Genomic DNA, 57,671 nt, shown 5'->3' on the forward strand with positions numbered 1-57,671 from the left:
TTGGCCCCCGCTTCTGCGGCAGCAGATCCAAAGGTTTTCCGCTCTGCTTATAGCGATTATAATACTTTAAGAAGCTTTTTCTGCACGTGTCGTTTGCTGTGTAAAAATCCATTGCTTTTTTATGCATTGGATGGGTCTTATTTTTTACCTGCTCATATTCTTTTATCAGAAAACGATACTTCTCTAAATAGTTCCTCTCTAATGTTGAATCTTGACTGTTATTTCTCATCGCAACAAAATTTATTAAAGTTAAATTTTGTTACCGAATTATCTAACCTTTACATGGGCGACAAAAACTATATTACGCCAACCAATAATACGATTAAAGAAATTAAAGATTTTGAACAGATTCCGTTATTCAAAGGCGGTGTTCAAAACTTAAAACTAGGCGATGTTGCATCGGTAAAAGACGGTGCCGACATTACAGCGGGTTACGCATTGGTAAACGGAAAACGTTCGGTTTACATTAGTATCGCAAAAGCGGGAGACGCTTCGACTTGGGATGTGGTTCAGAAATTAAAATCAGAATTGCCTAAAATTCAAAGCACGCTTCCTGAAGACGTAAAATTATCTTATGAATTTGACCAGTCCGTTTATGTAATCAACTCGGTTAAAAGTTTGATTACTGAGGGAATCATTGGTGCGGTTTTAACAGGTTTAATGGTTTTATTATTCTTGGGTGACCGTCGTGCGGCTTTAATCGTAATTATGACGATTCCGATTTCGGTTATTTCGGGAGTTTTATTCCTAAAATTATTCGGACAGACGATTAATTTAATGTCTCTGTCAGGATTGGCTTTGGCGATTGGTATTTTGGTTGACGAAAGTACCGTAACGATCGAAAACATTCACCAGCATCTCGATATGGGAAAACCAAAAGCACTCGCCATTTGGGATGCCTGTAAAGAAATCGCTTTACCAAAATTATTGATTCTTCTTTGTATCCTTGCCGTATTTGCTCCAGCATTTACAATGGTGGGTATTCCAGGAGCATTGTTCTTGCCTTTGGCTTTAGCAATTGGTTTCTCAATGGTTATTTCGTTCTTATTGTCTCAAACTTTTGTACCTGTAATGGCTAACTGGATGATGAAAGGACATGAAAAACATGCACACGGACCAGAAATTACGGATGACGAAGCGGAGTTTAACGACTGCGGTTTAACGCCAGAATCTGAACAAAATCTGATTACGCAGAAAAAAGTATATGTAGAAAGAGAAGATACTAACAACAACGGAAAAATCAGCGCTTTCGAACGCTTCAAGATTCGTTTTATGCGAACATTAGACCGTTTATTTGTTCACAAAAAAATAACGAGTATTACGTATCTGGTTTCTGCAACTGCGCTGGCTATTGTATTTATTACTTTTATCGGAAAAGACGTTTTCCCAAGAACCAATTCAAGCCAATTCCAATTGAGAATGCGTGCTGTTGATGGAACTCGTTTGGAAAGAACAGAAGAACAAGCTAGAATCGTTTTAAAAGAATTGGAGAAAATGGTCGGAAAAGACCATATCGGAATTTCGTCTGTATATGTGGGTCAACACCCTTCTCTATTCTCGATTAACCCGATTTATCTGTTCATGGCAGGTTCTCACGAAGCGGTTTTCCAAGTGAGTTTAAAAGATTATGAGGCAGATATGGATGACTTTAAAGATGAATTTAGAGCAAGACTTAAAAAATTGCTTCCAGATACTAAACTTTCTTTTGAGCCGATCGAATTGACGGATAAAGTTTTAAGCCAAGGTTCTCCTACTCCAATTGAGATTCGTGTGGCTGGAAAAGACAAAAAGAAAAACGAATTGTACGCAACTCAAATTGTAGACAAACTAAAAGCGATTTCGTATTTCAGAGACGTACAGATTGGTCAGCCAATACATTATCCAGCAATGAATATTGATATTGACAGAACCCGTGCTGCCGAATTGGGAGTTGATATGAATGATATTTCGCGTTCGCTTGTCGCTTCAACTTCATCTTCTCGTTATACCGAAAAAAATAACTGGGTTGACGAAAAAGCAGGATTATCCTATTCTGTTCAGGTTCAAGTGCCTTTAAACAAAATGAAAAGCAAAACCGATATTGGAGAAATTCCGGTATTAAAAAATTCGCTTCGTCCGGTTTTAAGTGACGTTGCCAAAATTACACCGGGATTTGTGAGCGGTGAAAATGACAATTTAGGGGCCATGCCATACATTACCGTTACAGCAAACATCTATAAAACCGATTTGGGGACGGCTTCAAAAGATGTGAGCAAAACAATTAGTTCATTGGGCGAATTACCTCGTGGTTTGTTTATCACGCCAATCGGACTAAGTACTGTATTGACAGAGACATTAAGCAGCTTGCAAACAGGATTATTGGTCGCTGTGTTTGTAATCTTCTTAATGCTGGCCGCTAATTTCCAATCGTTCAAGGTTTCTCTGGTAATTTTAACAACAGTTCCTGCCGTAGTTTTAGGATCTTTATTAATGCTAACTTTAACTGGTTCAACATTAAATTTACAATCGTATATGGGAATCATCATGTCGGTTGGGGTTTCTATTGCCAATGCCGTACTTTTGGTTACCAATGCAGAACAGCTTCGAAAAATAAACGGAAATGCATTAGAATCTGCAAGAGAAGCTGCTGCATTGCGTCTTCGTCCAATTATCATGACTTCTGTTGCGATGATTATGGGTATGTTGCCAATGGCAATTGGACACGGCGAAGGAGGCGATCAAGTTTCTCCGTTAGGAAGAGCGGTTATCGGTGGATTATTATTTTCTACTTTTGCCGTATTATTGATCCTTCCGCAGATATTTGCGTGGGCACAAGAAAAAACATCGACACAATCTGTTTCTTTAGATCCTGAAGACGAAGAAAGCATCCATTATATCTCATCTTTAAAACCAAAAAATGAACACTAAAATTATAAAATATAGCCCGCTGTTTCTAGCAGCAGTATTTTTCCTTAACAGCTGTAATTCTAAAAAAGAAGAACCTGTTAAAGCAGAAATTGAACCTAAAGTAGAAACTTTCCTTTTAGCGAAAGAAAAACTGACGACAGAATTGCGTTTGCCAGCCGAATTAACCGGTTTCCAACAAGTTGATTTGTATGCAAAAGTGAGCAGTTTCGTAAAAACCTTAAAAGTTGATATAGGTTCTAAAGTAAAAAAAGGACAGCTTTTAATTGTTTTGGAAGCGCCAGAAATCAGTTCGCAATTGGCTGCAGCCGAATCTAGACTGAAATCTATGGAAGCGATTTATGCAACCAGCAAAAGCACTTACAACCGTTTGTACGAAACAAGCAAAGTGGAAGGAACGATTTCTAAAAACGATTTAGAAATGGCAAGCGGTAAAAAGAATTCTGATTACGCACAATATCAGGCAGCAATTGCAGCACATAAAGAAATCTCGATTATGAGAGGTTATCTTGAAATTCGTGCTCCGTTTGACGGTGTTGTAGCAGCTAGAAATGTCAATTTAGGAACATTTGTTGGCCCGCAAGGAAAAGGATCTGATTTGCCTTTATTAACAATTCAGGAACAAAGCAAATTGCGTCTGGCGGTTTCTGTTCCAGAATTGTACACAGGATATTTGCACCCAGGCGACGAAATGAGTTTTAATGTAAAATCGTTGCCAGAAACTTTTACAGCTAAAATTACCAGAATGTCTGGAGCTTTAGATTTAAAATTGCGTTCTGAAAGAGTTGAAATGGACGTTCACAACACAAAAGGAAATTTATTGCCTGGAATGGTTGCCGAAGTTTTGTTACCGCTTAACGCGAAAGACAGCACATTTGTAGTGCCAAAATCGGCGGTGGTAAATTCTGCAGAAGGTTTATATGTGGTAAAAGTAGTAAACCACAAAGCGACACGAGTTGACATTAAAAAAGGAAGAGAAATCGAAGATAAAATTGAAATTTTCGGCGACTTAACTCCAAACGATAAACTGGTAAAAATTGCCAGCGAAGAAACTAAAGAAGGCGATGTCATAAACGAATAATACCGATTATGTATTCAATACAGTCTAATAAAAATTAGACTGTTTTCATACTATATCGGCATTGATAACCTGCGTTTAGTCTTCTTTTTAGTAGATTACCCAAAAACTGTACGCATTCTTCGGAGTGCAAATCTAAAATTTGCCTTAGGACAGTTCCTCTTTTTGGAGGGACTGTTTTTTTTTACATAATAAAATTAAAATTCGATTTAATGCGGATTAAAAAAAATCAGGTATAATTACCTAGTTATTAAGATTGATAAAGTTATATTTTTGACAAAATGTTTATATTAACATTTCATTTTTTAAACAAATATACATTATAAAATAACAACAATACACAAGCAAAAAAAATCAATAGTCTTAAAAAAAATAAAATAATATAAATCTTTTTATAATTTAGCATAATTTCAATCAAAAGCTAAAAAATAAAAAGCTATAAAACTTTATGAGTAAGTTAGAATTTCATATCGAAAAATCAATTAAAAGTGGTGACACTGATCTCGCTGCACTCACTATTGAAGAGACAAATGCTTTGATTGAAATTTTATCTGCACTTCGCAATATTGCAGTACACGAATTTACAAAAGATATCAAAATAGGCGTTATAAATGAAAGTGCTTGTGCACTTATGGATGCTGAGCCAGAAACTATGGATTATATCCATTTAAATATTCTAAAAGTCGTTCATAATGAAAAGGATCGTGATAATGTATATGTCGAAAACTTACTAAAAATAAGAGAACAAGTTTGTGAAAGAAAATTTGAAATGAAAATTGTATATCGTCGTAATGATGACGAAGTAAAAGATATAAAAGATTATTTTGAAAAAACTTTTCATAAACGAAGACCATTTAAAAAGCGTGAAAGTTCTTTTATTTTGGAGTTCTTAGAAGGGGAAATCAAAAAAAGTGGAGAAAATTCAGGACATTGGGTTCATTTTATATTTGAAACAAAAGGAATTAGAATTCCTATTCTTTGTTCTGAAAGCCAAGCAAGCGTAGCAGGAAAATTTCTCTTTAAGAATAACAGTAAAATATCTGCTTGGGGAAGAATAGATAATAAATCTCAAGTACATTACACTTGTGCTGATATTTATCTTGAAGGAACTGACGAAGATTACTACAGTGATCTTAGAAATTACTTCGCTAACTTCTTTAAACTTACTGAAGTCGAAAGAATAAAATCAATTCATAACAGGCTTAAAGAATATTATAGATTAGACATGTTAGGACATGCAAAAAAATTTATTCGATTATTCCTTTATGACGAAGTCGAAGTAGGTTATTTATTAAGCATCCTAGTGCTTACTAAAAATTATATTAAACGTGAGGAGCTTTCTCCATTATTAAAGGACGCTGAAAAAATCTTATCTAACAAAAATAAAGGTGCATTATTATAATGACAAAATTAACCGCAAGTAAAATTAATGATAAACTATTACGTTTTGATGACCACGATCTAAACGATGAGTTTTTCGGTATAGCAGTTTGGCTTAATGATGTTGGGAATCCACAACATAGCGGTCTTGTCCTTTGTTATGAAGGAGAAAAATTATTTTTCCATTTTACAAGTAAAGAAGTAATAATTGAGAATGTTACTGAATTTTCAACCGAAATATATTACAAAAAACTTGAATTATTTCCAGATTCATATTTACCTTACATTCGAAGTCATTTTGACCTTCTTTTGGAAACTGTTCATCCTCTTTATGGATTTGTTTTTACTGATTCTTATTATGATAAGTTTGGCTCTTATATTTCTGACATAGAAGGCTTGCCTGATTTTTGTACCTGCGTTGGTTTTTGTATAAATGTTATACGTAGTCTTTTTTTAAATCCCGCTTCTAGATATATTGAAATAAATGATTGGACTAGTGAAAGTTTAGAAAAAGTAGCAGATGATTATATTGAATATGTTAATGAGTATTTATCCTTAGTACAAAAATTTAGTCCTGAATCTTTATTAGAGATAAAGAAAAATACATATAAAAGAATTATGCCTGTTGAAATGCTTTTATCTGGCTTTTTTTCGCAACCAAAAGACCTACCTGTCAGAAAGGTTAACTTAGATCCTCACATTTTTGATACTCGCAAAATACTGAAAGCAAAATGGGTTTCAACAGTTGATTAAAAAAACCTCGAGGTTTAAAAAAAAATCGAGGTTTTTCCATTTTATAAACCTTACTCCTCACTCAAATAAGGATTCAAAATCTCCGCCAATTCATTGAGCCAATAATAATTGTCTTCAAAATTGGTTAGTCCGATTTGGAGGGTTTCGTGTTGTCGCATTACGGCGAGCGCTAAAATGCAGTTTACTTGTCTTAATATTTTAGCCATATCTTCTGGATCTATAATATGGTTAAAAAAATCAATCAGCCTTGTTTCGGCTTCTTTGGAAAGGGTGTTTGTACTCATGTCTTCAATTTTGTGAATTAAAGCCTATCTGGTAAGACATTGTAATCTGAATTACTTGTCAAACCATAAAGGCAAATTTTACTTTATTTAATGTGAAGATTTAAGAGCTTCAAATGTAAGAAAACTTTTTGAAAAGAAAGATTTTTCTTTCAATTATTATATTCCTTTTATCAAATATAAGAAATCTATATTTCAGCAGGCATTTATCATGGTTTTCTCACTGCGAGGAACGAAGCAATCCCACTAACAACAAGACACAAAGTCTTATTTTGTAAATGTGTTTGCTTCGTTCCTCGCAATGACAAACTGCATGAAAAAAAATTACAAAGATTTGTCTGGCTGAGCGAAGTCGAAGCCCGCAATCTAAATCTACAATCTTTGTAGAGCTACTTGCTAAGATTTCTCGTTCCTCGAAATGACAAAATTGGGGATAAGAAATTAAACTAGCTATTATAAAAAATGCAAGACCAAAATATGATCCTGCATTTTTTATAATTTGATAAATCTAAAAGAAAACAACTTTTTACGCTCTCTGACGCTCGTGTATGCCTTCTTTAATTTCTTCCACCATTTTTTTATTAAAAGCGGGTAAATCATTCGGGTTTCGGCTGGTTACCAATCCGTTGTCTACGACAACTTCTGAGTCTTCCCATTGCGCTCCGGCATTTTTTAAATCGTTTTTAACAGAAAAGAACGATGTTACTTTTCGACCTTCTAAAACATCAGCATCAACCAGAATTTGAGGTCCGTGACAAATTGCGGCTACCGGTTTTTTACTTTCAAAAAAGGAACGTACAAAATGTACCGCAGCTTCTTCCCTTCTTAATGAATCAGGATTTATTACTCCTCCAGGCAGAACCAAAGCATCGTAATCGGCTTCATTTGCCTGATCTAATACGACATCAACGTTATATTCGTTGCTCCAATTTCCGTCTTTCCAAGCTTTGATAGTTCCAGATTTCAAACTGACGACATCTGCATTCCAGCCTTGCTCTTCCAGATAGGCTTTAGGCGATGCTAATTCTGATTCTTCGAAACCGTTTGTGGCTAATATGGCGATATTCTTTTTCATAATTTCAAATATTTAAACGTTATTAATTTTGATTTACCTAAAATTAGTTATTTGAGAAAGCCAGAGAAAATAGACCGTGTTAAAGCTTTCTTTAATAAAAGTTAATTAATTGGCAATCAAATTTTTATTAAAAAATAAAATGAAATTATGTAAAATGTAGGTCAATTTGGTTTACTATTTTATAAGCATTTATGAATCAATTAAGATTTTATTTCTACGGATTTTTTTTTCAGACTTAAAAACTCTAACGACATAAAAAAAAACTTATTTTAATACAAAAAAAACTTTTAGGGGTAATATCAATAAAATATGCCGTTTTAAATTTACTGACCTCGAAAATAAACCAAATACCACTTCTTATGCCACTTACAAAAAAAATTGCGGAATTAATGTCCAAAAAATACAATACCAATATTACTATTTTGGGCGATTACGAGGGCAGCAATCATACTTCGATTCTTGATAATGACAACGGAACAATCTTAGTTGTTTCAGATCGGAATCAGTTTTATTTTAAAGATCGGCATCGCAATCTTTGGCTGTCGGTTCTAGATCCGTTTCAAATAGATGGAAAACAGCATTATCCCGAACTGGGAGATTCTTATACCCTCAATCACGGAGTGCAATACAGTTTTACAACACAAGAGGCAATCGTGGAAATGGCTTCTCTCTATTTTGCAAAACATGCAGATTGATGTAATCCTGAATTGTGATTTAATTTAGTTGAAAATTCAACCATAAAAAAGTCTTCTAACTTTATTTTTAGATTAGATTTGCAATCAAATTACACAGTACAAATAAAAATATAATGATAAAATTTAGATTTCTAACGCTTTTAATCGTGTTTTTTGTTTCTTGCAGTAAAGATGAAAATCCAACTCCTGAACCCTTAACTTTTGACGAAAAATTATTAATCAAAGCTTGGACATATGACACCTTAGAGATACAGGGCACAAAATATCTATATGATCATAATCCCGATTGCCATAAAGATTACTTTGTGTACAAAAACAACAAGGAGCAAGTATATCAATATGACGAATCTTTTTTCAAGAGTTCAATTTGCTCTGGAACTCACGTTAGTTTGACATGGGAACCCAAAGGAAATCATATTAGTTTTTATTTTGGAACAGCAAAAGTTGACGAGTATAAAGTAATTTCATTAACTCAAAATCTTTTTATTTTTACCATGGAACGCGATGTTGATAATGATGGTAAAAAAGAGAGCGTAACTATTACCGCAATACCCTATGATACTTTTAATCCCATTGAAATTAACGGCAAAAGAATACAGAATTTGAAAACATTTCCATCAAAGTTGCAATTGGAAATTCGTTAATTTACCTCAAATCCTTTTTAATAACTAAATATTTCAAGTCTGTTTTTCCAGCATTGCTAATTCCGTGTTCGGCATTTGGCGGACAATAAAAACTCGTATTCGGGCCTGCTGTAACGGTTTTTCCGTCAAGGAAGAATTCGGCGGTTCCCTCTAAAATGTAGAAGAATTCTTCTTCAGGATGGTGATGCGGCGCATGCGTGGATTTTCCAGGTTCGACAATACTCATTTTTAAAGTGTTTTCTTGAGTGAAATCTTTATTGGCAAACCAGTATTGGTAACCTACTTTGGTTTTGGTGGCTTTGTTGATATCAAAATGATTGACACAGTTTTCGATGGTGTATTGCGGAGTCTCTTTTTTAGTTTCCTGACAGAAGGTCTTTTGGAAAAATAAAACAGCGATTGTGGTTTGTAGGATAGTTAGCGTTTTCATTTTTTTGTTGTAATGTTACGAAAAATGCTTTTGATAAACTGAAATTAAATAAAATTCTAATTTCATTGCATTTAATATCAGAAATAAAAACTACTTTTAAAACCGCTTCAAAAGCAAGTTTTTAAACCTTTTTATAATGAACCCACTCCAACTTAAAATAAAATCACACTTTTTATTTCTTATTACTTTAACTTTTACAAATTTTATATACGCTCAGTCATTAAAAGAAAAAAGCCATTCCATAATAGCAAAAGGCGCAGTTCTCACAAAACTATCAGACCAATTCAGTTTTACAGAAGGACCTGCTGCAGATAAAAAAGGAAATATTTATTTTACGGATCAGCCTAATAATAGAATCATAAAATGGTCCGTTAATGGCAAACTTTCTGTTTTTATGGAAAATGCAGGAAGAGCTAATGGTTTGTATTTTGATCACACAGGCAATCTTTTGGCTTGTGCCGATGAAAAAAATGAACTTTGGAAAATAGATGAAAACAAAAATTATACTGTAATACTAAACAACTTCGAAGGAAAAAGGCTGAATGGCCCTAATGATCTTTGGGTTGACCCAAAAGGCGGCATCTATTTTACAGATCCTTTTTACCAAAGGGATTATTGGAAACATACCTCGAAAGAAATAGAGAAAGAATGCGTTTACTATTTATCTCCTGATAAATCCAAAATTATTAACGTTGAGAATGATCTTGTAAAACCAAATGGCATTATTGGAACTTCAAACGGAAAAACGTTATACGTTGCGGATATAGCAGGAAACAAAACGTACTCTTATACAATTGAAAGCAATGGCTCTTTAAGTAAAAAAACGCTGTTTGCCGAATCGGGTTCAGATGGAATGACAATAGACGAGTCAGGAAATATTTACTTATGCGGAAAAGGAGTTACCATATTCAATCCAAAAGGAGAAAAAATAGCTCATATTGATGTTCCTGAACCTTGGACAGCTAATGTTTGTTTTGGAGGAAAAAAATTTAAAACATTATTTATTACTGCCAGCAAAAGTGTTTATACGATAGAAATGAATGTTCGCGGAATGAAATAATCGATAAATCATCGCTTTTTCAGATTAAAAAAACTTGAAAATCATCTAAATTTGACTCAAATTTAAGTTTGAATTTTGTTTTAAGCTAAATTTTACAAAGCACAAAAACTTTCGAAACACCTTATTTTACAAGTATTTTAGCACTCTCTATAATACAATAAGAAAATATTATGATAAAAATATTTTGAAATTCGAAAATCCGCCATACATTTGCCTAACAGTGTTAAACGATTTAATACTTGAATACAATGGCTAGCAAAGATCGAATTTTAAGACAAAAAGAAGAGACAAGAAATAATATTCTTGGCGCTGCTTATGATATCGTAAAAGATGAAGGCTGGAATGGTTTGAGTATGCGTAAAATTGCCGACAGAATCGAATATACTGCTCCTATTATTTATGAATATTTCTCGAATAAAGAAGCAATATTAGAAGAACTGACAGGCAAAGGTTTTATTAAACTGGCTAAAGAGTTGCAGACTGCGAAAGACAAGTTTGAAAAACCAGAAGATCAGTTAGAAGCCATGTGGATGACTTATTGGGATTTTGCTTTTACTAATACTGAAATGTATCAACTTATGTTTGGTGTTCAAATGACTTGCTGCGCACAGCGATGTTCGGCTCAGGAAGCACCTTACAAATTGTTTACTGGTGTCATTGCTGAAATTATGAAGGACAGCAATCCTAGTGAAGATATCATAAAACAAAAATATTTTACTTTCTTTTCTGTTATTCATGGTTTAATCGCCATCAACATCATTAATAAAAGTGATATTTTAGAAACCATAAATGCTCAGATTTTGAAAGATGCTATTACTGGTATCATCAAATCTATACAATAAAAAAAAATTTTTCAATTTTACTTAACAGTGTAAAATGATTTAAACGGGATAACATAAAATCCTTTTTTTTATAACTTTCGCTTAACACTGTTAGAAAATTTAATAAAGGTAATAAAAGCTCTTTTTTTAGACTTTTACTTAACAACGTTAGATAATTTAATACTGATTTAAAATAGAATTGGAAAGGCTTACTGTATGGAAATTTGCGCACATTTACTTAACAACGTTAGATAATTTAATTCAATTAAATATGAATCCCGAGAATGCCAGAATACTAAAGAATTTTATCCGAGAAAATGTTCAACCAATTAAAACCACAATGAAAATGAAAAATGTAATTATAACCAGTTTTATCCTGGCCTTAGTTTTAAGCAGCTGTGCCGACAAAAATCAGGCGCCTACTGCTCCACCCCCACCGGTTTTACCAGTATTGGCTATCACAAGTGCCAACACAACTACTGACTCTGAATATCCTGCTTCAATACAAGGAACTGTTGATGTTGAAATTCGCCCACAAGTGAGCGGAAACCTTGACAGAATTTATGTAGACGAAGGCGCATATGTAAACAAAGGACAAACTTTATTTAAAATCAATGAACGTCCGTATCGTGAGCAGTTAAACAATGCTTTGGCAAGTCTCCACGCAGCAGAAGCGGCTTTAATAAACGCTAATTTAGAAGTTGACAAATTGACTCCCTTAGTTCAGAACAAAGTAGTTTCTGATTATCAATTAAAAACAGCTAAAGCTTCTCAAAAAATTGCTGCTGCCAATATCGAACAAGCAAAAGCAATGGTAGGTTCTGCTAAAATTAATTTAGGATATACCAACGTAACAGCTCCAGTTAGTGGATACATTGGAAGATTGCCTAAAAAACAAGGAAGTTTAGTTTCTGCAACAGATGTTGAACCTTTAACTACTTTATCAGACGTTCACGAAGTATTTGCTTATTTCTCGCTAGGTGAAACTGATTTCATCAACTTTAAAGAGCAATATGCAGGAAGTTCATTAGGCGATAAAATCAAAAAATTACCTCCAGTTACTTTGATTTTAGCTGATAACAATGCTTACCCTCAAACTGGAAAAATCGATATGGTTGACGGTCAGTTTGATAAAACTACTGGTGCAATCACTATTAGAGCAACTTTCCCTAACAAAGGCGGCGTGTTACGTTCTGGAAACACAGGAAGAATCCGTTTAGGATTAAATCACGATGATGCGATTTTAGTTCCGCAATCGGCTACAGTAGAAATGCAGGACAAAGTATTTGTTTTCACTGTAGGCAAAGACAACAAAGTAACTAAAATGCCTATAACTGTTGTAGGTAAAAGCGGCACTAATTATTTAATTAAAGAAGGTGTAAAAACCGGCGACCAAATCGTGTTAAGCGGTATTGACAAACTTCAGGACGGGCAAGCGATTCAGCCTGAAAAATCAACTAAAGTTGCCCAAGTAACTAATCAAAAATAATTCTAAAACACAATGTTCAAAATATTTATACAAAGACCTGTACTGGCAACCGTAATTTCCATTTTATTGGTAATTCTGGGAGTATTGGGTTTAACTAAACTGCCTTTACAACAGTTTCCTGATATTGCGCCTCCATCGGTTTTGGTAACGGCGGTATATCCAGGAGCCAACGCAGAAACGGTTTTACGTTCTGTGGCACCTTCTCTAGAAGAGTCTATAAATGGTGTAGAAAACATGACTTATATGAGTTCTACTGCCAGTAATGACGGTACTTTGGCTATTACGGTTTTCTTTAAACTGGGTACAGATGCCGATCAGGCTGCCGTAAACGTGCAAAACCGTGTGGCACAAGCAACAAGCCAATTGCCAGCCGAGGTTGTTCAGCAAGGTATTATTACCGCTAAACAGCAAAACAGTTTCATCATGGCGATTGGTATGTATACTGACGATGAAGCAAAATACGATCAAACCTTTGTTGCCAACTATGCACAAATTAATATCATTCCGGAATTAAAACGTATTCCAGGTGTAGGTTCTGCCAGTATTTTTGGTGGTGTAAAAGATTACTCTATGCGTGTTTGGCTGAATCCAACACAGATGTCAGCTTATAAAGTAACACCAAGCGAAGTTATGGGCGCTATTCAGGACAAAAGTTTGGAAGCGGCTCCAGGTAAATTTGGAGAGCGAAGCAAAGAGGTTTTTGAATACGTTATTAAATACAAAGGAAAATTAACCAAACCAGAAGATTATGAAAATATTGCTATACGTTCTAATGCAGATGGCTCAGTACTTCGCTTAAAAGATGTAGCGAGAGTTGAACTTGGAGCTTACTCTTACAACAGTTTAACTCGTTTAAATGGTAAAAAAGGAATTGTAATTGGGGTTATCCAATTAGCTGGATCCAACTCAAATGATATTCAGATTGCCATTAACAAAATGATGGAAAAAGCTTCTAAAGATTTTCCAAAAGGCATTAAACACAATATTTTCTATAGTACAAAAGTATCTTTAGACCAATCTATCGAACAGGTTGAACATACCTTAATTGAAGCTTTCATTTTAGTATTCATTGTGGTATTTATCTTCCTGCAAGACTTTAGATCAACATTAATCCCGGCTATTGCTGTACCTGTAGCAATTTTAGGAACGTTCTTCTTCATGCAGTTATTCGGATTTTCGATCAACCTTTTAACACTTTTCGCCTTAATTCTGGCGATTGGTATTGTGGTCGATGATGCCATCGTGGTAGTCGAAGCGGTGCATGCGAAAATGGAGCACAAACGTTTGTCTCCGAAAATCGCCACCCATGAAGCAATGCACGAAATAACGGGTGCTATTATCTCGATTACGCTGGTAATGGCTGCTGTATTCCTGCCGGTTGGTTTTATGGAAGGCTCAACAGGAGTATTCTATCGTCAGTTTGCCTTTACAATGGCAATTGCAATTGTAATTTCGGCTGTAAATGCCTTAACATTGAGTCCAGCGCTTGCTGCATTATTCTTAAAAGATAATCACGGAGCACACGATCACAATGAACCTTATCAGAAAAAAGGATTTAAAGAAAAATTCTTCAGTGCTTTCAACAGCAGTTTTGAATCGCTTACCAATCGTTACGTTGGCGGAATTAAATTCTTAATCAGAAGAAAATGGTTGAGTTTAGGCGGATTAGCTTTAATTACTTTGGCAACAGTAGTGATGGTAAAAACAACTCCTTCTGGGTTTATTCCAACAGAAGATCAAGGATTTATTGCGATTGCAGTAAATACGCCATCTGGAACGTCATTAGACGGAACTCAAAAAGTAATGACAGAAGCTGAGAATACTTTAAAAGCACTAGACGCTTCTCGATTTGTAACCGCAATTTCAGGTTTCAACTTGCTGACTAACTCTACGAGCCCATCTTCTGCAGTAGTTTTCGTATTGCTTAAACCAAACGAAGAACGTGGAGAAATAAAAAATATTGACGAAATCATGAATCAGGTTCGTGGTAAACTGGGATCTATTTCTGGAGGAAGTTTCTTCGTATTCAGTTTCCCAACCGTTCCAGGATTTAGCAACGTTGAAGCATTGGATTTAGTGCTGCAAGATAAAACAGGAGGAAAACTGGATAAATTCAGTGGAGTTTCTCAGAATTTTATCGGAGAATTAATGAAACGTCCTGAGATTGCCGTTGCCTTTACCTCTTTCAAAGCCGATTATCCACAATTGCAATTGGAAGTTAACGACGAAAAAGCAAATCAATTGGGTGTTAATGTAAAAGACATTTTACAAACAATGCAAGCGTACTTTGGTAGCGCACAAGCATCTGACTTTAACCGATTTGGTAAATATTACCGTGTAGTGGTTCAGGCAGATATTGAAGACAGAGCCGATCCGACTTCAATTGACAGAGTTTTTGTAAAAAACAAAACAGGCGAAATGGTGCCGATAAATACTTTAGTAAAACTGACTCGTATTTATGGTTCTGAAACCGCTTCTAGATATAATTTGTTTAACTCAATTTCAATTAATGCGATTCCGAAACCAGGATTTAGTTCAGGAGATGCCATTAAAGCTATTGAAGAAGTAGCAGCACAACAATTGCCTGCAGGTTACGGGTTTGAATTCTCGGGCCAAACGCGTGAGGAGATTTCGTCAGGAGGACAATCGGCAACTATATTCTTACTGTGTTTGATATTCGTTTATTTCTTACTTGCTGCACAGTACGAAAGTTACATTTTGCCTTTGGCAGTAATCTTGTCAATTCCTGCAGGTATTTTTGGAGTATTCGCTGCTATTGGTTTAACAGGAATTCAAAACAACATTTACGTACAAGTTGCTCTTGTCATGCTGATCGGGCTTCTCGCTAAAAATGCCATTTTGATTGTGGAGTTTGCAGCACAGCGAAGAAGATCAGGACAAGGATTAGTAGCAGCTTCAATTATGGCAGCAAAATTACGTTTGCGACCAATTATCATGACGTCTCTTGCTTTTGTGGTGGGATTAATACCAATGATGAGTGCCAAAGGTCCATCAGCACAAGGTAACCACTCCATCAGTATCGGGGCAGCTGGAGGGATGCTTTCAGGAGTAATTCTAGGTTTGTTCATCATCCCTGTCTTATTCATCATTTTCCAGCATTTACAAGAAAAAGTGAGCGGAAAACCAATCGCTGTAATTCATAACGAAGAAAAATAATAAATGGAAAACTATATCACAACCATACTTGTCGCCATCATATTTGGCATCGGATATATATCGTACAGAATCTCTAGAGATCTTGAAACTAGAAAAGATACTTGTACAGAAATTTAATCTGCTAGTGAGATTTAAAAAAATATATTTTAACACATAGAGACATAGAATTGTATGTCTAAAAGAGAGATTAGAAGAAACTAGTTTCAACACATAGCAAAACTATGTGCATTTAAAACAAGTGAAACGCCTTTCTAGAGCCTCAAAAAACTATGTCTCTATGTGTTGAAAAGAATAAACCCAACGGGTAGAAATTTAATAAAAAGACTAATGAAAAATCATATAACCAAAATCGTGACCTTCGCCATTCTGATCACGACTTTAATATCCTGTAAAGTCTCTAAGGATATTGAAACTCCAAAAGATGCATTTCCTGAGAATTTCAGGAATGCATCGGTTTCGAGTGATACAACCAGTATTGCCGATGTGGAGTGGAAAAATTTCTTTACAGAAAAAGATATTATCAAATTAATTGACAGTGCCGTTGCCAGAAACAACGACCTTCAGATTGCCGAAAAGAACATCGAAATTGCACAATACCGTTTTACACAGTCAAAATGGGGAAATGTGCCTCAAGTTAACTTATTCGTTAATGCCAGTACAAGCAATCCGTCAGACAATAGTTTTACAGGATTAAACTTAAATCAGGCCATTGGCGCCAAACATATTGACGACTATTCTGCTGGAGCTTCTCTTTCTTGGGAAGCTGATATTTGGGGAAAGATCAGAAACCAAAAGAAAGGGGCTTACGCAGGATATCTTCAATCTGAAGAAGTAAAAAAAGCATTGCAGACCAATATTGTGGCTAATGTTTCTAGAGGATATTATAATCTTTTGATGTTAGACGCACAATTGGATATTGCCAGACAAAACCTTCGTTTAAATGATAGTACAACGAATATTATCAAATTAAAATACGATGCTGGTCAGGTAACCAATTTAGCGATTCAACAATCGGAAGCACAGAAATTAAACTCAGCACAATTGATTCCATTATTGGAACAAAACATTGCGATTCAGGAAAATGTTTTGAGTGTGTTAACTGGCTCTTTTCCGAATTCAAAAGAAAGATCCGTTAAGTTAAGCGCACTAGAAGTGAAACACAATACAGCAATTGGAATTCCTTCTGCCGTAGTGAGCAGAAGACCTGATGTAAAAAGTGCAGAATTGGCTCTTAAAGTCGCCAACGCAAATGTCGGTATCACGAAAGCGGATTTATACCCAGCTCTCAGAATTACGGCTCAAGGCGGCGTAAACTCTTTTGAAACCAGCAATTGGTTCAACATTCCGGCTTCTTTATTCGGAACTGTTGCAGGAGGTTTAACACAACCGCTTTTGAATAACAAAAGACTTAAAACGCAATATAATATTGCTTTAGCAGAAAGAGAAAAAGCCGTTTTAGCTTTTAGACAATCGGTTTTGGTTGCGGTAAGCGAAGTTTCTGATGCTTTGGTTAAAGTAGAAAAATTACAGCAGCAAGAAACTTTCTTGAAAGAAAAAGTAAAAACATTACAGCAGGCTATTAAAAATGCAAATCTTTTGTTCAAAAATGGTTTGGCAGAATATCTTGAAGTTTTAACAGCTCAAGCGAATCTTTTGCAAAGCGAATTGGAACTTGCTGATATTAAAAGACAACAGCTTACAGCCAATACAGATTTATACCGCGCTTTAGGCGGAGGCTGGAAATAATACCTCGTTACATTACCCGTTAATTATTTATTTTTTGAGATGAAAACGCTGTGGAACTTAGGTTTCATGGCGTTTTTTACGTTTTGCCGCAAAGGCGCTAGGACGCGAAGTTTTTTTGTTTGCCACGAATTTCACTAATTTTTACTAATTTCTTTTCTCTCTAATTATAAAAATAATTCGCGAAAATTCGTGAAATTCGTGGCAATAAACTTTATGCCTTAGTCCCGATAGCTATCGGGATTGTGGCAAAAACAAAACAATCTATGACCTTCAACAAAGAAACATACCTCAACAATCTAAAATTATATTTCGAAAGTTACGCTCCTATTTCTGAAAAGTCATGGAAATCAATTGAAAACTTAACACATTTCCAGACCGTCAAAAAAGGAGAAATAGTATTAGAAAATGGGGAAATCTGCAAAAATCTCTATTTTATTGCAAAAGGAATTTTACGAACTTTTATTACAGACGAACAAGGAAATTTCTATAACAAAAACCTTTTTCTCGAAAACAAACTGGCATGCTCTAAAGTTTCATCAATACTGCAAACTCCTTCTAGTTTTACGATCGAAGCTTTAGAAGATTGTATTTTAATCAGACTTAATTACAAAAAATATATCCAATTGATTAGCGAAAATGATGATCTTAAAACCTTCTACATTGCCTATTTAGAGAAAAACTGGATTATAGAAAAAGAACAAAGAGAAGTCGCGCTAGTTATGCAGAATGCGACAGAAAGATACCTTAATCTTCTTGAAACGCACCCAACAATCGCCGATCGGGTTCCGTTATTGCATATTGCTTCGCATTTAGGCATTACGCCAACGCAGTTAAGCCGAATCAGAAAAAGTCTGGAAAAAGATTCGTGAATCAACATATGTAAAGGCTTTTCTAAGAGAACCAATTTATCTTTGTGCTATAATTAAAACTCGTCATAACAATGAACCATATAAACCTCATTAAAGACAATATTGACAATCTCACCACTCTTTGGAAAACTGTTGCAACTCCGCTCCTTTCTTATCATAAAAATGATCCTTTTGAATTTTCTCAAATAAAAAACTCAGGCTGGCCAAATAGATTATGGTCTAGAGAAGATATTACCGAAGAAAACTTTCTGCAGATTCAGGAAACGATGGAGAAAAATCCAGGTTTGGTTATTCCGTATTGGGATATTTTTGGAAGCAATTCGAAAGAAATTTTCGAAAAAAATGGCTTTCATATCCGAATTCAGCTTGTAGCGATGGCTTTAAAACTGGGAGAAAAATTTCCGCTTCAAAACAATCTTACTTTCAAGAGAGTTTTAAATGAAGAAGATGCCAAAACCTGGTCAGATATTTATCCAATGTCTTTTAGTTATGTAATCAGCAAAGAAACCTTGATTGCTAATTACGAAAATGCAAAGTTTTATTTAGTTCATTTTGAAGGAAAAGCGATTGGAACGCTTACTCTTTTTCAAACCTACAAAACAATGGGAATTCACGGTGTCGGCGTAATCCCAGAAATGCGCAAAAGAGGTTTCGCAGAAGAAATCATGAAATTTGCTATCAATGAAGCTATTGATGCCAATTGCGAATATGCGCAACTACAAGCTTCTGCATTAGGAAAAGGCATTTATACGAGATTAGGTTTTGAGGATTTGTTTACGATTACGAATTATCAACTGAGTTAAATTCCAAATTTTAAAATCCAATTCCAATTCGGTCGCGAAGTCGCAATTTTTTTTTTAGCTCTAGCAGATTTGGCAGATTAAGCAGATTAGATTTTTTAATAAATAATCTGCCAAATCTGCGAGAAACAAATCCTTTAAATCTTTTGAATCTGTGGCTTTAAAATAAAAACTTTACGCCTTTGCGCCTTTGCGAGAACTATTTTCAATCTAAAATCTAACTTCTAAAATCTAAAATCAAGAATGTCCCAAATGCCCCCAAAATAGTCATAAATAGGTATTTTGTTAAAAAATAAGAATAGTACATTTGTAATACATTAACTAATAATCTTTTAAACAAATACCCAATGAAGACAACCAAAATCATTTTCTGGACTACTACTATTTTAATCTTTTTATTTGAAGGCGTTATGCCGGCATTGACTTCTCAAACAGAATTAGCCAAAGAAGGAATCAAACATTTGGGTTATCCAGAATATTTCGGAAATGCATTAGTCGTGTTTAAAATCCTTGGCGTTTTAGCTTTAATTATTCCACAAGTGCCAGGGCGAATCAAAGAATGGGCTTATGCAGGATTTGCTTTTGATTTCATTTTTGCTTCCATAAGCCATTTTGCGGTTGACGGAATCGGTTTTCAAGGATTCTTTCCTTTAATTGTTTTTGCAGTTTTAATTATTTCTTATGTAACATATCACAGAATACAACGTTATAAAAATATAGCGCTCTAAAAATCAAAACTTTATGATTGAAGTTTTTAAAACAAATGTTCAAGAAGAATCTCAATGCAACATCATCATTGAGAAGCTTCTTGAGCACTATCCCAACGGCTCGATCAACTTCGATTTAGAAGATTGTGACAAAATCCTCCGCATTCATGCACCCGCCATTTCGAATACAAAAATTATCGACATTTTAAATTCGCACGGTTACTTCTGCGAAGTGCTTCCTTAAAAATTAACACTTCTCAAATACCTGAATTATAGCATTTTAATATTTTTTATTGTATATTTGAAGGAGTATCATTTCCCCTAATTCTATAAATTTAATTTCGCCAGATTATGTACTGAGGTTTTCTTAACCAATCGGTAAACCTATACTGTCGAATTTTCAATTTCTAAAATTAAAAAAATGAAGAGCGCTATTCAAAATACCATACTGGAAACCTACAGTAAATTGGGCGACTTACTTTCTTCTTTTTCAAAAGAAGAAATCAATGTTGTTCCGTTTGAAGGAAGCTGGACGGCTGGACAAACCGTACAGCACTGTATTCTAGCCTGCTCAGGTCTTACCATGCTATTTGCTGGAAAAACCGAAAAAACCAATAGAGAACCTGACGAAAACGTAAAAGGACTCGACTCCATCTTTTTAGATTATACTACTAAATATCAATCACCCGAAAACATAAAACCTCCTGCTATTGAGTATGAAAAAGGCACTCTGCTGGCTTCTGTAAAAAAAATACAAAATGATTTGTTTGAAGCTGCAGAAACTTACGATTTAACACTGACATGCTTGGATGCTAAAGTACCTGGTTTTGAATATTTCACGATTTACGAATGGCTTCATTTTGCCATTGTGCACACGCAGAGACATACGCAGCAGTTAAAATCGATTTACGAACATATTAAAAAACAATAAATCAGTATTTAACTCAAAACAATTTTTATGAGATCAAAAGTTAGAACCATTGTTTCATCTGGTTTAGTTGCAGGGACATTAGATATTACTGCCGCTATTTTGATTTATGCAGGAATATTACATAAAACAACAGCCGAAAAAATTTTACAATCTATTGCAAGCGGAATTTTTAAAAAAGAGGCTTATACAGCAGGAACAGAAATGACTTTTGTGGGTTTGGGACTTCATTTCTTAATTGCTTTTATTTTTGCTTGGTTTTATTTTAAGATTTTCCCTTATATCCCATTTTTTAAAATAAACACTTTACTCTCGGGAGTTTCTTATGGCTTCTTTATTTGGGTTGTAATGAATCTTGTGGTTCTCCCCATCGTATTTCCAGTTTTACCAGAAAAAAAACTAGATTTTCCGCTATTGCTTTCTATACTTATTGTGATTTTTTGTGTAGGGATTCCGATAGCATTTATAACTCGGAAATATTATGCAAAATGGTACTAATTGAAGGGACAAAGTTGCAAAGAGACAAAGTTACAAAGGTTAAAATACTTGACACTTTGTAACTCTGGAACTTTGTCCCCTTAAAATCAAACTTTTCTTCTTCCTGTTATTAATGATATAATAAATAGCACTAAAAAGATGAAGAATAAAACCTTTGCAATACTTGCGGCTCCAGCGGCAATTCCGCCAAAACCAAAAATTCCGGCTATAATAGCCAAAATGATAAATATAACTGTCCAACGTAACATAATATTTGATTTTTAAGTTCTTAATATGACTGTTTTATAAGCCTTTTTGTTTATCTCAAAGTTCTTTTATTCCTACAAATCTTGTTAACTCTATGCGCTTTATTATTATCTCAATAAAACTAAAACAACACTAGAACCCACGCCACTTTCACTATTATTTCAAAGCCTTACAGAATTACCATGTTTACGCTTTTGAGTTAATTTTTTGATCGATTGGATTAATTGCCGCTTCCATCTCAAAGTAATTTTAGATAAAATTTTTAAAGGTAATGGAAGAAGCTAGGAAACATGGTGTCATCTTAGAAAAAACAGATCGGGCTTTTGAGGAATTAGGTGTTTTAAATCCTGCCATTTATCAAGACGGAAATACTGTACACATGTTTTACAGAGCGGCCAAAAGAGGAAATTTTTCAACCATTGGATATTGTCGTTTTGAAGGTCCAACTACATTAGTTGAAAGAAGCACTCAGCCGGTTTTTGTGCCAGATTACATTTATGAGATTCATGGTGTAGAAGATCCGAGAATCACTAAAATAGACGACAGGTTTTACATGACTTACGTTACTTATGATGGAATTAATGCTTGTGGCGCTTTGGCAGTTTCAAAAGATTTAAAAATTTTTAAGAAGAAGGGAATTATAACGCCAAAATTTATTCTTAATGAATTTACAAATCTTATTAGAAAGCATTTACAGAATCCGAGCATTGCAAAGATCTTAGCTTTTAATATGGAAAGAAATTATCCGCTTACGGAAACTATTAAAGAGAATCTGTTTGTATGGGATAAAAATGTGGTTCTTTTTCCGAAGAAATTTAATGGAAAGTTTGTTGCCCTGCATCGCTTATTTCCATCCATTCAGATTTTTTCGTTTGAAAAGAAATCAGAACTGACAGAAGATTTTTGGAAAAACTATTTAAAAAATCTTCCCGATCATATTGTAATGGAACCAAAATATGATCACGAAACAAGTCATATTGGTCCTGGAGCCCCGCCGATAGAAACAGCAGACGGCTGGCTTTTAATTTATCATGCTGCTGAAAGGAGAGAGAAAGGTTTGGTTTATCATGCCGCAGCTGTTTTACTGGATTTAGAAGATCCGTCAAAAGTTATTGCAAGACTGCCAAAACCCATTATTACTCCCTCAGAATATTACGAAAGACATGGCTATGTCAATTATGTGGTTTTCCCGACAGGGACTGCCATTTTTGATGACCAACTATATATTTATTATGGCGCTGCCGATGATAAGATTGCGGTGGCATCTCTGAACCTTAACGAGTTATTAACCGAATTAAAAATGAACTCTCATGAAAACAATATCAAATAAATCAAAAATCGTTTTTTTATCTACTTTTCCGCCTACGCAATGTGGCATAGCAACCTATACTCAAGATACCATCAAAGGAATCACAGATGTTTACGGTAAATCTATCAAATGCGAAATATGTGAACTTGTTGATAAACCCAAAGATCAGCCAACGCAGGCATTTACCTTAAACACTAAAAATCGAGAAGAATACGCTAGAGTTGCCGAGGAAATTAATCAAGATGAAACTGTGAAATTAGTGCATATTCAGCATGAATTTGGTTTGTTTTCAGGAAATTACGGTGACCATCTTTTAGATTTTTTAAATGTTATTAAAGCACCTGTTACGTTTACGTTTCATAGTGTAATTCCGAATCCGAATGACGAATTGAGAACATTCGTAAGACTGCTATTGGACTACAGCAATTCGGTTTTTGTGATGACTAATAAATCAAAAGAAATTTTAATCAAAGACTACGATATCAATGAAGAAATAATTACTTGCGTGCCTCATGGAACTCATATTGTGATATACGAAACTCCAGAACAGGCAAAAGAAAAATTAGGAATTCAAGATAGATTGGTTTTGGCTACTTTCGGACTTTTGGGCGAAGGTAAAAATATAGAAACAGGCTTACAGGCTCTGCCAAAAATTATCGAAAAAGCGCCAAATGCTTTGTATCTTATTATTGGCAAAACACACCCTAACTTAATTAAAGACGGAATTGACACGTATCGTGATAAATTGGAAGGTTTAGTTAAAGAATTAAATCTTCAAGACAATGTACGCTTCATAAATAAATATTTGGATACCGATGAGCTCTTAGAATATTTAAAAGCAACAGATATTTATATGTTTACGTCAAAAGACCCGAATCAGGCAGTGAGCGGCACATTTGCTTACGCGATGAGTTGTGCGTGTCCGATCGTGGCATCTAAAATTCCGCACACCAGAGAGGTTTTAACTCCAGATTCTGGAATTTTATGTGATATTGGAGATGCAGATCAATTTGCGGCCGCAGCAATTAAATTGATTGAAGATGAGAATTTAAGACACGAAATGGGAATTAATTCATTTACCAAAATGAGAGCTTCATCATGGGAAAATGTTGCCATCACGCAAATGAATACTTATAAAAACCTGTTCAAAAATCCTTCAGAAATTAAATACAGTTACCCTCCTATTCAGCTGAAACATATCAAAAAACTGACTACAGAATTAGGAATTATTCAGTTCAGTAAAATTTCTATTCCGGATTTAGATTCTGGATATACTTTAGATGATAATGCAAGAGCTTTAATAGCGTTTTGCATGCATTATAAACTGACTCAAGACAAAGATGATCTCGCTTATATCTTAATTTATTTAGATTTCATTCAGCGTTGTCAGAAACCAAAAGGAGATTTTATCAATTATGTCGATAAGGAAAACCGCGAACATATTGAGCAAAATGCCGAAGTAAATCTTGAAGATTCAAATGCAAGAGCCATTTGGGCTTTAGGAACTGTTGTTTCTATGTCGGATATTCTCCCAGAAGCTATAAGTAAAAAGGCAACCAAATGTTTATTGAATACCTTAAAATGGGCTGAAAATATCCAATCGCCTCGTTCAATTGGTTTTGCTACAAAAGGATTGTATTTATACCATTCAACCATTCCGAATTTGTATGTTGCAGCTATCATCAATAAGCTAAATGCAAAATTGCTGGCGAATTACGAAGACACTGCCACAGAAGATTGGCAATGGTTTGAAAATTATCTAACGTATGGAAACAGCATTTTGCCAGAATCAATGCTTTACGCTTATTTAATTACCAATAAACCAGTTTACAAAAAAGTAGCATTGGACTCTTTAGATTTCTTGATTTCAAAAACGTTTATAAAAGGAACTTTCAAAGCTATTTCAAACCAAAGCTGGCATCATAAAGGTTCAGAACCAAGCCAGTACGGAGAACAGCCAATTGATGTTACCTACACGATTCAGACTTTAAATGCATTTTATAATGCCTTTAAAAACCCAGAATACAAAAAGAAAATGAGAGCCGCATTTAACTGGTTTTTAGGAAAAAATCATTTGAACCAGATTATGTATAATCCAGTAAGCGGTGGTGGTTACGACGGGCTTGAGAAACATAATGTCAACCTAAATCAAGGTGCAGAATCTACAGTTTGCTATTTAACCGCAAGATTATTAATGGAAAAACTGGCCATGTCACAATCACGTGTCATTCCTTTAATGAAATCACGAAGCGGCATTGCTATAAATTTATAACAAAAGAAATTGAAGCTAACCAAATACTTCATTTAAACCCTGAAAATCCCTTTCTTAATGAAAGGGATTTTTTGTTTATAAAATATATTGAAATAAATTTGCCTATCTACTAATAGGTAGTATTTTTGCCGTAAAAATTATCGCTATGACTACAAAAGAAAATATTATAGATAAAGCAGATCAATTTATTCGAGATAAAGGCTACAATGCCTTTAGCTTTAAAGATATTTCTAATGATATAGGCATAAAAACGGCTTCTATTCATTATCATTTCCCAACAAAATCAGATCTTGGCGTAGCGACCATTAAGGAACATATTGCAAGATGTGAAGCTTTAAAGAAAAAAGTTGCCAATGAGTCTCCATTAGTAAAACTTCAAGCTTTTTTAGAGGTTCAGACACAAATTAAAAAGGAAAATAAGGTCTGTATAGTAGGATCATTAGCTACAGACTTAAATACACTAGACAATTCCATAAAAACAGAACTTCAGAAATTTGCCCAAATTGTAATCAATTGGCTAACTGAAATTTTAATCGAAGGAAAAGAACTTAACCAATTTGCCTATGAAATGTTACCTAGAACAAAAGCCATAATGATAATTACCAACATGGTCGCGATCGTCCAGCTATCAAGACTAACAAGCGACGATGATTTTGAATTGGTAAAAGAAACAATATTAACAGAATTAAGACCTAAGAAATAATGAAAAGAGTCGTCATAACAGGATTAGGGGCAGTAACTCCGATTGGAAATAGTGTTCAGGAATATTGGAATTCATTAATAAATGGAGTAAGCGGCGCCGCTCCAATTACAAGATTTGATACAACACATTTCAAAACTAAATTTGCATGTGAGGTTAAAAACTTTGATGTACAGCATATTTTCGAAAAAAATGAGATTAGGAAATACGATCTTTTTACACAGTATGCTCTGCATGCTACAGACGAAGCCATAAAAAATGCCAATATCAATTTTGAAAACTTAAATAAAAACAGAATTGGTGTAATATGGGGCTGCGGTGACGGAGGCATATCAACTTTTGAAGAACAATTTGGAGAATATAAACTAGGAAATGGATCTCCACGATTTAGTCCTTTTTTTATACCAAAAAGAATCGTTAACATAGCTTCGGGAGTTATTTCTATTAAATATGGTCTTCGAGGAATAAATTACACTACAGCTGCGGCTTGTTCTGCGAGTAATACTTCCATCATAGATGCATTTAATTACATTCGCTGGGGCAAAGCCGATATGATTATTAGCGGCGGTTCTGAGGCTTCGGTTTCAGAATCTTCAATTGGAGGTTTCAATGCTTCAAAAGCATTGTCTACATTAAATGAAGATTACACCAAAGCTTCACGCCCTTTTGATATCACAAGAGATGGATTTGTTTTGGGCGAAGGGGCCGGAGTTGTTATCTTAGAAAGCTATGAACATGCTATAAAACGAAATGCAGTAATCCTAGCCGAAATTGTTGGTGGCGGATTAGCTGCCGATGCCTACCATTTAACAGGAACTCATCCTGAAGGTGAAGGTGCCGTTTTAGGAATGGAACTCGCTTTAGAAGAAGCTGGAATTACACCAAATCAAATTGATTACATTAACGCCCATGCAACTTCTACTCCAACTGGTGATTTAAGTGAACTTAAAGCTGTTGAAAAAGTATTTGGAATAAATCCAAACGCGAATATAAGTGCCACAAAATCAATGACTGGACATTTACTTGGCGGTGCAGGAGCAATTGAAGCAATTGCCTGCATAAAATCTGTTCAAGAAAATATTGTACCACCAACTATAAACACTCAAAACGTAGAAGGAGATTTTGCAGACAAATTTAATCTAACTCTTGGAAAAGCACAATCGAGAGAAGTGAATTATGCAATGAGTAATACTTTTGGATTTGGTGGTCATGTAGCCAGTTCTATATTTAAAAAATTTACAGAATAAATATTTAGCTAAAAAGTAAAAATCAATTTAGATCCCTTTCGTAATGAAAGGGATTTTTTGTTTGGTCTCAAAACGTCAATTTATTTGAATTATTGCGTGTTTATGAAAATTATATAAGGCTTCAAAAAAGTTGTGTAATATATTTTAACAAGTATAGGGCTAACTTTCGTATAGAATTTAATGAGTTGAAAAAAACTGTTAAATAATTGATTTTCAAATTACATAATTCACACTAAAAACAAAACCATTTTGATTCTCAATATTAAAAATACATTCGCCGAAATTGGAGAGACGACTATATTCGCCAAAAGGTTCTTTAAGGAAGTTTTGATTCCGCCTTATGAGACCAAAGAGTTTCTCAGACAATGTTATGTCATTGGCTATAGATCTCTCCCACTCGTTGCTATCACAGGCTTTATTATGGGGCTGGTGCTTACGCTTCAATCACGCCCAACATTGGTGAAATTTGGTGCCGAATCTTGGCTTCCTGGAATGGTGGCGCTTTCTCTAATAAGAGAAATTGCTCCAGTAATCACTGCTTTGATTTGTGCAGGAAAAATTTCCTCTGGAATCGGTGCCGAACTAGGATCGATGAAAGTTACAGAACAGATTGACGCCATGGAAGTGTCAGCGGTAAATCCGTACAACTATTTGGTAGTGACCAGAGTTTTAGCCTGTACTTTGATGGTTCCTATTTTGGTGTTTTTTGCAGATGCCATTGGAATTATTGGCGGTTATGTAGGCATTAACATTCATGGCGATGTCAACTTTTACCGCTTTTTAACCCAGATTGTACAGTCTTTAGAATACTTAGATCTGCTTCCAGCCACTCTCAAAACTTTCTTCTTTGGATTTTTTATCGGAATTATTGGCTGTTACAAAGGTTTTAATGCTTCTAACGGAACAGAAAGCGTGGGACAAGCTGCCAATTCTGCTGTGGTGACAGCATCGTTGAGCATTTTTATTATCGATATGGTCGCTGTACAAATAACCGATTTATTCTTTTAAAATGATGAAGGAAAAATTACATAAAGAACCTAAAACAAAAGAAAAAGATCAGACTCCAATTATCGAGATTAAAGATCTGCATAAAACTTTTGGTAAAGATAATGCCGTTTTAAAAGGCGTAAATCTCACTTTGAATAAAGGCGAAGATTTAGTGGTTTTAGGACGTTCAGGCTCTGGAAAATCGGTTACCATAAAATGTATTGTGGGATTGATTGAACCAGACAAAGGCGAAATTAAAGTTTTTGATCAAAACGTTCTTAATATCTCAAAAAGCGAGCTGAATGAAATTAGAGTCCGAATCGGATTTTTGTTCCAAAGCGGAGCACTTTACGATTCGATGTCAGTTAGAGAAAATCTCGCTTTTACATTGACCAAACACAAACGCGATTTAAGCCCTGAAGAAGTTGAAAACGAAGTAATGGAAGCGCTAGAAAATGTGGGACTGGCAGATGCCGTAGATAAAATGCCGTCTGAACTTTCGGGTGGTATGAGAAAAAGAATTGGTTTGGCTCGCACTTTAATCTTAAAACCAGAAATCATTTTGTATGACGAACCCACAACGGGTTTGGACACTATAACATCAAGAGAAATAAGTGAATTGATTCTGGACATTAAACACAAACAAAAAACCTCTTCGATTATTATCACCCACGATATGGCCTGCGCAAAAATGACCGCCGACCGAATTGTGGTTTTAAAAGAGGGTGTGATTCACGCCGAAGGAACATACGAAGAATTAGAAAAAGACGAAGACGAATGGGTACGCTCATTTTTTGAATAAAGCAAAATAAATAATAGAAATCATGGAAAAGCAATCTGGATATACTTGGAAATTGGGAATGTTTGTAACGATAGGTTTACTGCTTTTTATAATGGCCGTATACTTTATCGGAAAGCAGCAAAACCTTTTCGGATCTACCTTTCATATTACTTCTCAATTTAAAACGGTAAGCGGTTTAGAAGTCGGAAACAATGTTCGTTTCTCTGGAATTAATGTGGGAACCGTAGAACAAATTCAGCTAAAAAATGACTCAACAGTCGTAGTGGTTTTAGTAATGAAAGAAGAAGTTCGAAAATTTATTAAAACCGATGCAACAGCCAGTATTGGTTCAGATGGTCTAATGGGCGACAAAGTGCTGACCATTTCACCCGGCGCCAAATCTAAAAAAGTTATCGAAGACAACGGACAGATTGCTTCTGTTGACGGAATTGAAATGCAGGATCTGATGAAAAGCGTGAAGAAAAGTGTAGATAATGTCGGTATCATTTCTGAGGAACTTGCCATTTTCAGCCACAGCATGAACAATGGGAACGGTGCTTTAGCAAGATTGGTGAAAGACGATAAAATGGCCAACAGCGTTTCGAATACGCTTTCTAATCTAGAAACTGGAACAAAAGGTTTCAGCGAAAATATGGAAGCTGCAAAAAGTAATTTCCTTTTTAGAGGTTACTTCAAGAAAAAAGAAAAGGAGAAAAAGGAGAAGGCTGAGGAAAGAAAAGAAAAACAAGAGGAAGCGAAAAAAGAGAAACAAGAAGCAAGACAAGAGAAGCAAGAGGAACAGGAAAAAGCTGCCAAGGAAAAGGAACAGAAAGAGAAAGAAGAACAGCAAAAACAGGAAGATGCCAAAAAATAATTCCAAATTTTAAGTTCCAAAATTCCAATTCTCATTTTATGCTTTCCTGAGCGTATGTTTCACAATTCATAATTCACAATTTATAATTCACAATCAAAAAGTATATGCCTAGTTCAATAAAACATACCGCCTTAAAAGTTTTAAAAATTACTGGAATTACAATTGCAGTGATTCTGTTTTTGCTGTTTATAATTCCGCTGCTTTTTCCTGGAAAAATTGCCTCAGAAGTAAAGAAAATCGCCAACGAACGTCTGGATACCAAATTGGAATTTACTAAATCTAAGCTGTCATTTTTTACACATTTCCCTTCACTAACTGTTGCTCTTGATGATTTGTCATTAACGGGTTCTAAGCCTTTCAGCAATGATACATTGCTAAAAGCAGATCAGGTCGCTTTTGGAATTGACATTAAGAGATTGCTTTTTGATAACGAAGTTAAAATCAACAAACTGTATGTTTCTGATGCTTTGATTAATGTAATGGTCAATGAAAAAGGTCAGGCCAATTATAACATTTATGTAGCTCCTGAAGACAGAGATAAAAAAGAAGATCCGAATGCTCCTGAAGAAGGAACTGCAATTCGACTAGAACGCATTGATTTACAAAACTGTCATGTAAAATATAACGACCGTTCCGCAAAGATTTTGGTTGACGCAAAAGGCTTTAATTATATAGGAAAAGGAAATTTGAGTGAAGATATTTTTGACCTCGCAACCGATGCAAAAATTGATAATCTAGATTTCTTTTATGATCGAACTGGCTATTTGAGAAGAAAAAAAGTGAGCGCCGATTTAATTACCCGCATCAATACGCATGCACTTACCTTTATTCTTCAAAAAAATGAACTTCATATCAATAAACTGCCTCTAAAATTTACAGGTTTATTTACCATTTTAAGAGACGGATATAAAATCAATATAAAAGCAGCTTCTGAAAATACAACTGTAAAAGATTTACTGTCTGTAATGCCTCCCGAATATTTAACGTGGCTTGAAAAAACAGAAATTTCAGGAAGAAGCGATTTGCTTCTTAGTTTTAAAGGAGATTACAACGTTCAGAAAAAACAAAAACCAAACTTAGCTTTTAATTTAAAAATCAACGAAGGTTCGGTAAACTATAAAAATGCTCCTGTACCTTTAACTGATTTTCAAATGAATTTGAATGCCATGCTCCCGTCTCTGGATACCGAACAATTGCTGGTTAATTTGAGAACATTGAAATTTAAAGTTGGCGAAAAAGATTATTTTAATGCTTATCTGCACAGCAAAGGTTTAAGCGAAATGTCGATAAATGCAAGTGTAAAAGGTGCTTTAGACCTTGCTGTAGTAGATGCTGCCTTAGGGCTTGAAAACATGGATTTAAAAGGAATTTTAAAAACCGATATTCAGGCTCGCGGGCTTTTTAGCACTTCAAAAAAATTATTCCCAAAAACTATTGGCGGTATTTCTTTGCGAAACGGATGGCTAAAAACAAAGTATTATCCAAATCCTATTACCAATATCACTTTTATAGCCAATATGCTGAATAAAGCGGGAACCTATCAAGATTTGATCATTGCTGTGGCACCTTTCTCTTTCGCTTTTGAAGGAAACCCGGTTTATGTCAATGCTACATTATCCGATTTTAGCGATTTGGCTTATAATGCAAAGATTAAAGGCGAGTTGAATGTGGGCAGAATCTATCAGGTATTCTCACAAAAAGGTTTGGATTTAACAGGTTATGCCAAAGCTGATCTTTCTTTAAAAGGAAAACAAAGTTATGCCACAACGGGTCAGTATGACAAACTAGATAATAAAGGAACTTTACTTCTAAAAAATATAAAAGCAACCTCCGAATTGTTTCCGAAAGCGTTCTTTATCAAACAGGGAAATTTCCGTTTTCAGAACGAAAAAATGTGGTTTGAAAAATTCAATGCTGCTTATGGAAAATCAGATTTTGATATCAATGGCTATCTGTTGAACACCATTAATTACTTCTTAGAATCAAAAGGAACTTTGAGCGGTAATTTCAATCTGAAATCAAAATTGATTAACGTGGATGAATTTATGGCGCTCAAAGAAGGAGAAAATAATGATCGAGACATTAAAGTGGAATATGCCAAAGAAGATCATCCGAAAATGAGCGGTGTGGTCATTATTCCGAAAAACCTAAATGTCAGTTTAAATGCAAATGCAGATAAAATTGAATATAATAAATTGGTTTTTAACAAACTAAATGGAAAAATAGGTATAAAAAAAGAAGGATTTTACTTAGAAAATATTACCTTTAATATCATTGACTGTGTTTTAGGGATTAATGCTTTTTATAAAGATGAGTCTCCAACCTCTGCACATTTTGATGCTCATTTTACGGCAAAAGACTTTGATGTACAGAGAGCTTACAAAGAAATTCCGATGTTTCATGATATGGTCACAGCAGCTGAAAAAGCACACGGAATAATTTCTGTCGACTATAAGGTAAAAGGAGATTTGAACGGAAATATGGGCCCTATTTATGAATCAATGCAAGGTGGAGGAACGATTAATTTACGTGATGTGAAAATTAAAGGATTGAAACTTTTTGATGGAATCAGTTCTAAAACAGGGCAAAACGGTTTGAATAATCCTGATATGAAAGGAATTGAAATTAAATCGACAATAGATAAAAATCTTATAAATATTGAGCCATTTACCTTTAGTGTAGCCAGTTTTAGGCCAACCATTAAAGGAACTACAAGCTTTGACGGGCTTTTGGATCTGAGAATGCGTTTAGGTCTTCCGCTTTTTGGAATCATCGGATTTCCGATCGTAATTACTGGAACGCATGATGCTCCAAAAATTAAAATATTCAGTAAGACAGGGCAAGAAATTGATCCTGCTGTTTATGATGAAAAAAACAATAAAGTTATTCGAGAAGAAAAAGTAAGCAACCCCAAAACAAAGAAATAATGAGTTCTAAACCCCAACATAAAAGCAGTGCATTCGAAAAGTTTGCTACAAAAGTATCTAAAGCTGCGGGGAGTACTCCAGCTTTTATTGGTGCGTTGGCCCTTGTTGTGGGCTGGGCGGCTTCGGGACCTATTTTCGATTATTCTGAAACTTGGCAATTGGTCATCAATACCGGCACAACCATTATTACTTTTCTAATGGTCTTTTTAATTCAAAAAGCGCAAAATAAAGATTCGCTTGCCATTCAGTTAAAACTAAATGAACTCGTGGCATCAAATGAATTATCCAGCAATAGTTTAGTCGACATTGAAAATATGACCGAAGAAGAGATGATCATTATCCAGAAATATTATCATCATTTGAGCCAATTGGCAAAGAAAGACCGAACTATAAGAACTTCGCATTCCATTGCCGAAGCAAATGAACTTCATAATCGTAAAAAAGAAAAAAATACAAAACCAGATAACATCAAAAAAACTACCAAGAATACCTCTAAAAAAATAACCAAAAAATGAAATTGAGCTCTACTGAAACCTATTGGCCGTTAAAAAATGCCATAAAACAAAGTTACCCTTCAATAGATTCTGATATTACCACCGACATTTTAATAATTGGCGGCGGCATTACAGGCGCTTTAACTGCTTATAAATTACTAAATGAAGGAAAAAAAATTGTTCTTGTAGACCGTCGCGATGTTTGTGGCGGAAGCACTTCTGGAAGTACGGCACTTCTCCAATATGAAATTGATGTTCCACTGCATCAACTCATTAAACTTCGCGGCACAAGATGCGCCGTAGACAGTTATCAGAATGGAAAAAAAGCAATTTTTGACCTTCGAAACATAATTGATGAAGTAGGTTGCGATTGTGGTTTCGAATTCAAAAAAAGCATTTATTTCACTACTTTAAAAAAAGATGTGCCTTATTTAAAAAATGAGTTTAAAGCCCGAAAGCAACATGGTTTTGAAATCAGCTGGTTGGGCAGATCAGAATTGCAAAAAATGGGGCTGAATGCCATTGCAGGAATTGAATCTAAAACTGCAGCTGTTATGGATCCGTTTAAACTTGCCAGTGATCTTCTGTTTCATTGTCATGAAAAAGGAATGCAGATTTTTGACCGTACTAATATTGCTTCCATACAGCATCAAAAAGGTAAAATTATTGCCACTACAGACTCAAAACATGTTATTACGGCCGATCACATAATACACTGCACAGGTTATGAAAGCACAGAGACTTTGAAGGAAAAAGTGGTCGATTTAAAAAGCACTTATGTAATTGCTTCTGAGAGCCAGTCTGATCTTCCAGAAAATTTCAGGCATACTATATTTTGGGATACCGCTTCGCCTTACCATTACATAAGAACTACAGAAGACAATCGCATTATAATGGGTGGCGGAGACGAAGATTTTAAAGACACCAATAAGCGTGATAAATTGCTGCCTAAAAAAGAACAATACCTTTTAAAACAATTTTTTAAACGATTCCCAGATTTAAATTTTAAAATTGATTATTCCTGGGCAGGAACTTTCGGAGAAACTAAAGATGGTCTTCCTTATTTCGGAAAGCCAAATCCGAGAAAAAACGAACACTACATTTTAGGTTTCGGCGGAAACGGAATCACCTTCAGCATATTGGGAACAAATTCTATTCTAGATTCACTTTACAACAAAAAAAATACAGATTTGGATTATTATCGATTTGGACGTTAGAAACATGCTAAGCTTCTGAGACGCCAAGGTGTTAAGTTTTTATTTTAAGTATATGATAAAACCCTCAGATTTTGAGTTCTCAAAATCTGAGGGTTTTATTTTATATATTGCTTTAGAGCTAGCGACTTTATTTTTTTGAGATGGCAAAAAAGCTTAGAATCTTAGCGTCTCAGAACCTTAGCAACTTCGGCCATTAGGCCGTAATAGCCAAAGAATTCAAATTAAACTTATATTCTTTTGGACTGCAGTTGAATTTTTGTTTGAAAATTTTTGAGAAATAGCTTCTGCTGGTAAAACCAATGCAATACACTATTTCTGAAATATTTAGATCAGAAGTTCTGATAAGAATTTCTGCTTTAAGCACTCGCATGTGCGTAATGTAATCGTTGACCGTGCGATTATGGATCATTTTAAAACCTTCTTGAAGTTTATTTGGAGAAAGTCCAGATTTTTTGCTCAAAGATTTAATTGAAAAAGCTTCTTCTGGATTTGATTTTATAAATTCAGAAAGTTCTTTTATTTCTTCTAGTTCTCTCAATGTCAATCCGTTTGACTCGTTTGCAAAAGCATGCAAGTCATCAGAATGCTGTTGAATTTCCATCGCAAGAATGATTCTCATAATTCCTTCTTTCAATAAATTTCTAACAACTCCAGTTTGTGTGATCGAATTAAGCTGTTCGATTTTTTCGGCAATCTGTAAATTATAAGATCCGATATAGAAGAAATCTGATGTTTGGTTATTTTCAAAAAAAGTATCTTTTACCTGCTGATTTAAAGAATGAGCCTGATTTGCAGCGTCAATCTGAGTTCCAACAATAATTAAAGTCAGTTTTGTTTTTTTTCCTTTCTCGAAAAACAAAACGTTATCCTTATTTTGTTTTGATGAAACAATTGCCGTCTGAAATGTTTTGAGTTTTCGCTCCTCACCATTTAGTCCAAAACTATGCGATAAATTACCTTTAGAACAATAAGCAAAATAAATTGGCGACGATTTTACGTTTAGAATATCTAGTCTAATATCTGTTGAAAATGTCATGTCAAATTGAACGTAAGAGATATTATCGTTAAAAGAAGCGCCAATTATTGAACCTTCAGCAAAACTATTTTCAACTTCTAATGTATATTCGTCTGAGTCAAAAGCCACCTTTCCGCCAAAACTAGTCTGAAGCTCATCAAATATATTTTGAGTTTTTTCTGTATTTATAGTAACAATTTTCATGGTTCGCCGGATTTAAAATTATAATTTGCTAACAGATTATTTCTAGAAATCTGAAAGTCAAAGTTCGTTTAAAGACCCGCCAAAAATGTTATATAATTTTTTGGTTTTGTTTTATAATTCCTTATAAATGTTTATTTTAACGTAAATCAATATTTATTCAACTTACAAGTATGAAAAGTTTTTCGTTTGCTCCTATTAGTTCTCCCACTTCTAAAATTCTGATTTTAGGCACGATGCCTGGAACTAAATCTTTAGAACTCAATCAATATTATGGCCATAACCAGAATAACTTTTGGAAATTTATGTTTCAGATTCTTGGAGAAGAATTTTCAAAGGATTACGAAATACGAAAAAGCTTATTAATTAAAAATAATATCGCTCTTTGGGATGTCTTACAATTTTGCGAGCGTGTTGGAAGTTTGGACAGCGCCATAAAAAATGAAATTGCAAATGATTTTGAAAATTTCTTAGAAACTCATACGCAAATAGAAGCCATTCTTTTTAATGGGCAAAAAGCCGCAGCATTTTTTAAAAAATATGTTCATTTAACAAAAGAATATAAAACTTTTACACTTCCATCAACAAGTCCTGCCAATGCTAGTAAGGCTTTCCAAGATAAATTCAACGAATGGAGCATCATTAAAACCTTATTATAAAGGCAGCAATTTTATATAATTACAATGCAAATATTGAAATCATGTAACTTTTTCCGTTTAAAGTATAACAAAATACAGCCACTCCCAATCTAATTTTACATCAAAGAAAAATAAGCCGTATTGAAGATTTGATTCACGAAAAGAAAGGCTTTAATTCTTATTAAAATTTACAAAGCAAACTGTAAAAAGTTTAGTCTATAAAGAGAACATTGGTTATGTTAGTTTATTTTTGGGAAAAAGCTACTCTATAGAAATATAGAGTAGTTTTGTTTTTATAAGCTACCATTTAAAGATAAAAACATGAAAATTCAGACTTATTATAATCATATACGGTTTTACACCCCACAGCATTTTATATATTATCCTGTTTTAATATTATTTTTAATTGCCAGCATTTATTTGAGTATTACAACAGAAGATCATTTAATATGGTCATTTATAAGTGCCGCGTTTGTATTTTTATTTGTATTGGCTTATATGCTTCGCCAACACTATGCATTAACGCTGCAAAATAGAATTGTACGTTTAGAAATGCGTTACCGATATTTTACATTAACAGGCAAAAGATTTGAAGAATTTGAATACAAACTTACAGACGATCAGATATTTGCCTTACGTTTTGCGCCAGACAACGAATTGATTCCACTTGTAGAAGATGTTTTAAAAAACAACTTAACGGGAGACGCAATCAAAAAAGCCATCGTACACTGGAAAGCAGATTATCACAGAGTTTAAAATAGCAATTACAATGACAAAATTCAATAACAATATCAATTTTTAATTTTTTAAATTAATTATTGATTTTTGATATTGTAATTGGCATTTTCATTGACTTTTCTTTCTATTAAAAATAAGATAAAACAGAAAGAGTGCCATCCAAACCAAAACGATTACAGCAAAATAAATTGCCATAATATTCGGGTGTAAGTAATTAGGTTCGTAAAATAACTTATTTAGCGTCTTAATTTTTTCTGCTAAAGCTTTTCTATCAAAAGTATTTCTAATTCCATTAAGAGGTTCCTCTTTGTTATCTCTGTAATGATACACATCTTGAGTTAATTGCTTCGGAACTAAACTCGTTTCGATATTGTATTTTCTCAAAATCGTGTCTAATCTCTGAAAAGTATAGGTAAGTGAATCTTTCTTAGAATTATACAGTAATTTATAACGATCTACAGCAGCCTGGTAAGTTTGTTTGCCAATAGAATCTCCATGAACAGGACTAAATAAAGATTTGTTTTCCAAGAAAATACAAATATCATTATCATGTTCTGGATGAACCTGAATGCCTTTAAAAACAATTTCTGTACTATCGCCAATAACTGTTTTTGAGATAACTCTTTTGTACAACTCTTCTTTGTCAAAACCAAGAATATCAAAAATACTATCTGCTTTATGGGTTGTTTTATCAAAAGTGCTTGTCAGCGCTTTTATGGTATCAATACTATAATAACTAGTTTCAGTAATTGGATATTCGCCCGTTACAATGGTATCTTCCTGCTTAATCACAGGATATGGTTTTGGATATAAAATGTTCTCGTAATTGAATAATTTCTCAGAACTGTAAGAAGTATATCCATACAAAAACGGATTTAAAACATTCAAAAGTTTTTTGTCATTATTAAAATCATTTTCAGACAATTCTGTTTTCAGTTTAGCATTCATTCCGAAACTGTAACTGATAAAAAATGAAAAAGTCAAAAATGAAATCAGCAGCAGACAAATGGCAACTTTAAAAAGATTACCACCTTTATAATTTTCTCTCGAATGATTTCGAATCAGAAAAATCAAGAAAATAAGTAAAAACAATCCGCTTACAAAAAAGTGTGAAATCGAAACGTCATCGTAAAATTTAAATCGGTAGAATTCGGTATAAATATTAATATTTTTCAGCCCCTTAAAAGTAAAATAACCATATGAAAAGTAAGCTAGATGAATTACGGCTAATACAATAAAAGATTTTATGAAATAACGTTTTATATTTTCTGTCATTTTTAGAGTTGCTTAATATTTCTTCTTTCCAATAACTGGAAAAACTGTTTTTCGGTAAGTTAAATTTACATAATCCGAAATTATAAAAACAGTAGACTACCAACTATTTTAATACAAATCCTTATTTTACTGATATACAATATATTCCAAAAAATAATTCGACCTCAAAATCAAAAATGAACGATTATTTTTACTAACTTTAAATGTTAAATATTACCTAATAAAAACTTAAAAACTAATCTGATGAAACAATTATTTATTTTTTTGGTAATGATGCTCCTTTGGATTCCGCTAAACGCTCAGACAGTTGCTGAAGCCACTAAAAATGAAGACTTAACAACTTTTAAAACTGAAACCGACGATTTTCAAGATAATAGCGTTGATGATCTGCCCTGGCACAATAGAAAATTTAAAGTTTCTGCCGGTGGTTTTTTTCCCGTAAATAATACCGTCGTTAAAGTTGAAGGCAATAACGGAAATATAGGTACTGAAATTGATCTTGAAAATGATTTAGGATTTTCTAAATCAACCGCATCATTTCTAGGAACGTTTGACTGGCGTATTTCTAAAAGATCACGATTAGGTTTTGAGTATTTTGTGCTAGACCGAACTGCAACCAAAACGCTGCAAAGAGATATTAATTTTGGAGACCATACGTATCCAGTAGATGGTAGGGTTCAAGGTACTTTTAATGTACAGATTGCTAGAATTGCTTATGGATACGCTATCCTATCTAAACCTAAATATCAAGCTGGTTTATTAATTGGTGCGCATGTTCTCTTTGCAGATCTCGGCTTACGATTAGAAGCTAATACACAAAGTGTAGAATATCATGATAGTTTTGATTTTACTGCTCCGCTGCCAGATGTTGGAATATGGGGCGAATTTGTTCTTGGAAAGCGTTGGGGTTTATATGCCAACGTAAATTATCTAGCAATAAAAATTGATGAAACTGATGGACGAATCATAAGCTATAATTTATCGGTTTTATATAATGTTGTACAAAATTTCAGCCTTACTGCAGGTTATACTGGTTTGAATTTTAGAGTTGATACTGTTCAGGATCGATTAAACGGTTTCTTAAAATGGGGCTATAATGGACCAACAATAACTGCAGTGTACACTTTTGGAAAGCATGTTAAAGTTACTAAATAAAGGTGCTAAGGTTCTGAGATGCTAGGTTCTAAGTTTTTTTTAACCGTAAAGAGCGCAAAGTTTTTTCGCAAAGGTCGCTAAGATTCTTTAGGGTCATTTAAAATAAGAAGTTCGCAAAGCTTGTTTCCAATAGAGCTTTGCGAACTTTTCTTATAGGCATTATTAGATTCTCAACAAAAGCTTCTTTGCGGCCTTTGCGTAAATTCTTAGCGCTCATTGCGGTAAAATGACACGCAAAGTTTTTCAAAAACCTGAAACAAAACAAATAAAAAAACAAACCCGATAACTCTCCAGCTATCGGGTTTATTGCCAAACTTAAACTTACTTAACTTAACTCAAAATAAAACTTTATAAATTTAAATCTCATAAAATTAGATTCTTAGCATCTTAGAATCTTAAAAAACTATTTTTCGATTGGAGAGAATTTCACTGCAGTTCCTCCGCCAGCTGCCAATTTGATATTTAAAACAGTTTTGCTGTTTACTTTTTGTTTAGAGATTGTAACTGGATATGGATTAGTTTTATAATTTGCTCCGGGACCATCTGCGTAGATTTCTGCTTCGTATTCTTTGTCTTTATCTAAAAAAGATAAAGCAACTTTTAAATCTCTTGCATTTCTATTAGTGATCGAGCCTAAATACCAATTCTTTTCATCCCAATCTTTGCGGGCAATTGTAGCGTATTCTCCAATTTTAGAATCTAAAACTTTCGTGTCAGACCAAGTGCAAGGCACATCTTTTATGAATTGAAATTCTGGTTTGCCTTCATAATTTTCAGGTAAATCAGATGCCATTTGCAACGGACTGAAAATAATCACATACAATGCCAATTGATTTGCTAAAGTGGTTTGCACTTTTGCTCCAGATGGCGTTTTATAATCAAAATTGAAGTTCCCTGGTGTATAATCAAATGGTCCAGAAAGCATTCTTGTAAAAGGCAGAGTTGTTAAATGCTCAGGCGTATTTCCTCCGTCTACAGACCATGCGTTGTATTCCTGTCCTCTTCCACCTTCTTGCGACATGAAGTTCGGATACGTACGCTGTAAACCCGTTCCTTTCATCGGTTCGTGGTTATCAATCATAATGTGATATTTAGCCGCCGTTTCGATTACTTTTCTATAATGACGAGCGCCATATTGGCTATCATGCCATTCTTTTTTGTCCAAATATTTGTTTACATAACCCGTTTTAACCGAATTCACGCCCATTTTCTGATACAATTTGAACGCATCTTCCAACTGGTTTTCATAATTTTTGGTTGCTCCAGCTGTTTCATGATGTCCGATTAAACGAACATTTTTCATGGCAGCATATTTTGTAATTTCTTCCAAATTAAAATCCGGATAAGCTTTTACAAAACTAAATGTATTGCCGTCAGCGGTCCAGTCGCCATCCCAACCTTCATTCCATCCTTCAACCAAAACTCCGTCAAAACCGTTTTTAGCAGCAAAATCGATGTACTCTTTTGTGTTTTTGGTAGTAGCACCGTGTTTAGGGCCTTGCCCCCAAGTGTATTTTTCCAAATGCATTCCCCACCAAATTCCAATATATTTAGATGGAGTGATCCAAGATAAGTCTTCAATTTTTGAAGGTTCGTTCAGGTTTAGCATAATGGTTGAAGTTGCTACTTCACCAGGAGTTTTACCCACAACAATAGTTCTCCAAGGCGTTTTAAAAGGCGTTTCTGCGTATACTTTCACACCATCAGCCCACGGCACTAAATCGCTTTTATATTGTTTGTCTGTAGTTTTCAAAAGCGTCATTGAGGCAAAATCTGTTAGGTTGGCTTCATGAATGGCTACATACAATTTGTCTTTAGTTTCAAAAGTTGCTGGCGTATTGATCGTATCTGTTTTACTCATTAAGGTTTTGCGGTATTCGCTTTCGTAATAACTGTTTTCGCGGTGAACTGGAATCCACCAAACGTCATTGTTGTCTTTAAATGTAAATTGCGTTACTTCATTAGAGATTTTTACTTTTCCTAAATGAGGCTGTTTTGGAAATTCATAACGAAATCCGACACCATCATCAAAAACCCTAAAAATGATATCGACCAAGCGCTCCTCACCTTTTGCTTCTTTTAAGTGAACAATCAGTTCGTTATGATGATCTCTTACTTTTTTGAATTCGCCCCAAGGCTGTTCCCAAGTTTCATCTGCCGATTTTTCTTCTGTAGAAACGACTTCAAAACCATCAGTCATTTTTGCTAAACCTTGAAATTCAAATCCCATGAGAGAAGGCTCAATAACCGATTTTCCATTAGAAGAAAAACTGTATTGCGGTTGTCCAGAAGGTGTCAATTCAAAGGTTAATTCGGAGATTTTTTCAGGAGAACTGATTTTATACGTTTTTTTAGTACTGCAAGCCATAATAAGCATTGATGCAAAAGCCAATAGACAGTATCTATATTTTCTGTTTTTCATTATTTAAATTGTATTAATTACAGCTCTATTTTATTTCGTTTATTACTTGTTTTGCTTTTGCTGGCTGCATTGAAACAAAATAATTAAACGCTTGGTCGAGTTTTTTCTGGATTTCGACATTTCCTTTTTTCTGTACGCGTAAATCATACAATTTGCTGATATCTGGAAATACGCTTTCTGTATTTTTTACTCCAGAGAAAGTTTTTATTTTTTCGATAAAAGAATAGCCAAATTCAACTGTTGGCTCCATCATGGTTCCTTCTCCGAAATCATTCCACGTAATTAGCTGCAGGTAATTTACATTGGCATTTTTGGCTAAAGCAAGAGTTTCATCAAGCGTTGCTCCATTGTTATGATCAATCGTCCAACCTATCGCTGCGCCACCTCCGCCTTCAGCATAAAAGTCTTTAAAACCCGGATAAGCACTTCCCATTGCTACACTCAATTTTGGCTTGGTATTGGTATAGAAATTTGTGAGGTAACTGTTGTCTTTGTATACCCAAGCATATTCGCCAGAAGCATTTTCTCCTGCCATTGAAGAGTGATCCCAAAGTGTCAAGAAAGTTGGTTTTGCTGTTAAAGTATTAAAGACATTTGTCCATTCAGGTGGGGTCTTTAGAACAATTGGCCCAAAATTCATTAAAAGCGGTTTGCCATTGATCTTAATATAATTAGCGTCAGAAAAATAATTCTTTTCTACATAAGCCAGATCTGTTTTTGCTGCACCAGTTACTGAAATTGCCTTTCCTGCATTGACAACATTCGTCAAAAATCGATCTTCGTATACAATGGCATATTCCAAACCTACTTTGTCAAGCATTTCAATAAGCTGATCTGTATTTTCTTTAACCATTCTATAATCATTTACATCGTAAGTGCCGTACCAGTCGATTAAAACTCCATCAATTCCTGAATATTTCATCAACAGCAAATGATTCTCAATCACACTTTTATCGCCTGAGTGATAAGGTCCAATCAGCGGATAATAATACGATGCAATTTCTCTTCGACCGTTTACTCCTATATTGTTCGGATTTTTGTTTGCCATTGTCCAATGATATCCCCATTTTTTATCGGCACTGCTTTCGTTGGTTTCAAACCACGGCATATAGTGCATATAAATCTTGGTGCTGTTGGTTTTCTCAATCGCAACAGGTACTGTTTTTTCTGGTTCTACTGGTTTGTCTGGCCCTTTGTCATCGCTGCTGCAGCCGGCAGCCATCACAATGCTCATCAAACCGAAAACCAACGATGTGATATATCTTTTCATATTGAGATACTATTTTATTTATACTTAATAATTTAAACACATAGAAACATAGCTTTTTGAAACTTAGAAAAAGGCTTTTCATTTACATAAATACATCCCGATAGCTATCGGGAATATGTGTGAGAAATTAGTTTCTTTCCTTTTTCTTTTTTACACATAAAAACCTATCTTTCTATGTGTTAAATATATTTTAAGCACTGTCGATCTATTTAATGCAACATTTAAAAACATGTCAGCCTTCCACGACTAACCAACATGGAAGACTGACATTCTAGTAACCTAATTTGGATACCCAGGATTTTGTTTTAAGTTTTTGTTAGTAGTTAAAACAGTACTTGGGATTGGGAAAATTGCTCTATATTTCTCCGTTGTACCTTTTGACCACCATGGCTGGAAGAACGTTCCGAAACGGATATTATCTGTTCTTCTTCTTCCTTCAAATGTAAATTCTTTCAACAACTCTTGATCTATGAACGCAAGGTCAATTGTCGCAGGCAATTCTTCACCTGCACGAGACGCTACTTGCTGTACAAATGGTCTAGCTAAATCTGGCGAACCTAAACGAACGTAACATTCTGCCTGCATCATCAAGATTTCTGCATAACGGATTAATACAAAATCATGATCACGCTCCCATTGTTCTCCTGCTTTCATTTCATATTTTGCCAAACGAACCCCTTCATTCTCTTTTGCATCTTCTAAACTTGTCAGATTCTCAGTATAGGTTAACGGTTCTCCGTTGTCCATCATAATCACAGAACCTGTTGCAAGATTGATTTGATCGCCTTCTAGCATACATTTTTTTCTTTTGTCTGTGTCTGCAAAAGCTGAGTAAACGCCTGGCTGCGCGCACATTCCGTTTGCACTCCAAGGATAATTGTTTGGTATTGCAGAAATAGCCAATTTTTGGTTGTAGTGGCAAGACATTGAGTTCATGTAATTTCCAACTGTTCCTGCTTTTGAATCGTAAGGGATTGCAAAAATAATTTCAGGAGAAGTTTGGTTTTCTGTCACGAAATTGGCGAAGAAATCTGGTGTTAAGCTGTAACCTGTAATTTTCTGGCACATATCTAAACAATCCTGCCAACGCGGCTGACCTATAAATGCTTCTGAATTTAAATATAGTCTAGCTAAAACAGCATAAGCTACGTTTCTAGTGAATTTAGAATACACCACATTTGGATTTAAATACGGAATAGCATCTGTTAACTCTTTTTCGACAAAATCATACACTTGTTTCCTTGTTGAATTAGACGGAAGGTCTGTATCCTCAAAATTGGTTACAATTGGAACATTTCCGAACAAATCTAAAAGATTGTAGTAGTAATAGGCTCTAAGCGCTTTTAATTCGGCAAAGATTGGCGCTTTTGCTTTATCTGACAAAGATGATTTATTGATCTGATAAATAATCGCGTTGATTTTCGCGATTCCGGTATAGTTGTATCGCCAAGCCGAAAGAATCATTCTGTTATCTGATTTCCAAGTATGTTTTTGAGCATCTTGATATTGTCCTCCATCGTACCAGTTTGTACCTCTTGTTGGAATTGTAGCTTCATCTGAAACTACTTCATTCAAAAAGAAAACATATTCGCAAGTTGGAAAATTATTTGAGATTGCATCAGAGAATCCTCTTAACGAAGAATAAGCTCCACCTACCAGCGCATCAATTTCTTTGGTTGTGTTTCCAAAATTTCCGTCTTCTACCTGATTATACAACTGTTCGTCCAAATCAGTACATGATACCGTAAAAAGCATGCTTAAAAGTAGGGCTGCTGTTATTTTGATTTTCATTTTTAATATTTTATGGTTATCAATTCGCTTAGTTATTCAGCGTAAAATTTAGTCCAACAGAAATTGTAGTTGGTCGAGGATAATTGTTGTATTTATCAATACCAGGAGCTGCCAACCCAGTTTGATCTGTACCATCTTGAGCATTTAAGCCAATTTCTGGATCTACACCTTTGTAACCTGTAATTACAAATAAGTTTTCTCCCATTACATACATTCTAAATTTAGATTTCTTGTATTTCAATGGCAAAGTATAACCAAAAGTCAAAGTCTGAAATCTAAAGAAAGAAGCATCTTCAATCCAGTAATCAGAATACTTTGGGGCAGAAGTAATACCGCTGCTTAAGAAAGAATCTGGCACATTAAAAGCTGGCAGTCTATTTGGGTCGTTTAACATCATGTTGGTAGCATTTAAAGCTTTTTGTCCAAACATTCCGTATCCAGAAAATCCAAGATCAAAATTTCCGTAAGTAAAATTCATTCCGATACCTAAAGTCAAATCTGGCTGAATGTTTCCTAAATCTGTTTTGTCTGCATCAACCAAAGCGCTTTCCTCAACAACTTGTCCTGCTGCATTGTAATACTGAATTTTTCCATTAGCATCTAAACCAGCATTTTTGAATCCCCAGAAAGTTCCAACAGGATATCCTTCAGCAATGATTTGAGAATATTGTCCAGACATACCTGCTAAACCATGAAGAGATCCGCTATAGATAACATCTGTTTTATAGGTTGGGTTTGACAGTTTTTCAATTTTCTGAACGTTGTGTCCAAGAGTTAAATTAGCATTCCAATTGAATTTATCTCCTCGAATAATATCAGCATTCAAAGTTAACTCTACCCCTTTGTTTGACATTTCACCAACGTTTGCCAGCATTGTTCCCACTAAATATGGTGGCTGAGGCACTTCATACGTATATAATAAATCTTTGGTTGTTTTAGAATACCATTCAAAAGATCCTGTAATTCTGTTGAAAAGTCCAAAATCGAAACCAATATTAACTTGTTCTGTAGATTCCCATTTCAAGTCAGGATTCGGGTTTTGTTTTGGAGAATAAGCCAAACTCCAAGTTTTTGTAACTGGATCGTAGTAACTGTCGTTTCCAACTCCCAAAATAGAAAGTGATTTGTACTCACCAATTCCGTCCTGATTTCCTGTAACTCCGTATCCTACTCTAAGTTTTAAATTATCCAACCATCCTTTTGAAGATTCCATAAATTCTTCGTTAGAAATTCTCCACGCAGCAGAAGCAGATGGAAAAGTTCCCCATTTATTGTTTTCTCCAAAACGGCTAGATCCATCACGTCTTACCGTTGCTGTCAATAAATATTTGCCATCGTAACCGTAGTTAGCACGAGCATAGAAAGAAACTAAATTTGATTTTCCTTTGTATGAATAAACATCACTCAAACGGTAATTGTAACCAGCTCCTAAATTGTTATAGCTGAAAGCATCTGTTACAAATCCGCCTCTTTGCGCTCCAAAACCTTCGTAGATATTTTCAAGGTAAGAATAACCGGCTAAAGCACTAATGTTATGTTTGTCGATCACTTTGCTGTAGTTTACATAAAGTTCACCTTGTGCATTGGTATATTCTGCATACGTTCTTTGTGCAAAACCGCCTTCAGTCTGTCCTTCCATAACCGCATAAGATGGTTTGTAAGTGCCTCCTTTTACAGCATTATGTTCTAACGAAATATTCGCTGTAGCAGTAAAGTCATTCAAGAATTTTACATCTGTTTTAAAATAACCTAAAAGTCTGTGTCTCTCATTATCGAAAGTTCTGTTAGTTAAAATCTCAACTGGATTTTCGTAAATATTTCCTGTTACCACACTAAAATTTCCGTTGGCATCGTAAACTGGAATTGTCGGATTTAAGTTGTATGCTCTTTCAAAAATTCTGTAATCGATTGGATGCCATTTGTCAATATTTGCAAATAAACCCATATCAAATTTTACTTCTTTGTTGTCTCCCAAAAATTGGTAAGCGCTAACATTGCCGCTTAATCTTTCTAAACCTGACTTTTTAATAACTCCTTCGTTGTTTAAGTAAGAAAGCGAAGTTCTAAAACCGCTATCTGCTTTTCCAGAATTGATGCTTAAAGTATGAGACTGAGAAATTGCCGTCTGCTCAATTGCTTTTTGCCAGTTTGTATTTGCTCCATAATCAACCGCGTCTGCAATTTGATTCTGACGAACATATCCTCTCCATTGGTTTGCAGATAATAAATCTAAGTTATCATTTACGTAACCTATCCCAGTTTGTCCGTTGTATACAACAGAAACTCCTTTTGTTCCAGATTTTGTTGTAATCATGATTACTCCGTTTGCACCACGAGAACCATAGATTGCAGTTGCCGAAGCATCTTTAAGAACGTCCACCGATTTAATGTCTGAAGGTTGAACCACGTTTATGTCAACACCAGCAATTCCATCCACAACGATTAGCGGACTATTGCTTGCTGTTAAAGAAGTTCCTCCACGAAGACGGATTGTAGAACCCGCCGCAGGATCTCCAGAAGGACGAATAATATTCAATCCCGCTACTTTTCCTTGCAAAACTTGCTCTGTAGAAGAAATGTTTCCTTTTACTAAATCATCTGCTCCAACAGTCGAAATTGCTCCTGTCAAATCTGATTTTTTCACCTTTCCATAACCCACAGAAACTACTTGAACTTCTGCTAAAGTGTAGCCGTCATTTTGCAGACGAACCTCAACGTTAGAAGTACTTCCGGTAATTTGGATTTTCTGTGTTGTTGATCCGATAAACGAAACTTCAATTGCACCTCCTACGGCTACCTGAAGACTGAATTTACCATCAAAATCTGTTGTAGTTCCGTTTTTTGTTCCTACTTCAATGATAGAAGCTCCCGGCAATACCGTACCTGTATTGTCATAAACGGTTCCTGAGATTTGTTTTTTCGTCTGCGCGAAAGTGCTGGCAGAAAGAAAAAGCATAAAAATCATCAATACCGCTCCTTTAGCAGTCCACATTTGATGCAGGACGCTTTTTTTATTTTTACTATTCATTAGAATTGGTGTTTTAATTTAATAGTGATTATTTATCTAAAGTTTTAAGCGGAATCGTCGTATCCGAAATCGTTTTGTCTTTATTATCTTTTACCAAAACGTGGATTTCACTTAAATTTGGAACTCCATTTAGTTCTGAAACTAAATTGACAAAACCTTTAATTTCTGAAGTTCCCCCTGTAAACTCACCAGAAATCGTTTTTGGTCCAGCTGTAATCGTGTAGATCAATTTGTTTACCCCTACCTCGTTATTTTTTCGCGACATTCCAAGAAAATCCTTTTGGCTAATTTGCGATGGAAAGAAAGCAAAACTTGGCGGCGGCGGCGGAATAAATTCTCCTGCATAAATAATCTGATCGCCAGAATTTGTGGTCCAATCTTTTGCTACCATGAGGAAAGTGATGTTTTCCATCACAAAACCTGGCTCGGTATTGTAGTATTGCTGTGGAATCAAATCCATTCTGTAGAAACCATTTCCAAGATCTTTCAATTTTGTCTTTTCAGAAACTTCTGGAATCCAAGCCTGATATTCTTGCAAAACAGCCCAGTTGTTTAGACCACTATGAAAGTGAACACTTGGCACACCTGCAAAACCATCTTTTAAATTTGAATTGAATAAAATACTTACCGGTTTATCAATCAAAGGTTTGGAAGGATAAGATCTGATTAACTCATTTGCTGTATAAAAAGATGAAAAATCAGTATATGGCACATTGGCAACATCACTCTGTTTAGATCCGTTTTTGTTTTTCAAACGAAACCAAAATCCATCGCTCTTAGCTATTTGTTCTGGAGTTTTAGAAAAATAAACTGTTGGAGTTAAAGTAAAACTCCAGATTTTATTTCCTTCATACTTTAATTTTGCAAAGTCAGAAGAGTTTTCCCAGTGTCCAGCATCTGGTTCAGATGGAGACCAAATCCAGATGTATAAATCTTCCGTTTCAGCAAATGTCGACGCCGACATATCAAAATACCACGTAACCTGTTCATCATATTTGTACACAACAGGAAATGACGATATAGGCCCTACAGCTCCAGCGGCTTCTTGTGCCTGAATAAAATTAGGAGCCATCAACAAGGCAAGTAAAATTGTATATATAAACTTTTTCATGTTACTTTTTAATTAATAGCATTTAATTTAAACACATAAGACACAAAATCTACACCTCCAGAAGCATGCGTCAATTGAATCTGCATTTCTTTGGTTTTACCTGGAACTGAAACTAATCTCAATTCATCTGTTTTCTGCGTTTTTTGAGCATCGCTGTACAAATAAATTTTTGTTCCAACACCATTGGTCTGCTGAAAATCTGAGCTTAATGCCCAATATCCTTTAGGAGCAAATAACGGAGGGACATCTCCTATTACTTCATAACTTGTTGGATTGTTCTTTTCATCTACGTTAAATTTGATTTTAAAATCTTCGTAGTTAAAATAAGTACTCAAGTTTTCTTCGTTTGGTTCGATCTTATTTGCTTTCGCAACTTCATCAACCATTTTCAGATTTGTTAATCCCCAATTTCCATTTACTTTTTCATAAAGAGTAATCGGTTCTACGTAGCTTCCGTCATCTGTGTTATCGCATCCGATAGCAAATAAACACATCATAAAAGCTAGCCAATAAAGACTTTTACATTTCATAAATTTTTGGTTTTCGTTAGTTTGTTATCCCCTTCAAAAGGATACAGCGAAACTAGACCTTAAATAAATCCTAAAAAAAAAATCTGAGAAAAATCAAGATGAAATTCAAACAATAAAACACTTAAGTATTTAAAAATTAACCGTTTACAATTTTAAACATAAACAAAAAATCAAGATGGTGTTAAGATAAAAAGCAGCGGTTTTTAAATGGTAAAAATGACAATATGTAAAATAATAAGTATATTTTTTTCAATATGCATATATATAACCACTTTTTATTGTATAATTGCAAATAAATTACCTGTTTTTAACATTTACAGCTTATTTTCACCCTGAAAATCCCCTTTAAAGCGATGTTATTAAACATTTTACAACACTTAAAAAACAGGTTTAGCTTAATCTCAAACTTATTCTTATTTTTAAAACCTATTAACTAATTATATCTATCAACCAACCTTTTTCCCTAAACCAAAACAAATCATGCAAAGAATATGGATGCTGTTTTTCTTCCTAGGCATTTTTTCTCTTACTGCAAAAGAGACAAATCCTTATTTAGAAGAATTAGATCAAGCGCTCTTGAAAAAAGAGGTTTATCTGAAACAGAAATATCGAAAAATTGAATCTTTAAAGAAAAATATATCAAAGTTTACCCTTAGTCAGAATAATGAAGAACTATACAATTGCTATATGTCATTGTTTGACGAATACAAATCTTTTAAATATGATTCGGCGTATTATTATTTAGATCAGGCAAAAATCAAAGCAAAAGTTTTAAAAAACCCAAAACATTTAGCCAAAAGCCGAATAAAAGAAGGCTTCGTCCTCCTTTCTTCTGGACTTTTTAAAGAAGCAATTGATACTTTAAATGTGGTTGATGAAAGCCAATTAGAGATCAAAAATAAATTTGAATATTACAGCATCAAAGCGCGTGCTTATTATGATTTGGCCGATTATAGCAGTGATCAGCGTTTTAATATTCATTATATACAGCAAGGAAACCATTTTCTTAAAAAAGCTTTAGAATTAATCGGAACAAATACCAATGAATATTGGGCGGCAGAAAGTTTGAAACGCTTGAAACAACAAGACTGGAGAGGCGCCGAATTTGCTTTCAGCTATTGGATTAACAACTATAATCTGCCTCCAGACTATTATGGAATCGCAACTTCGAGCCTTGGTTATATTTATTCCGAAAGAGGTTATACCAAAAAAGCCATTCAATACCTGGCACTCGCCGCAATTGCCGATGTTAAAAACGCTACGAAAGAAACCGTAGCACTTCGAAATTTAGCCAACGAACTCTTTAAAATGGGTTATCTGGATAAAGCAAACGAATATATCAACATCGCAATGGATGATGCCACTTTTTATAATGCAAGACATCGAAAAATTGAGATTTCGTCCATTTTACCTATTATCGAAAAAGCACAGCTAAATAATGTAAAGGATAAGAATGATAAGCTGGAGAAAATTATTATTCTTTTGACAATCTTAACGGTTATTATTTTTGTTTTTCTCGGCATCATTTTCAAGCAATTAAAAGAAAAAAATAAAGCGAGAAAAATCATGGCCGATTCGTATTTGCAATTGCAGGAAATGAATGTGAGTTTGAGCGAAGCCAATGCAATTAAAGAAGAATATATTACTTATTTTATCAAAGCTACTTCGGCTTTCATCAATAAAATAGATCATATCCAGAAAAGTACGCTTCATAAAATCATCACCAAAAAAACAGATGAAGTTATTGCGAGTTTGAAACGTTATAATGTTAAGGAAGAACGAGAAAATCTGTTTCATCAGTTCGATGAAATCTTCTTGAAGCTGTTCCCTACATTCGTAACGGATTTCAATAAATTATTCCCAAACGATCATAAATGCATTGTCAAAAAAGGCGAGCTTTTGAATACCGAATTACGAATTTTTGCTTTATACAGGTTAGGAATCCAAGACAGCAGTCAAATGGCTGAATTTCTGGAACTTTCTGTAGCTACCATTTACACGTACAAAACCAGAATTAAAAGCAAATCTGATTTTAAAGATACTTTTGAGCAGAAGATTATGGAGATTAAGACAATCTAAGCTGCTAAGTTTTTTTTTAGCCACGAATTCACGAATTTTTATTGAAAATGATACGTGAAATTTGTAAGCAACAATTACGCGAATAGATATTAAAAAATAATTCGTGAATTCGTGGCTAAAAAAAGTTATTCCCCTGATTCCAATTGCAAAATGGTATTTTGATAAATGGTACTTAGTGAAAACAATTGTTCTGCAAAAATCATAGCAGCAATCGGAACAAAGAAAAATGCGATTAAATCTTCTTCATATAAAAAGTAAGTCGAAATCATCGCTAACCTAGTATATTCAAGATAATAAATCCATTTTCGTTGTTCTAATAGAGCTCCGCAATTGATTAAGGTTATAATTACTAGCGAAAGCACAAAAACTTTATCATACAAGTCCAAATAATCAAAATAATAAGTGAAAACAGTTAAAATAAGCGTGCAGATGCCTAATTGTATATATAGGTAATTTTTAAATCGAAGTCTCTGATTTGGAGCTGCTTTATCTTGCAGAAAACGTTTCTCGAGAATCGGACGAATATCCTGATCCATATCGGCAGGGCTACCAAAAATGGCATTCCATCTGGCTTTGAATCCGCTGGAGCGTTTCCATAATTCGTAGATTTCGAAGTAATAATGAAAATGCTGCCACAAGAAACTATAGCTTTTCAGCGGATGCGTTAATCCGTATTTTGGTTTTTCTTCTTCAGTCTGGAAAGTTCCAAAAAGACGATCCCAAAAAGTGAACATATCGCCATAGTTTTTATCCAGATATTTTTCGTCAGAAGCATGATGCACTCCGTGAACAGAAGGCGTTACAAAAACATATTCCAACCATTTTATTTTTCCGATGAGCTGGGTATGCGTAAAAAAGGAGTAAGCACCATGTACAATCAGCATGGTAATCACCATACTTGGATGAAAACCGATTAAAGGTAGCACACACCAAAATCCCGTTCTGATGATAGCTTGAAATGTAGTAATTCTGGCCGCAGCCGTAAAATTAAATTCTTCACTGTGATGATGAACAATATGTGCCGCCCAGAAAAAATTGACCTCATGGCCTAATCTATGATACCAATACCAGACAAAATCAGTAGCTAGAATTAGTGCAAACCAAACCAAGGCATTGCTCGGAATCTCAAATATTCTATAATCGTCATAAATCAAATAATACAACTGATAAAAGCTGGCCGCAACAAATAGGTTAATCAAACGTTCTGCAATTCCGATGGAAATATTGGAAACGGAACTTTCATAATTAAAAATTTCAGGCCTTTTTCTGCGTTGGGCAAGCTTATATTCTAAAAACAAAAAAAGAAAAAAGGCCGGCATAGCAAATGCTAGAAAATTGATGTTTTTCATTTATGTGATGCTTTTCGATTCTAAAAATTATGTTGGGTAATATAATTTTAACACATAGGAACATAGATTTTTATTGTTTTCCTCTTCTTGAGATTACAAAAAAAGCAAGCTTTAACACATAGCTATGTGTATTCAAATTAGTGAAACGCCTTTATAGACTAACAAAAACTATGTTTCTATGTGTTTAATAATTTTCTTTTAATAATCAAACGAAAAAGACATTTCCATCAATTCCGTTTTCAGCAGACAAAAAACGTAATCAACGAAAATGATCTTTTACGAAATAAACCTGATTTAATTCTGCTTAAACAAAGGAGCTTCCAAAGCCACTTCTTTTACCGATTGTGTTTCGGCTACTTTTTTCAAAGCAATAATATAAGCAGCAATACGAGGCGTTACATTGTGTTTTACTGCCACTCTAAAAACAGTTTCAAAACCTTTTTCTAATATATCCTCCAGACGTTTATTAATCTGATGGATTCTCCAAGACTCCAAAAGCGAATTCTGAAGCCATTCGAAATAAGAAACGGTCACACCGCCTGCATTGGCTAAGATATCAGGAACAACTAATATATTTTTATCATGCAAAATCTGATCTGCATCTGAAGCAACTGGGCCATTAGCACCTTCAACAATAATTCTGGCTTGAATGTCGCCTGCATTTTTGTGCGTAATAACATCTTCTTTAGCAGCTGGAATTAAAACATCAACATCCAAAAGCAATAAATCTTCATGTTTTATAGCAACTGAATTTGGATATCCTTTTATGGTTTTGTTATTCAGATTGTAATACAAAATCAGTTCAGGAATATTAATTCCGTTCGGATTATAAAATGCTTCAGAAACATCGCTTACTGCTACAATTTTCACTCCTTTTTCATGCAGAAATAAAGCAGAGTGTAATCCAACATTTCCAAATCCTTGAATTGCTGCTGTAGCTCTTGCCGGTCTGATTTTTAATTTTTGAAGCGCCAAAATCGTAATGATGCTTACGCCTCTTCCCGTTGCTTCTACTCTACCTAAAGATCCGCCAGAATGAAGGTGTTTTCCTGTTACAACCGCATGAATTGGTCTTCCGTGCAGTATTGAAAACTCATCCATCAGCCATCCCATTTCGTCTGGACCTGTTCCCATGTCTGGTGCAGGAACATCTTTTTCTGGTCCGAAAATATCAGCTAAAGCTTTGGTGTAAGCTCTTGTAATTTTTTCTAATTCAGTTTTAGAATGGTTTCTAGGATCGCAAATAATGCCGCCTTTTGCTCCACCAAATGGAATTCCAGTTACAGCAGATTTCCAGGTCATCCAGGCGGCAAGTGCTTTTACCTCATCCAAATTAACACCGGTATCATAACGGATTCCTCCTTTTGAAGGTCCTAAAGCGGTATTGTGAATCACACGATATCCTTCAAAATTTTGAACGTTTCCGTTATCTAAAGTGATAGAAAAGTTTACCGTAATTTGTTTTTCTGGGCGCTGCAGTTTTTGTTTAATAGATTCATCTAAATTCAAAATATCTGCAGCGATATTAAAGCGATCAATCATAGATTGAAACGGATTGTGTTTTATAATTTCTGAGCTCATACTATATAGTTTTTAGGTTTGGGTTATTTTTTATGTTTATCAACCTTCTCTCTGAAGATTGTGTCTATTTTATACTGGCTCCTAGTTGCAACACGGAATCTTGATTAAGCAGCGGCGCATCAAAATTTTCATATTTCTGTTGGTTCTCATATCTTGATTTTTTAACGATTCAAAAAAAAGCCTTTCATGGTGCAATGAAAGGCTAAAAAAAAAAATAACTAACAAGTACTTTCTCTATTAACGCCATTTCAAAACGTGATTCATCATGCAGCACATCGCAAAGCAGCATGGAAAAGACGTTCTTATATTTTGACTATAGTTTTTCATTGTTGAAACAAAGCTACAAAATTATATTTATAAATTCTATAGAATTAGTAGAGTTAATTTAAAACATTTTCAATTTACTTACAAAAACAGCTGTAAATTAAAGGATTACAAACTAAAAAAAATTACTGCAATTGCGATAAAAATATAAAAACAACCGCTATAAGAGCTAAAAACAGTCCCAAAATATTTATTTTAGATAGTTTTTCTTTGAAGAAAAAAGCGCCAATAAGAGTTCCTAAAATAATTACCCCCATATTCATTCCGGCAAAAACTGTCGATGGATTTTCTGAAAATGCTTTATGCGCTTTTAAATAGAATAATATATTCCCGAAGTTGAAAATTCCAACCAATATTCCGAAAGGAATGCTTTTTAGAACAAAATTTTCTTTCGCTATAAATAGCTTATACAGCACGATTACAATAGAAACGGCAAAAGCAATTAAGAAAACAAAAAATAAAGATGTTGTATAAGGAACTACAGTATACAAAGCTATTTTCTTAAAAAGAATGTCTATTATTCCAAAACCAAGTAAAACTGTTGCTGGATAAATCCATTTGTTTTCTGCGTTGTCTGATGGCTTTTTTAAGATAAATAAAAGTGCTGCAAAACCAACTAAAACTCCAATAACTTTATAACTATTAAATCCTTCATTAAATAACAGCCAAGCCGCCAAAATCGGAATAAACAATGATAATCTTTGTGCAGCATCTGTCTTTGCAATTCCCATATATTTTATAGAAAGTGCGAGAAACAGAAATAATATTGGAAGTAAAATTCCAACAGAAGTATAAATTTCTAATGGCGCATTATGATCTAATTCTTTGAGATTTGGACTAAAAGTGAAATAGCAAAGTGCAATTGCCGCTATATAATTGAATGAAATTATCTGAGAAGGATTAGCATTATATTTTCTTGAAATTTTGAATATAACGCCAACTGTAACACTGCATAAGATGCTTAAAATAAGAAACAACATAAATTTATATTTGGATTGTAAAAGTAAGTATTGCAAAATAAAAAAGTCCAGCCAGTTTTAAAAAACCAGCTAGACCAGATTAAGTTTTAATGCAATTCAATAAAATTTAATTTAAACACATAGAATCATAGATTTTATTCTTTTCTGTTTAAGATTGCAAAAAAAGCAAGCTTTAACACATAGCTATGTGAATTTAAATTAGTGAAACGCCTTTTTCTCAATTTGTAAAAACTATGTTTCTATGTGTTAAACAAAAACTTCATCTCATTTTTTAGAACTTACTAATATAACTTCCGTAAATATCTCTAAACTGATTTCCTTTTGCAAAACGGTCTTTACTCAGTTTTTTATATTCAACCAACCCCCAAAGGATGAATTCTTTCATAAAATAAATATCTTCTTTTGCTAATTGTGGCTGGTATTTTTTTAATAATTCATCCAGCGGCGTTACTTCATCTAAAATACTTTTGTATTCTGCATCAGAAGCGTCATCTAATAATTCAAATCCACTTTCCGCGAAAAACCATTCTACAATATCAGAATATGGTGTTTTTTCGTCTGGCTTTTCTAATTTTTCTATTTTAGGGAAATATTCTGGGAATAAAGTTCTAATCGCAGATCCAATCAGACTTTCCGCTACAACATCAGCTCCCTCCTGCTCTCCTTCGTAAACTAATTCTACTTTTCCTGTAATGGCTGGAATGATTCCGATAAAATCAGACAAACGCAAAGTGGTTTTATCAACACCAGAAATTAAGGCACGGCGTTCTGCAGTACTGATTAAATTTTCGAAAGCTGTAATACTCATTCTGGCACTTACACCACTTTTATTGTCGATGTATTCGCTTTCTCGGGCTTCAAAACTGATTTGCTCTAAAATATCTCTGGCCAAACTCGGAACGTAAACAACGTCGGTTTGGTTTTTATCTAATTTTGATTCTTGTTCTGTAATCGTTCTTGCAATTTCGATACTTTCTGGATAATGCGTCAGAATCTGAGAACCGATTCTATCTTTTAAAGGCGTTACAATACTTCCTCTATTGGTATAATCTTCCGGATTTGCTGTGAAAACAAACTGCATATCGAGAGGCATTCTCAATTTAAAACCTCTAATTTGAATATCGCCTTCTTGCAGAATATTAAATAATGCCACTTGAATTCTGGCTTGCAAATCGGGTAATTCGTTGATTACAAAAATACAGCGATTCGCTCTTGGAATCATTCCGAAGTGTATTACGCGATCGTCTGCATAAGACAGTTTTAAATTTGCTGCTTTAATTGGGTCAACATCGCCAATTAAATCGGCAACCGTTACATCTGGAGTGGCAAGTTTTTCGAAGAAACGTTCACTTCTGTGCAGCCATGCAATTGGCGTTTCATCTCCTTTTTCTGCGATTAAATCCTTTGCAAAACGAGAAATCGGATGTAACGGATCGTCATTGATTTCTGAACCTTCCACAAACGGAATATATTCATCCAATAATTCGACCATTTTACGAGCCAAACGCGTTTTCGCTTGTCCGCGAAGTCCCAACAAATTGATATTATGACGAGATAAAATTGCGCGTTCCAATTCTGGAATTACGGTATTTTCGAATCCGTGAACACCTTCAAAAACAGGTTTTCCCGATTTGATTTTTTCACGAAGATTATTTCGCAATTCGTCTTTAATGCTTGTACTTTTATATCCAGCGGCTTTTAATTGACCTAATGTCTTTATAGTTTTTATTTCCATTGTGTTGAAATATAGTTTTTGTTTGTTTATTGATGTGTGCTTCGACTCCGCTCAGCATGA

The 57,671-nt window shown here is 34.4% G+C and carries 47 protein-coding genes and 1 pseudogene; 31 read left to right on the plus strand and 17 right to left on the minus strand.

The window, feature by feature from the left end; translation table 11 throughout:
* Positions 1 to 229, minus strand: a 229-nt coding sequence (locus tag BLP44_RS23025; protein WP_170830264.1) for a hypothetical protein, incomplete at its 3' end; no start/stop codon positions are given.
* Positions 230 to 252: 23 nt separating this feature from the next.
* Here BLP44_RS23025 and BLP44_RS21500 point away from each other — a divergent pair.
* The 4 genes and pseudogenes from BLP44_RS21500 to BLP44_RS21515 all read left to right on the plus strand — a co-directional run.
* Positions 253 to 2,907 (plus strand): annotated as a pseudogene (locus BLP44_RS21500) (efflux RND transporter permease subunit); the annotation flags it as partial.
* Positions 2,897 to 3,985, plus strand: coding sequence for an efflux RND transporter periplasmic adaptor subunit (locus BLP44_RS21505; RefSeq protein ID WP_008467704.1), 1,089 nt, complete (start codon positions 2,897 to 2,899; stop codon positions 3,983 to 3,985). The pseudogene BLP44_RS21500 and the gene BLP44_RS21505, both read left to right, overlap by 11 nt.
* A gap of 445 nt (positions 3,986 to 4,430) precedes the next feature.
* Positions 4,431 to 5,384 (plus strand): hypothetical protein, encoded by a 954-nt coding sequence (locus BLP44_RS21510; protein WP_091136165.1) that lies wholly within the window; start codon positions 4,431 to 4,433, stop codon positions 5,382 to 5,384.
* Positions 5,384 to 6,115 (plus strand): hypothetical protein, encoded by a 732-nt coding sequence (locus BLP44_RS21515; RefSeq protein WP_091136170.1) that lies wholly within the window; start codon positions 5,384 to 5,386, stop codon positions 6,113 to 6,115. Before BLP44_RS21510 ends, BLP44_RS21515 begins: the two co-directional genes overlap by 1 nt.
* A 50-nt stretch (positions 6,116 to 6,165) precedes the next feature.
* On the opposite strand, the gene BLP44_RS21520 is transcribed toward BLP44_RS21515, so the two are convergent.
* Together BLP44_RS21520 and BLP44_RS21525 are read right to left on the minus strand one after the other, a co-directional pair.
* On the minus strand, positions 6,166 to 6,399 hold the full coding sequence (locus BLP44_RS21520; RefSeq protein WP_091136174.1) for a hypothetical protein: 234 nt from the start codon (positions 6,397 to 6,399) through the stop codon (positions 6,166 to 6,168).
* 523 nt (positions 6,400 to 6,922) lie between these two features.
* Positions 6,923 to 7,471, minus strand: a complete 549-nt coding sequence (locus BLP44_RS21525; protein WP_091136178.1) for a type 1 glutamine amidotransferase domain-containing protein — start codon at positions 7,469 to 7,471, stop codon at positions 6,923 to 6,925.
* Positions 7,472 to 7,830: 359 nt separating this feature from the next.
* Here BLP44_RS21525 and BLP44_RS21530 point away from each other — a divergent pair, with 359 nt between their 5' ends.
* Both BLP44_RS21530 and BLP44_RS21535 read left to right on the plus strand, forming a co-directional pair.
* Entirely contained in the window at positions 7,831 to 8,166 is a 336-nt protein-coding gene (locus BLP44_RS21530) for a hypothetical protein (protein ID WP_091136181.1), read from the plus strand.
* A 113-nt stretch (positions 8,167 to 8,279) separates the two neighbouring features.
* Positions 8,280 to 8,810 (plus strand): lipocalin family protein, encoded by a 531-nt coding sequence (locus BLP44_RS21535; protein ID WP_091136185.1) that lies wholly within the window; start codon positions 8,280 to 8,282, stop codon positions 8,808 to 8,810.
* Between the two features lies 1 nt (position 8,811).
* Here the strand turns inward: BLP44_RS21535 and BLP44_RS21540 are convergent, their stop codons facing one another.
* A complete protein-coding gene (locus tag BLP44_RS21540; RefSeq protein WP_066035191.1) occupies positions 8,812 to 9,240 on the minus strand; it encodes a cupin domain-containing protein in 429 nt (142 codons plus the stop codon).
* Positions 9,241 to 9,376: 136 nt separating this feature from the next.
* Here BLP44_RS21540 and BLP44_RS21545 point away from each other — a divergent pair, with 136 nt between their 5' ends.
* The 11 genes from BLP44_RS21545 (at position 9,377) to BLP44_RS21595 (ending at position 21,335) form a co-directional block, all read left to right on the plus strand.
* Positions 9,377 to 10,300, plus strand: a complete 924-nt coding sequence (locus BLP44_RS21545; RefSeq protein WP_170830265.1) for an SMP-30/gluconolactonase/LRE family protein — start codon at positions 9,377 to 9,379, stop codon at positions 10,298 to 10,300.
* 248 nt (positions 10,301 to 10,548) lie between these two features.
* A complete protein-coding gene (locus BLP44_RS21550) occupies positions 10,549 to 11,142 on the plus strand; it encodes a TetR/AcrR family transcriptional regulator (protein ID WP_008467721.1) in 594 nt (197 codons plus the stop codon).
* A 250-nt stretch (positions 11,143 to 11,392) separates the two neighbouring features.
* A complete protein-coding gene (locus BLP44_RS21555; protein ID WP_091136190.1) occupies positions 11,393 to 12,610 on the plus strand; it encodes an efflux RND transporter periplasmic adaptor subunit in 1,218 nt (405 codons plus the stop codon).
* A gap of 12 nt (positions 12,611 to 12,622) precedes the next feature.
* Positions 12,623 to 15,787: an efflux RND transporter permease subunit gene (locus BLP44_RS21560; RefSeq protein WP_008467725.1), complete on the plus strand. Its 3,165-nt coding sequence runs from the start codon at positions 12,623 to 12,625 to the stop codon at positions 15,785 to 15,787.
* Positions 15,788 to 16,114: 327 nt separating this feature from the next.
* A complete protein-coding gene (locus tag BLP44_RS21565) occupies positions 16,115 to 17,533 on the plus strand; it encodes a TolC family protein (RefSeq protein ID WP_091136193.1) in 1,419 nt (472 codons plus the stop codon).
* A gap of 263 nt (positions 17,534 to 17,796) precedes the next feature.
* On the plus strand, positions 17,797 to 18,402 hold the full coding sequence (locus BLP44_RS21570) for a Crp/Fnr family transcriptional regulator (RefSeq protein ID WP_008467729.1): 606 nt from the start codon (positions 17,797 to 17,799) through the stop codon (positions 18,400 to 18,402).
* A 71-nt stretch (positions 18,403 to 18,473) separates the two neighbouring features.
* Positions 18,474 to 19,205, plus strand: coding sequence for a GNAT family N-acetyltransferase (locus BLP44_RS21575; RefSeq protein ID WP_091136195.1), 732 nt, complete (start codon positions 18,474 to 18,476; stop codon positions 19,203 to 19,205).
* 344 nt (positions 19,206 to 19,549) lie between these two features.
* Positions 19,550 to 19,930, plus strand: a complete 381-nt coding sequence (locus BLP44_RS21580; protein WP_066034202.1) for a DoxX family protein — start codon at positions 19,550 to 19,552, stop codon at positions 19,928 to 19,930.
* Between the two features lie 13 nt (positions 19,931 to 19,943).
* The gene (locus BLP44_RS21585; RefSeq protein WP_008467738.1) at positions 19,944 to 20,153 is read left to right on the plus strand and encodes a hypothetical protein; all 210 of its coding nucleotides are present in this window, start codon (positions 19,944 to 19,946) and stop codon (positions 20,151 to 20,153) included.
* A gap of 177 nt (positions 20,154 to 20,330) precedes the next feature.
* On the plus strand, positions 20,331 to 20,840 hold the full coding sequence (locus BLP44_RS21590) for a DinB family protein (protein ID WP_091136200.1): 510 nt from the start codon (positions 20,331 to 20,333) through the stop codon (positions 20,838 to 20,840).
* A gap of 27 nt (positions 20,841 to 20,867) precedes the next feature.
* Complete coding sequence (locus tag BLP44_RS21595; RefSeq protein WP_008467741.1) at positions 20,868 to 21,335, plus strand: hypothetical protein; 468 nt, start codon at positions 20,868 to 20,870, stop codon at positions 21,333 to 21,335.
* 86 nt (positions 21,336 to 21,421) lie between these two features.
* Here the strand turns inward: BLP44_RS21595 and BLP44_RS21600 are convergent, their stop codons facing one another.
* On the minus strand, positions 21,422 to 21,583 hold the full coding sequence (locus tag BLP44_RS21600; protein WP_008467744.1) for a DUF1328 family protein: 162 nt from the start codon (positions 21,581 to 21,583) through the stop codon (positions 21,422 to 21,424).
* Between the two features lie 269 nt (positions 21,584 to 21,852).
* Between BLP44_RS21600 and BLP44_RS21605 the strand changes: the two genes are divergently transcribed.
* The 10 genes from BLP44_RS21605 to BLP44_RS21650 all read left to right on the plus strand — a co-directional run bounded on the left by BLP44_RS21605 (position 21,853) and on the right by BLP44_RS21650 (position 34,389).
* Positions 21,853 to 22,911 (plus strand): glycoside hydrolase family 130 protein, encoded by a 1,059-nt coding sequence (locus BLP44_RS21605; protein ID WP_091136203.1) that lies wholly within the window; start codon positions 21,853 to 21,855, stop codon positions 22,909 to 22,911.
* Positions 22,892 to 25,162: a glycosyltransferase gene (locus BLP44_RS21610; protein ID WP_091136207.1), complete on the plus strand. Its 2,271-nt coding sequence runs from the start codon at positions 22,892 to 22,894 to the stop codon at positions 25,160 to 25,162. Before BLP44_RS21605 ends, BLP44_RS21610 begins: the two co-directional genes overlap by 20 nt.
* A 145-nt stretch (positions 25,163 to 25,307) precedes the next feature.
* Complete coding sequence (locus tag BLP44_RS21615) at positions 25,308 to 25,865, plus strand: TetR/AcrR family transcriptional regulator (RefSeq protein WP_008467749.1); 558 nt, start codon at positions 25,308 to 25,310, stop codon at positions 25,863 to 25,865.
* Positions 25,865 to 27,109 carry a beta-ketoacyl-ACP synthase II gene (gene fabF / locus BLP44_RS21620; protein WP_091136209.1) on the plus strand — a complete coding sequence of 415 codons (1,245 nt, stop codon included), beginning with the start codon at positions 25,865 to 25,867 and terminating at the stop codon, positions 27,107 to 27,109. Before BLP44_RS21615 ends, fabF begins: the two co-directional genes overlap by 1 nt.
* 249 nt (positions 27,110 to 27,358) lie before the next feature.
* Complete coding sequence (locus BLP44_RS21625; RefSeq protein WP_008467754.1) at positions 27,359 to 28,117, plus strand: MlaE family ABC transporter permease; 759 nt, start codon at positions 27,359 to 27,361, stop codon at positions 28,115 to 28,117.
* 4 nt (positions 28,118 to 28,121) lie between these two features.
* Positions 28,122 to 28,898, plus strand: a complete 777-nt coding sequence (locus BLP44_RS21630) for an ABC transporter ATP-binding protein (protein ID WP_370516257.1) — start codon at positions 28,122 to 28,124, stop codon at positions 28,896 to 28,898.
* A gap of 22 nt (positions 28,899 to 28,920) precedes the next feature.
* On the plus strand, positions 28,921 to 29,751 hold the full coding sequence (locus BLP44_RS21635) for an MlaD family protein (protein WP_066034196.1): 831 nt from the start codon (positions 28,921 to 28,923) through the stop codon (positions 29,749 to 29,751).
* A 104-nt stretch (positions 29,752 to 29,855) separates the two neighbouring features.
* Positions 29,856 to 32,678, plus strand: a complete 2,823-nt coding sequence (locus tag BLP44_RS21640; RefSeq protein WP_091136212.1) for an AsmA family protein — start codon at positions 29,856 to 29,858, stop codon at positions 32,676 to 32,678.
* Positions 32,678 to 33,193, plus strand: coding sequence for a low affinity iron permease family protein (locus tag BLP44_RS21645; RefSeq protein WP_008467763.1), 516 nt, complete (start codon positions 32,678 to 32,680; stop codon positions 33,191 to 33,193). Before BLP44_RS21640 ends, BLP44_RS21645 begins: the two co-directional genes overlap by 1 nt.
* Positions 33,190 to 34,389: an NAD(P)/FAD-dependent oxidoreductase gene (locus BLP44_RS21650; RefSeq protein ID WP_008467765.1), complete on the plus strand. Its 1,200-nt coding sequence runs from the start codon at positions 33,190 to 33,192 to the stop codon at positions 34,387 to 34,389. Before BLP44_RS21645 ends, BLP44_RS21650 begins: the two co-directional genes overlap by 4 nt.
* A 193-nt stretch (positions 34,390 to 34,582) precedes the next feature.
* On the opposite strand, the gene BLP44_RS21655 is transcribed toward BLP44_RS21650, so the two are convergent.
* Positions 34,583 to 35,608: a helix-turn-helix domain-containing protein gene (locus tag BLP44_RS21655; protein WP_008467767.1), complete on the minus strand. Its 1,026-nt coding sequence runs from the start codon at positions 35,606 to 35,608 to the stop codon at positions 34,583 to 34,585.
* A 170-nt stretch (positions 35,609 to 35,778) separates the two neighbouring features.
* Between BLP44_RS21655 and BLP44_RS21660 the strand changes: the two genes are divergently transcribed.
* On the plus strand, positions 35,779 to 36,264 hold the full coding sequence (locus BLP44_RS21660) for a DNA-deoxyinosine glycosylase (RefSeq protein ID WP_008467769.1): 486 nt from the start codon (positions 35,779 to 35,781) through the stop codon (positions 36,262 to 36,264).
* Positions 36,265 to 36,564: 300 nt separating this feature from the next.
* Positions 36,565 to 36,999 carry a DUF6526 family protein gene (locus tag BLP44_RS21665; protein WP_091136216.1) on the plus strand — a complete coding sequence of 145 codons (435 nt, stop codon included), beginning with the start codon at positions 36,565 to 36,567 and terminating at the stop codon, positions 36,997 to 36,999.
* Positions 37,000 to 37,089: 90 nt separating this feature from the next.
* Here BLP44_RS21665 and BLP44_RS21670 read toward each other — a convergent pair whose 3' ends face one another.
* Positions 37,090 to 38,256: a hypothetical protein gene (locus BLP44_RS21670; protein ID WP_008467775.1), complete on the minus strand. Its 1,167-nt coding sequence runs from the start codon at positions 38,254 to 38,256 to the stop codon at positions 37,090 to 37,092.
* Positions 38,257 to 38,499: 243 nt separating this feature from the next.
* Here BLP44_RS21670 and BLP44_RS21675 point away from each other — a divergent pair, with 243 nt between their 5' ends.
* Positions 38,500 to 39,411: a hypothetical protein gene (locus tag BLP44_RS21675; RefSeq protein WP_008467776.1), complete on the plus strand. Its 912-nt coding sequence runs from the start codon at positions 38,500 to 38,502 to the stop codon at positions 39,409 to 39,411.
* 403 nt (positions 39,412 to 39,814) lie between these two features.
* On the opposite strand, the gene BLP44_RS21680 is transcribed toward BLP44_RS21675, so the two are convergent.
* From BLP44_RS21680 to BLP44_RS21705, 6 genes are all read right to left on the minus strand, one after another.
* Positions 39,815 to 41,833, minus strand: coding sequence for a glycoside hydrolase family 97 protein (locus BLP44_RS21680; protein WP_008467779.1), 2,019 nt, complete (start codon positions 41,831 to 41,833; stop codon positions 39,815 to 39,817).
* A 25-nt stretch (positions 41,834 to 41,858) separates the two neighbouring features.
* Positions 41,859 to 43,103, minus strand: coding sequence for a glycoside hydrolase family 99 protein (locus BLP44_RS21685; RefSeq protein ID WP_091136220.1), 1,245 nt, complete (start codon positions 43,101 to 43,103; stop codon positions 41,859 to 41,861).
* A gap of 279 nt (positions 43,104 to 43,382) precedes the next feature.
* Entirely contained in the window at positions 43,383 to 44,894 is a 1,512-nt protein-coding gene (locus BLP44_RS21690; RefSeq protein WP_008467783.1) for a RagB/SusD family nutrient uptake outer membrane protein, read from the minus strand.
* A 28-nt stretch (positions 44,895 to 44,922) separates the two neighbouring features.
* A complete protein-coding gene (locus BLP44_RS21695) occupies positions 44,923 to 47,922 on the minus strand; it encodes a SusC/RagA family TonB-linked outer membrane protein (protein WP_244511833.1) in 3,000 nt (999 codons plus the stop codon).
* Between the two features lie 28 nt (positions 47,923 to 47,950).
* Positions 47,951 to 49,033 (minus strand): hypothetical protein, encoded by a 1,083-nt coding sequence (locus BLP44_RS21700; protein ID WP_008467788.1) that lies wholly within the window; start codon positions 49,031 to 49,033, stop codon positions 47,951 to 47,953.
* Positions 49,034 to 49,041: 8 nt separating this feature from the next.
* A complete protein-coding gene (locus BLP44_RS21705) occupies positions 49,042 to 49,563 on the minus strand; it encodes a DUF5004 domain-containing protein (RefSeq protein ID WP_091136223.1) in 522 nt (173 codons plus the stop codon).
* A gap of 480 nt (positions 49,564 to 50,043) precedes the next feature.
* Between BLP44_RS21705 and BLP44_RS21710 the strand changes: the two genes are divergently transcribed.
* Positions 50,044 to 51,642, plus strand: a complete 1,599-nt coding sequence (locus BLP44_RS21710) for a DUF6377 domain-containing protein (RefSeq protein WP_066034187.1) — start codon at positions 50,044 to 50,046, stop codon at positions 51,640 to 51,642.
* Positions 51,643 to 51,767: 125 nt separating this feature from the next.
* On the opposite strand, the gene BLP44_RS21715 is transcribed toward BLP44_RS21710, so the two are convergent.
* The 4 genes from BLP44_RS21715 to BLP44_RS21730 all read right to left on the minus strand — a co-directional run bounded on the left by BLP44_RS21715 (position 51,768) and on the right by BLP44_RS21730 (position 57,611).
* Positions 51,768 to 52,991 carry a sterol desaturase family protein gene (locus BLP44_RS21715; RefSeq protein ID WP_066034186.1) on the minus strand — a complete coding sequence of 408 codons (1,224 nt, stop codon included), beginning with the start codon at positions 52,989 to 52,991 and terminating at the stop codon, positions 51,768 to 51,770.
* Between the two features lie 294 nt (positions 52,992 to 53,285).
* A complete protein-coding gene (locus BLP44_RS21720) occupies positions 53,286 to 54,572 on the minus strand; it encodes a Glu/Leu/Phe/Val family dehydrogenase (RefSeq protein WP_170830266.1) in 1,287 nt (428 codons plus the stop codon).
* 449 nt (positions 54,573 to 55,021) lie between these two features.
* Positions 55,022 to 55,876, minus strand: coding sequence for an EamA family transporter (locus tag BLP44_RS21725; protein WP_091136227.1), 855 nt, complete (start codon positions 55,874 to 55,876; stop codon positions 55,022 to 55,024).
* Between the two features lie 271 nt (positions 55,877 to 56,147).
* Positions 56,148 to 57,611 (minus strand): magnesium chelatase, encoded by a 1,464-nt coding sequence (locus BLP44_RS21730; RefSeq protein ID WP_091136230.1) that lies wholly within the window; start codon positions 57,609 to 57,611, stop codon positions 56,148 to 56,150.
* Positions 57,612 to 57,671: the final 60 nt, after the last annotated feature.

The sequence above is a fragment of the Flavobacterium anhuiense genome (assembly GCF_900101855.1).
Lineage (GTDB): Bacteria > Bacteroidota > Bacteroidia > Flavobacteriales > Flavobacteriaceae > Flavobacterium > Flavobacterium anhuiense.

Bases quoted from the DNA above. Each gene is read 5' to 3' on its own strand.
- BLP44_RS21685 (WP_091136220.1), bottom strand. From the start codon at position 43,103: ATGAAAAGATATATCACATCGTTGGTTTTCGGTTTGATGAGCATTGTG.
- BLP44_RS21540 (WP_066035191.1), bottom strand. From the start codon at position 9,240: ATGAAAACGCTAACTATCCTACAAACCACAATCGCTGTTTTATTTTTC.
- BLP44_RS21705 (WP_091136223.1), bottom strand. From the start codon at position 49,563: ATGAAATGTAAAAGTCTTTATTGGCTAGCTTTTATGATGTGTTTATTT.
- BLP44_RS21530 (WP_091136181.1), top strand. From the start codon at position 7,831: ATGCCACTTACAAAAAAAATTGCGGAATTAATGTCCAAAAAATACAAT.
- BLP44_RS21715 (WP_066034186.1), bottom strand. From the start codon at position 52,991: ATGAAAAACATCAATTTTCTAGCATTTGCTATGCCGGCCTTTTTTCTT.
- BLP44_RS21505 (WP_008467704.1), top strand. From the start codon at position 2,897: ATGAACACTAAAATTATAAAATATAGCCCGCTGTTTCTAGCAGCAGTA.
- BLP44_RS21525 (WP_091136178.1), bottom strand. From the start codon at position 7,471: ATGAAAAAGAATATCGCCATATTAGCCACAAACGGTTTCGAAGAATCA.
- BLP44_RS21610 (WP_091136207.1), top strand. From the start codon at position 22,892: ATGAAAACAATATCAAATAAATCAAAAATCGTTTTTTTATCTACTTTT.
- BLP44_RS21695 (WP_244511833.1), bottom strand. From the start codon at position 47,922: ATGAATAGTAAAAATAAAAAAAGCGTCCTGCATCAAATGTGGACTGCT.
- BLP44_RS21515 (WP_091136170.1), top strand. From the start codon at position 5,384: ATGACAAAATTAACCGCAAGTAAAATTAATGATAAACTATTACGTTTT.
- BLP44_RS21600 (WP_008467744.1), bottom strand. From the start codon at position 21,583: ATGTTACGTTGGACAGTTATATTTATCATTTTGGCTATTATAGCCGGA.
- BLP44_RS21630 (WP_370516257.1), top strand. From the start codon at position 28,122: ATGAAGGAAAAATTACATAAAGAACCTAAAACAAAAGAAAAAGATCAG.
- BLP44_RS21725 (WP_091136227.1), bottom strand. From the start codon at position 55,876: ATGTTGTTTCTTATTTTAAGCATCTTATGCAGTGTTACAGTTGGCGTT.
- BLP44_RS21730 (WP_091136230.1), bottom strand. From the start codon at position 57,611: ATGGAAATAAAAACTATAAAGACATTAGGTCAATTAAAAGCCGCTGGA.
- BLP44_RS21555 (WP_091136190.1), top strand. From the start codon at position 11,393: ATGAATCCCGAGAATGCCAGAATACTAAAGAATTTTATCCGAGAAAAT.
- BLP44_RS21635 (WP_066034196.1), top strand. From the start codon at position 28,921: ATGGAAAAGCAATCTGGATATACTTGGAAATTGGGAATGTTTGTAACG.
- BLP44_RS21720 (WP_170830266.1), bottom strand. From the start codon at position 54,572: ATGAGCTCAGAAATTATAAAACACAATCCGTTTCAATCTATGATTGAT.
- BLP44_RS21645 (WP_008467763.1), top strand. From the start codon at position 32,678: ATGAGTTCTAAACCCCAACATAAAAGCAGTGCATTCGAAAAGTTTGCT.
- BLP44_RS21535 (WP_091136185.1), top strand. From the start codon at position 8,280: ATGATAAAATTTAGATTTCTAACGCTTTTAATCGTGTTTTTTGTTTCT.
- BLP44_RS21605 (WP_091136203.1), top strand. From the start codon at position 21,853: ATGGAAGAAGCTAGGAAACATGGTGTCATCTTAGAAAAAACAGATCGG.
- BLP44_RS21650 (WP_008467765.1), top strand. From the start codon at position 33,190: ATGAAATTGAGCTCTACTGAAACCTATTGGCCGTTAAAAAATGCCATA.
- BLP44_RS21640 (WP_091136212.1), top strand. From the start codon at position 29,856: ATGCCTAGTTCAATAAAACATACCGCCTTAAAAGTTTTAAAAATTACT.
- BLP44_RS21585 (WP_008467738.1), top strand. From the start codon at position 19,944: ATGATTGAAGTTTTTAAAACAAATGTTCAAGAAGAATCTCAATGCAAC.
- BLP44_RS21575 (WP_091136195.1), top strand. From the start codon at position 18,474: ATGAACCATATAAACCTCATTAAAGACAATATTGACAATCTCACCACT.
- BLP44_RS21580 (WP_066034202.1), top strand. From the start codon at position 19,550: ATGAAGACAACCAAAATCATTTTCTGGACTACTACTATTTTAATCTTT.
- BLP44_RS21595 (WP_008467741.1), top strand. From the start codon at position 20,868: ATGAGATCAAAAGTTAGAACCATTGTTTCATCTGGTTTAGTTGCAGGG.
- BLP44_RS21660 (WP_008467769.1), top strand. From the start codon at position 35,779: ATGAAAAGTTTTTCGTTTGCTCCTATTAGTTCTCCCACTTCTAAAATT.
- BLP44_RS21520 (WP_091136174.1), bottom strand. From the start codon at position 6,399: ATGAGTACAAACACCCTTTCCAAAGAAGCCGAAACAAGGCTGATTGAT.
- BLP44_RS21560 (WP_008467725.1), top strand. From the start codon at position 12,623: ATGTTCAAAATATTTATACAAAGACCTGTACTGGCAACCGTAATTTCC.
- BLP44_RS21690 (WP_008467783.1), bottom strand. From the start codon at position 44,894: ATGAAAATCAAAATAACAGCAGCCCTACTTTTAAGCATGCTTTTTACG.
- BLP44_RS21670 (WP_008467775.1), bottom strand. From the start codon at position 38,256: ATGACAGAAAATATAAAACGTTATTTCATAAAATCTTTTATTGTATTA.
- BLP44_RS21700 (WP_008467788.1), bottom strand. From the start codon at position 49,033: ATGAAAAAGTTTATATATACAATTTTACTTGCCTTGTTGATGGCTCCT.
- BLP44_RS21570 (WP_008467729.1), top strand. From the start codon at position 17,797: ATGACCTTCAACAAAGAAACATACCTCAACAATCTAAAATTATATTTC.
- BLP44_RS21675 (WP_008467776.1), top strand. From the start codon at position 38,500: ATGAAACAATTATTTATTTTTTTGGTAATGATGCTCCTTTGGATTCCG.
- BLP44_RS21665 (WP_091136216.1), top strand. From the start codon at position 36,565: ATGAAAATTCAGACTTATTATAATCATATACGGTTTTACACCCCACAG.
- BLP44_RS21590 (WP_091136200.1), top strand. From the start codon at position 20,331: ATGAAGAGCGCTATTCAAAATACCATACTGGAAACCTACAGTAAATTG.
- BLP44_RS21545 (WP_170830265.1), top strand. From the start codon at position 9,377: ATGAACCCACTCCAACTTAAAATAAAATCACACTTTTTATTTCTTATT.
- fabF (WP_091136209.1), top strand. From the start codon at position 25,865: ATGAAAAGAGTCGTCATAACAGGATTAGGGGCAGTAACTCCGATTGGA.
- BLP44_RS21510 (WP_091136165.1), top strand. From the start codon at position 4,431: ATGAGTAAGTTAGAATTTCATATCGAAAAATCAATTAAAAGTGGTGAC.
- BLP44_RS21680 (WP_008467779.1), bottom strand. From the start codon at position 41,833: ATGAAAAACAGAAAATATAGATACTGTCTATTGGCTTTTGCATCAATG.
- BLP44_RS21710 (WP_066034187.1), top strand. From the start codon at position 50,044: ATGCAAAGAATATGGATGCTGTTTTTCTTCCTAGGCATTTTTTCTCTT.
- BLP44_RS21565 (WP_091136193.1), top strand. From the start codon at position 16,115: ATGAAAAATCATATAACCAAAATCGTGACCTTCGCCATTCTGATCACG.
- BLP44_RS21550 (WP_008467721.1), top strand. From the start codon at position 10,549: ATGGCTAGCAAAGATCGAATTTTAAGACAAAAAGAAGAGACAAGAAAT.
- BLP44_RS21615 (WP_008467749.1), top strand. From the start codon at position 25,308: ATGACTACAAAAGAAAATATTATAGATAAAGCAGATCAATTTATTCGA.
- BLP44_RS21655 (WP_008467767.1), bottom strand. From the start codon at position 35,608: ATGAAAATTGTTACTATAAATACAGAAAAAACTCAAAATATATTTGAT.